This is a genomic window from Arthrobacter rhamnosi (genome assembly GCF_054510975.1).
On sequence record NZ_JBTNDN010000004.1, the window covers coordinates 287,885 to 329,113 of the forward strand.

At 68.7% G+C, this 41,229-nt stretch carries 39 protein-coding genes (1 of these 39 running past the window's edge); 18 read left to right on the plus strand and 21 right to left on the minus strand.

Going from position 1 to position 41,229, the window contains the following annotated elements:
* Positions 1–669 carry the 3' portion of a succinate dehydrogenase iron-sulfur subunit gene (locus ACX80J_RS11815; protein WP_459345089.1) on the plus strand. The gene continues 117 nt to the left of window position 1, outside the view, so only the last 669 of its 786 coding nucleotides appear in the window; its start codon lies off the left edge, out of view; it ends in the stop codon at positions 667–669.
* Between the two features lie 119 nt (positions 670–788).
* Here the strand turns inward: ACX80J_RS11815 and ACX80J_RS11820 are convergent, their stop codons facing one another.
* From ACX80J_RS11820 to ACX80J_RS11840, 5 genes are read right to left on the minus strand one after another with little or no spacing between them, the layout of a single operon-like run.
* Positions 789–1,877: a YihY/virulence factor BrkB family protein gene (locus tag ACX80J_RS11820; protein WP_459347887.1), complete on the minus strand. Its 1,089-nt coding sequence runs from the start codon at positions 1,875–1,877 to the stop codon at positions 789–791.
* Positions 1,852–2,451: a 2'-5' RNA ligase family protein gene (locus ACX80J_RS11825; RefSeq protein WP_459347888.1), complete on the minus strand. Its 600-nt coding sequence runs from the start codon at positions 2,449–2,451 to the stop codon at positions 1,852–1,854. Before ACX80J_RS11825 ends, ACX80J_RS11820 begins: the two co-directional genes overlap by 26 nt.
* A gap of 3 nt (positions 2,452–2,454) precedes the next feature.
* Complete coding sequence (trpS, locus tag ACX80J_RS11830) at positions 2,455–3,495, minus strand: tryptophan--tRNA ligase (RefSeq protein WP_459345086.1); 1,041 nt, start codon at positions 3,493–3,495, stop codon at positions 2,455–2,457.
* A gap of 16 nt (positions 3,496–3,511) precedes the next feature.
* Positions 3,512–4,345, minus strand: a complete 834-nt coding sequence (locus tag ACX80J_RS11835; RefSeq protein ID WP_459347889.1) for an exodeoxyribonuclease III — start codon at positions 4,343–4,345, stop codon at positions 3,512–3,514.
* A 43-nt stretch (positions 4,346–4,388) separates the two neighbouring features.
* Positions 4,389–4,874, minus strand: coding sequence for a hypothetical protein (locus ACX80J_RS11840; RefSeq protein WP_459347890.1), 486 nt, complete (start codon positions 4,872–4,874; stop codon positions 4,389–4,391).
* A gap of 169 nt (positions 4,875–5,043) precedes the next feature.
* On the opposite strand from ACX80J_RS11840, the gene ACX80J_RS11845 reads away from it, so the two are divergent.
* A complete protein-coding gene (locus ACX80J_RS11845) occupies positions 5,044–5,817 on the plus strand; it encodes a hypothetical protein (protein ID WP_459345083.1) in 774 nt (257 codons plus the stop codon).
* Positions 5,818–5,827: 10 nt separating this feature from the next.
* Positions 5,828–6,547 carry a class F sortase gene (locus ACX80J_RS11850; RefSeq protein WP_459347891.1) on the plus strand — a complete coding sequence of 240 codons (720 nt, stop codon included), beginning with the start codon at positions 5,828–5,830 and terminating at the stop codon, positions 6,545–6,547.
* A 23-nt stretch (positions 6,548–6,570) separates the two neighbouring features.
* Here the strand turns inward: ACX80J_RS11850 and ACX80J_RS11855 are convergent, their stop codons facing one another.
* The 6 genes from ACX80J_RS11855 to glyA all read right to left on the minus strand — a co-directional run bounded on the left by ACX80J_RS11855 (position 6,571) and on the right by glyA (position 11,625).
* Positions 6,571–7,404 carry an ABC transporter permease gene (locus ACX80J_RS11855; RefSeq protein WP_459347892.1) on the minus strand — a complete coding sequence of 278 codons (834 nt, stop codon included), beginning with the start codon at positions 7,402–7,404 and terminating at the stop codon, positions 6,571–6,573.
* A complete protein-coding gene (locus tag ACX80J_RS11860) occupies positions 7,401–8,270 on the minus strand; it encodes an ABC transporter permease (protein WP_459347893.1) in 870 nt (289 codons plus the stop codon). Before ACX80J_RS11860 ends, ACX80J_RS11855 begins: the two co-directional genes overlap by 4 nt.
* Positions 8,263–9,204 carry an ABC transporter ATP-binding protein gene (locus ACX80J_RS11865; protein ID WP_459347894.1) on the minus strand — a complete coding sequence of 314 codons (942 nt, stop codon included), beginning with the start codon at positions 9,202–9,204 and terminating at the stop codon, positions 8,263–8,265. Before ACX80J_RS11865 ends, ACX80J_RS11860 begins: the two co-directional genes overlap by 8 nt.
* Positions 9,205–9,267: 63 nt before the next feature.
* Positions 9,268–10,164, minus strand: coding sequence for a bifunctional methylenetetrahydrofolate dehydrogenase/methenyltetrahydrofolate cyclohydrolase (locus ACX80J_RS11870; RefSeq protein ID WP_459347895.1), 897 nt, complete (start codon positions 10,162–10,164; stop codon positions 9,268–9,270).
* On the minus strand, positions 10,136–10,312 hold the full coding sequence (locus tag ACX80J_RS11875; RefSeq protein WP_459345077.1) for a hypothetical protein: 177 nt from the start codon (positions 10,310–10,312) through the stop codon (positions 10,136–10,138). The genes ACX80J_RS11870 and ACX80J_RS11875 overlap by 29 nt, the downstream gene beginning before the upstream one ends.
* Positions 10,313–10,317: 5 nt before the next feature.
* Complete coding sequence (gene glyA, locus ACX80J_RS11880) at positions 10,318–11,625, minus strand: serine hydroxymethyltransferase (RefSeq protein WP_459347896.1); 1,308 nt, start codon at positions 11,623–11,625, stop codon at positions 10,318–10,320.
* Positions 11,626–12,055: 430 nt separating this feature from the next.
* Here glyA and ACX80J_RS11885 point away from each other — a divergent pair, with 430 nt between their 5' ends.
* From ACX80J_RS11885 to ACX80J_RS11920, 8 genes are all read left to right on the plus strand, one after another.
* Positions 12,056–13,246, plus strand: a complete 1,191-nt coding sequence (locus ACX80J_RS11885) for an NAD(P)-binding domain-containing protein (RefSeq protein ID WP_459347897.1) — start codon at positions 12,056–12,058, stop codon at positions 13,244–13,246.
* On the plus strand, positions 13,243–14,103 hold the full coding sequence (purU, locus tag ACX80J_RS11890; RefSeq protein ID WP_459347898.1) for a formyltetrahydrofolate deformylase: 861 nt from the start codon (positions 13,243–13,245) through the stop codon (positions 14,101–14,103). Before ACX80J_RS11885 ends, purU begins: the two co-directional genes overlap by 4 nt.
* Positions 14,104–14,188: 85 nt before the next feature.
* The gene (locus tag ACX80J_RS11895) at positions 14,189–14,710 is read left to right on the plus strand and encodes a gamma carbonic anhydrase family protein (protein WP_459347899.1); all 522 of its coding nucleotides are present in this window, start codon (positions 14,189–14,191) and stop codon (positions 14,708–14,710) included.
* A gap of 32 nt (positions 14,711–14,742) precedes the next feature.
* On the plus strand, positions 14,743–15,966 hold the full coding sequence (locus ACX80J_RS11900) for an ROK family transcriptional regulator (protein WP_459345072.1): 1,224 nt from the start codon (positions 14,743–14,745) through the stop codon (positions 15,964–15,966).
* A gap of 125 nt (positions 15,967–16,091) precedes the next feature.
* Complete coding sequence (gene mmsA, locus ACX80J_RS11905) at positions 16,092–17,630, plus strand: multiple monosaccharide ABC transporter ATP-binding protein (protein WP_459345071.1); 1,539 nt, start codon at positions 16,092–16,094, stop codon at positions 17,628–17,630.
* 24 nt (positions 17,631–17,654) lie between these two features.
* Positions 17,655–18,956, plus strand: coding sequence for a multiple monosaccharide ABC transporter permease (mmsB, locus tag ACX80J_RS11910; protein ID WP_459345070.1), 1,302 nt, complete (start codon positions 17,655–17,657; stop codon positions 18,954–18,956).
* Between the two features lie 75 nt (positions 18,957–19,031).
* Positions 19,032–20,129 carry a substrate-binding domain-containing protein gene (locus ACX80J_RS11915; protein ID WP_459345069.1) on the plus strand — a complete coding sequence of 366 codons (1,098 nt, stop codon included), beginning with the start codon at positions 19,032–19,034 and terminating at the stop codon, positions 20,127–20,129.
* A 139-nt stretch (positions 20,130–20,268) separates the two neighbouring features.
* Positions 20,269–21,348 carry a Gfo/Idh/MocA family protein gene (locus tag ACX80J_RS11920; protein ID WP_459345068.1) on the plus strand — a complete coding sequence of 360 codons (1,080 nt, stop codon included), beginning with the start codon at positions 20,269–20,271 and terminating at the stop codon, positions 21,346–21,348.
* Between the two features lie 116 nt (positions 21,349–21,464).
* On the opposite strand, the gene ACX80J_RS11925 is transcribed toward ACX80J_RS11920, so the two are convergent.
* The 4 genes from ACX80J_RS11925 to purH form a co-directional block, all read right to left on the minus strand.
* Positions 21,465–23,453, minus strand: a complete 1,989-nt coding sequence (locus ACX80J_RS11925) for a hypothetical protein (RefSeq protein ID WP_459347900.1) — start codon at positions 23,451–23,453, stop codon at positions 21,465–21,467.
* Between the two features lie 88 nt (positions 23,454–23,541).
* Positions 23,542–24,603: a hypothetical protein gene (locus ACX80J_RS11930; RefSeq protein WP_459347901.1), complete on the minus strand. Its 1,062-nt coding sequence runs from the start codon at positions 24,601–24,603 to the stop codon at positions 23,542–23,544.
* Positions 24,604–24,771: 168 nt separating this feature from the next.
* A complete protein-coding gene (locus ACX80J_RS11935) occupies positions 24,772–26,994 on the minus strand; it encodes an NADP-dependent isocitrate dehydrogenase (protein WP_459347902.1) in 2,223 nt (740 codons plus the stop codon).
* Positions 26,995–27,176: 182 nt separating this feature from the next.
* Positions 27,177–28,781 carry a bifunctional phosphoribosylaminoimidazolecarboxamide formyltransferase/IMP cyclohydrolase gene (gene purH, locus ACX80J_RS11940; protein WP_459347903.1) on the minus strand — a complete coding sequence of 535 codons (1,605 nt, stop codon included), beginning with the start codon at positions 28,779–28,781 and terminating at the stop codon, positions 27,177–27,179.
* Positions 28,782–28,931: 150 nt separating this feature from the next.
* Between purH and ACX80J_RS11945 the strand changes: the two genes are divergently transcribed.
* Complete coding sequence (locus ACX80J_RS11945) at positions 28,932–30,284, plus strand: MFS transporter (protein WP_459347904.1); 1,353 nt, start codon at positions 28,932–28,934, stop codon at positions 30,282–30,284.
* Positions 30,285–30,353: 69 nt separating this feature from the next.
* Here ACX80J_RS11945 and ACX80J_RS11950 read toward each other — a convergent pair whose 3' ends face one another.
* The 3 genes from ACX80J_RS11950 to purN form a co-directional block, all read right to left on the minus strand.
* The gene (locus ACX80J_RS11950; protein WP_459347905.1) at positions 30,354–30,950 is read right to left on the minus strand and encodes a DUF6318 family protein; all 597 of its coding nucleotides are present in this window, start codon (positions 30,948–30,950) and stop codon (positions 30,354–30,356) included.
* 79 nt (positions 30,951–31,029) lie between these two features.
* Positions 31,030–32,043, minus strand: coding sequence for a magnesium/cobalt transporter CorA (gene corA, locus ACX80J_RS11955; protein ID WP_459345061.1), 1,014 nt, complete (start codon positions 32,041–32,043; stop codon positions 31,030–31,032).
* Between the two features lies 1 nt (position 32,044).
* Complete coding sequence (gene purN / locus ACX80J_RS11960) at positions 32,045–32,623, minus strand: phosphoribosylglycinamide formyltransferase (RefSeq protein WP_459345060.1); 579 nt, start codon at positions 32,621–32,623, stop codon at positions 32,045–32,047.
* A 56-nt stretch (positions 32,624–32,679) separates the two neighbouring features.
* Between purN and ACX80J_RS11965 the strand changes: the two genes are divergently transcribed.
* A complete protein-coding gene (locus ACX80J_RS11965) occupies positions 32,680–33,135 on the plus strand; it encodes a hypothetical protein (protein WP_459347906.1) in 456 nt (151 codons plus the stop codon).
* Between the two features lie 70 nt (positions 33,136–33,205).
* Here ACX80J_RS11965 and ACX80J_RS11970 read toward each other — a convergent pair whose 3' ends face one another.
* A complete protein-coding gene (locus tag ACX80J_RS11970) occupies positions 33,206–34,486 on the minus strand; it encodes a cell division protein PerM (RefSeq protein WP_459347907.1) in 1,281 nt (426 codons plus the stop codon).
* 80 nt (positions 34,487–34,566) lie between these two features.
* The gene (locus tag ACX80J_RS11975) at positions 34,567–35,319 is read right to left on the minus strand and encodes a TSUP family transporter (RefSeq protein WP_459345057.1); all 753 of its coding nucleotides are present in this window, start codon (positions 35,317–35,319) and stop codon (positions 34,567–34,569) included.
* A gap of 74 nt (positions 35,320–35,393) precedes the next feature.
* Between ACX80J_RS11975 and ACX80J_RS11980 the strand changes: the two genes are divergently transcribed.
* From ACX80J_RS11980 to ACX80J_RS11995, 4 genes are all read left to right on the plus strand, one after another.
* On the plus strand, positions 35,394–36,029 hold the full coding sequence (locus tag ACX80J_RS11980; RefSeq protein WP_459345056.1) for a DUF1684 domain-containing protein: 636 nt from the start codon (positions 35,394–35,396) through the stop codon (positions 36,027–36,029).
* 46 nt (positions 36,030–36,075) lie between these two features.
* Positions 36,076–36,825, plus strand: coding sequence for a potassium channel family protein (locus ACX80J_RS11985; protein ID WP_459345055.1), 750 nt, complete (start codon positions 36,076–36,078; stop codon positions 36,823–36,825).
* Positions 36,826–37,039: 214 nt separating this feature from the next.
* The gene (locus ACX80J_RS11990) at positions 37,040–38,671 is read left to right on the plus strand and encodes a stealth family protein (protein ID WP_459347908.1); all 1,632 of its coding nucleotides are present in this window, start codon (positions 37,040–37,042) and stop codon (positions 38,669–38,671) included.
* Between the two features lie 42 nt (positions 38,672–38,713).
* The gene (locus tag ACX80J_RS11995; RefSeq protein ID WP_459345053.1) at positions 38,714–39,514 is read left to right on the plus strand and encodes an MSMEG_6728 family protein; all 801 of its coding nucleotides are present in this window, start codon (positions 38,714–38,716) and stop codon (positions 39,512–39,514) included.
* A 12-nt stretch (positions 39,515–39,526) separates the two neighbouring features.
* Here the strand turns inward: ACX80J_RS11995 and ACX80J_RS12000 are convergent, their stop codons facing one another.
* Positions 39,527–40,465, minus strand: coding sequence for a phosphodiesterase (locus ACX80J_RS12000; protein WP_459347909.1), 939 nt, complete (start codon positions 40,463–40,465; stop codon positions 39,527–39,529).
* Positions 40,466–40,728: 263 nt separating this feature from the next.
* Here ACX80J_RS12000 and ACX80J_RS12005 point away from each other — a divergent pair, with 263 nt between their 5' ends.
* Positions 40,729–41,139 carry a hypothetical protein gene (locus ACX80J_RS12005; RefSeq protein ID WP_459345051.1) on the plus strand — a complete coding sequence of 137 codons (411 nt, stop codon included), beginning with the start codon at positions 40,729–40,731 and terminating at the stop codon, positions 41,137–41,139.
* Positions 41,140–41,229 lie beyond the last annotated feature (90 nt).

The following is a 41,229-nucleotide window of genomic DNA, read 5'->3' on the forward strand; positions in this document are numbered from 1 at the left end:
GAGGTCTCCGACGAGGCCCACTGGGACGAGTGGAAGCTGACCATGTACGGCACGGACCGCGTGCTGGACGCCCTGCACAAGGTCAAGTGGGAGCACGACGGCTCGGTGTCCTTCCGTCGGTCCTGCGCCCACGGCGTGTGCGGCTCCGATGCCATGCGCATCAACGGCCGCAACCGCCTGGCCTGCAAGACGCTGCTGAAGGACCTCGACACGTCCAAGCCCATCCTCGTGGAGCCCATCAAGGGCCTGCCGGTGGAGAAGGACCTGATCGTGGACATGGAGCCGTTCTTCCAGTCCTACCGCGAGATCATGCCGTTCCTGATCAGCAAGGGCCACGAGCCTGCGAAGGAGCGCCTGCAGTCCTCGGAGGAGCGCGACCGCTACGACGACACCACCAAGTGCATCCTGTGCGCCGCGTGCACGTCCTCCTGCCCCGTGTTCTGGACCGACGGCCAGTACTTCGGTCCCGCCGCGATCGTGAACGCGCACCGCTTCATCTTCGACTCGCGCGACGATGCCGGGGACATGCGCCTCGAGATCCTCAACGACAAGGAGGGCGTCTGGCGCTGCCGGACCACCTTCAACTGCTCGGAGGCCTGCCCGCGTGGTATCCAGGTCACCAAGGCCATCTCCGAGGTCAAGCAGGCCATCCTGACCCGCAAGGTCTGATCTCGCCACGAGCGAGGACGCACTCCAGCTGCCGAGAAGGGCGGCCCGCACCAGCGGGTCGCCCTTCCTCGTTCCCGGGGCCCCCTGGGCGCGTCGTTGCTGCGAGCAGGACGGGCGGGTCAGGTGGGAGGATTCCCGGTGCCGGGCTTCCGGCGGCTCCGCTGCCGTAGCGTGCCGCCCTTCGCGTGGTGCTCGCGCTCCGCCCTGGTGAGGGCGTCCGCCGACCCTACGGCACACCAGGCGGTCGCCAGCAGGTACACCTGGCTGAGGAGGAAGAACCAGATGAACAACGCCAGGATCACCGCGAAGGACAGCAGCAGCGGGTTGTTGCCGAAAGTGCCGAGGATCTGTGTCGAGAAAGTCCGCAACAGTGTCGTCCCGAGCCCCGCGATGATCGACCCCTGCAACAGGATCCCGCGCGGCATCTGGATGGCCGATGCCGAGTGGAACAGCACCACGGCCACGAGGATGTCCAGCAGGATCATCACGGCGAAGCCCGCCGCCTGCGTCAGCACCTGGCTCACTGCGGTGAGGTGGAGGATCGCCAGGAGAGCGCCCAACGAGTTGGTGGCGACGATACCCAGTCCCGTGGTCACGAGCATGATGACGCCGAGCACTGCGAGCGTGCCCAGATCCTTCAGCCAGACCACGACAGGCGGCGCCGCGACGGGCTGGAGGGCGAAGATCCCGCGCATCGCCTGGCGCATTCCTCCGATCCAACCGAGTGCCGTCACGAGCATCACGGCCGACGACACGACGATCGTCCAGCCCAGCCCACTGGTCGCATCGAAGAGACGGGCGGGGGTCACCAGTCCTCGCCCGTCCTCGCCCATGTCGATCAGTCCCGGCACCGCCCGGTCGAGGGCGTCCACGGAGAGGTCCCGGAGGTCCGCATCCGCCGCAACGACGATGCCGAGCGCGGCGAACCCCACGACCAGGAGTGCCGCGATGGCGAAGAACAGTCGGTATGCCAGCCCGGCCGCCATCAGCGGGCCCCGGCGCTCGTTGTACAGCAGCACCACCCGGACGGGTCGCAGGGTGTAGAAACGGCAGACGACGAGGTCGAGCCGCGCCAGCAGGAGCTCGGAACCCCCGCTGCCCGAACGGTTCAGGCGGCCAAGCCGAACCTGCGCGTCGATGACCTTGCGCTGGAGGTCCGGGAGATTCGCCGGGGACGGCTGCTCAACCGGAGGTGGCTTCGGAGCCATCAGTGACTTCGCCAAAGTGCAGCTCCTCCCTCAGTTTCCAGAGTCCCGACGGCACGTGCTCGTACAGGCCCATGGACCGCACCTCGAACGAGGCCTCGAAGGCATGGAGCTCCTCGACCGCCGCATCCATTCCGGCCTCGGACACATCGTGCGCCACTGTGACGTGCGGATGGAAGGGGAAATCCAGGTCGCGTTCGAGGGGGCCCCTCTGGAGCTTCGAATGCAGGTCGACGCACTCGTCGAAGCCCTCGGCGAGGTTCAGGAACACCACCGGCGACACCGGGCGGAAGGATCCCGTGCTGTGCAGGCGCACCTCGAAGGGCCGCTGCTGCCGGGCGACGGCCCGCACGTGGTCGATGGTGGCGTCCCAGTCCGACGCCGGCGTCGTCGTGATGAGGGTGATGTGGGGCGGGACGACCGCCGCCAAGGGGTCGCCGAAGGACGCCCTCCACGCCTCCAGGTCGCCGGCGAGGGGTTCCGGGATCGGTATGGTGATCCCCACGCAGCTACCGCTCAGGCCGGAACGGGACGTGGCTGATGCCGCTCCGCTGGTCTGACCGGTGGGTGCACACATGGGTCAGCGGGCTCCTGCGGCAGGGAGGAAACCCACACGGGCATAGACGTCGGCGAGGGTGGGAGCCGCCAGCTCGCGTGCCTTCGCGGCGCCCTTCGCCAGCAGGCGGTCGAGCTCGGCGGGGTCGGACAGCAGTTCCTCCGCGCGGACCCGGACCGGCGTGAGCGCGTCCACGACGACGTCGGCGAGATCCACCTTGAGGTGCCCGTACATGCGGCCCGCGTAGTCCGCCTCGAGTTCGGCGATGCCCTTGCCGGACAGGGCCGAGTAGATCGCCAGCAGGTTCGAGATCCCCGGCTTCTCCGCGGAGTCGAAGCGGATCTCCGTGCCGGTGTCGGTGACCGCGGACTTGATGCGCTTGGCCGTGACCTTGGGGTCATCCAGCAGGTTGATCAGCCCGGCGGCCGACGAGGCCGATTTGGACATCTTCGCCGTCGGGTTCTGCAGGTCGTAGATCTTGGCGGACTCCTTCTGGATGAAGGGTTTCGGCACCACGAAGGTCTCACCGAAGCGCGAGTTGAAGCGCTGGGCCAGGTCGCGGCTCAGTTCGACGTGCTGCCGCTGGTCCTCGCCGACGGGGACGCCGTCGGGCTGGTAGAGGAGGATATCGGCGGCCTGGAGGACCGGGTACGTGAAGAGGCCCACGCTGGCGGCGTCCGTGCCCTGCTTCGACGCCTTGTCCTTGAACTGGGTCATCCGCGATGCTTCGCCGAACCCGGTGAAACAGTTCAGCACCCACGCGAGCTGGGCGTGCTCCGGGACGTGGGACTGCACGAAGAGGGTCGCCCTGTCGGGATCGACGCCGCCCGCGATGTACTGGGCGGCCGTGATCCGCGTGCGGTGGGCCAGTTCCTGCGGGTCCTGGGGCACGGTGATCGCGTGCAGGTCGGGGATGAAGAAGACGGCGTCGTACGTGTCCTGCAGGCGTACCCAGTGCACCAGGGCACCGAGGTAGTTGCCGAGGTGCAGGGAACCCGCGGACGGCTGCATCCCGGAGAGGATGCGCTGGCGCCGGTTCGAGCCCGGAGTCGGGGGGATTGTCATGAAGCTGTCCTGCACTCTAGATCTGGTAGTCGACGACGAGCGGCGCGTGGTCCGAGAACCGCGTGTCCCAGCTCGGCGCCCTGTCGACGTCGGCGGTCACCGCGCTCTTCGCGAGGGCCTGCGTGGCCATCTGGTAGTCGATGCGCCAGCCGGTGTCGTTGTCGAACGCCTTGCCCCGCCAGGACCACCAGGTGTAGGGGCCGTCGACGTCGCCGGCGAGGAGGCGGGCCACGTCCAGGAAGCCGCACTCGTCCGAGAAGAACCGGTCGAAGTACGCCCGCTCCTCGGGCAGGAAGCCGGCGTTCTTGACGTTGCCCTTCCAGTTCCGGATGTCGAACGGGGTGTGGCCGACGTTCAGGTCGCCGACCACGACGGCGTGGTCCGCGCCGTCCCGGAGCTGCGGCAGGCGGGTGGTCATGGCGTCGAGGAAGCGGTACTTGTCGTCCTGCTTCGGGGTGCCGACGTCGCCCGAATGGACGTACGCGCTCACGACCGTCAGGGTCGAGCCCTCCACGGTGAAGTCGGCCTCCACCCAGCGGCCGGCCGTGTCGAAGTAGCTGTCACCGATGGTGGTGCGCGTCGCCGTGGGCGCCTGGCGGGAGGCGATCGCCACACCCGCGCGGCCCTTCGCCTCCGCCTCGGTGTGCAGGATGTGCCAGCCGTCGCCCAGCAGGCTGCGGACCACGGCGTCGGGCGCCCGGACCTCCTGCAGACAGAGGATGTCGACGTCCCGTCCGTCCAACCATTCCTGCATGCCGCGCTTGTAGGCGGCGCGGATTCCGTTGACGTTGACGGACGCGATGCGCAGCGGTTTCTGCGGAGGATTCGATGCCGGACTCACTCGATCCACCTTACCCCGGAGGGTTTTCCGATTCATCCCACGCGCGGGCGCGTCAGTCGACGACGGTGCCCTCGACGGGGCCTTCCGTCGAGCCCTTCATCATCGAGCGGGCGTTGTGCGAGGTGATCTCGATGGTCTCGAGCGCGCGCTCCACCATGCCCTCGTCCTTGCCGAGGTACTCCCGGACCACGCCGACCTGCACCTGGACGATCTTGAAGCTGTGGTCGAGCTTCATGTCCCGGGCCCGGTCCGCGGCGATGGGCGCGGTCGACCCCTGCCCCGACCCGCCGAACCCGCTGCCCTGGAGGCGAGCGGCGGCCTTCCGCGCCGCCGAGCGGAGGCTGAAGACCACGAAGCTGAAGATCAGGAGCCAGCCGAGGGAGATGATCACCACCAGCCAGCCGACGACGTCGTTCTGGTTCGCTGCGAAGACGACGGCGACCAGGAACACGACCAGCATGACGGCCATCCCGGCGCTGCCCATGCGCATGCTCAGACCCCGGCCCGCCGGCCGCCCATTACTTCCTAATGACTGCATCCGACCATTCTCCCGTATGGCCCGGACTGCCCCTGTTCCTTCCACCGCGGGCGAACTTCCAGGCTTCTCGAAGATTCCTCCCATCTCCTCCCATCCGTGACCACGCTCACCCCGAAGTACTTCCACGCGCCCCACACGGCGCCTCATTCGCACAACGGAGGAATTTCCAATGAACAAGAAGATGCGTCTCCTCGCAGTACCTGCCCTCGCCATCAGCGCCGTCGCCCTCGCCGGCTCCCCCGCCATGGCAGCGGACGGCTCCTACTCGTCCACCCTGGGCCAGCTCAACGGCACCACGGGCACCGGCACGATCACCCTCGACGTCACGGGCGACAAGGCCATGGTCAACCTTCAGGTTTCCGGCCTCGCACAGACCTTCATGGACGCTCCGTACCCGCACGTCCAGCACATCCACGGTGGAGCGCAGGGCAAGTGCCCCACGCCTGCCGATGACGCCAACGGCGACGGCATCATCAACGTGGCCGAGGGCGTACCGGGCTACGGCGACATCCAGACCACGCTCACCACCTCCGGCGCGACCACCCCCGCCGAGGGCCTGAACCTTCAGCTCGGCGGTCAGGGCGGAACCTACTCCATCCAGCGTGAAATCACCTTGGATGCTGCTACCAAGGCTTCCCTCGAGGCCGGCACCGCCGTCGTCGTCGTGCACGGCCTGGATCCCGCCACCGCCGGTGTCTCCGAGGAAGTCTTCGCCGGCCCGTCGGAGATCGCCCCCGACCTGCCCCTCGGCGCGACCTCGCCCGCACTGTGCGGCACGCTCGTCGCCACCCAGATGGGTGCCATGCCCAATGGTGGGGCCGACACGGGTGTCGCCCAGGAGACCGGCTCCAACACCGGCATGATCGCCCTCGGCGGTGGCCTCGTCCTGGCAGCTGCAGCCGGTGGAACCTACGCAGTGCGCCGCCGCGCAACCAACGCATAATACTGATCCCATGATCAGTGAAGTAACCGGCCACCGCTGGGGCCTCACGGCTCCGGCGGTGGCCGCTCTTTTCCTCCTTGCCGGCTGCGGTGCATCCCCGGCGGCGACGCCGGAGCCGTCGGCCGTTGCCAGCACCTCGGCCACTGCGGCCCCCACCTCGTCTGCCGCCCCCACCTCGTCTGCCGCCGCTGCCCCGACTCCGGCTGCGACGTCGACGTCGACGTCCGCCGCAACCCCCTCCACTCCTGCCGCGGCCCCGGCACAGCCGGCAGTGCTTCCCGCATCGGCACCGGTCACCCTGGAGATCCCGTCCATCGGCGTGCGCACCGACCTGGTTCGCCTGGGCCTGCGCGAGAACCGGAGCCTCGAGGTCCCGCCGGACGGCCCCGGTGCACCCGCCGGCTGGTACGACCGGTCCCCCACCCCGGGTGACCGTGGGCCGGCCGTGATGCTCGGCCACGTCAATGCGACCGACGGCGGCAAGGGCGTCTTCGCCGACCTCCGCGCCCTCGAGGCGGGCGACCGCATGAACGTGACCCGCGAGGACGGCACGACGGCGGTGTTCGAGTTCAAGCGCGGCGAGGCCTACCGCAAGGACGGGTTCCCCACCCTGACCGTGTACGGGAACACGCCCGGGTCGGAACTGCGCCTCATCACCTGTGACGGCTACAACCCGGACACGGGGCTGTTCGACGACAACTACGTGGTCTACGCGACCCTAGTGCCCTGAGGCCTGGACCCTGGTGCCGAGGGCTACCTGAGGAAGAGCTTCCGCAGGCGCAGGGTGGTCAGCAGCATCCCCACGGCGATCATGACGAGGAAGTAGCTGAGGTGGAGGACGGCGGCCGGTGTGAACGAGGCGGCGCTGATCTGGCGTAGCAGCTCTACGCCGTGCCACAGGGGCAGCGCCTGGATGAACCACTGGATGCCCTGCGGATAGACGCTGAGGGGGTAGAAGGTGGCGGAGAACAGGAACATCGGCAGCAGCACGAAGTTGACCCACTCCATCTGCTGGAACGTCTTCATGAAGCTGGTGATCCCCATGCCGAAGGACGCGAAGCCGAACGCGATCACCACCGACGCCGGGATCACGAGCAGGGCCACCGGGGTGGTGATGAGTCCCATCAGCGCCATCACCGCGGTGAAGCCCGTGGCGTACAGGGCGCCGCGCAGGAGGGCCAGGAAGATCTCCCCGATGGCGACGTCCAGGGGGCCGAGCGAGGTGTAGAGCATGCCCTGGTACAGCTTCGCGAAGTTCATCTTGAAGAACACGTTCCACGTGCTGTCGTACACGGCGCCGTTCATGGCGGATACGGCGAGCAGTGCGGGCGCGATGTAGGCCGCATAGCTGATCTCCTCGCCGTTCGGTCCCGTGACCGTGCCGACCAGCGCACCGAGCCCCACTCCCATGGAGAGGAGATAGAGGACCGGTTCGAAGAAGCCGGACACCATGATCAGCCAGTTGCTGCTGCGGGTGGCCAGGAGTCCGCGTGCGATGACCGCCCTCGCGTTGCGCGAGTACAGCGCGGCCATCGGCCGCTTCGAGCCGCTGAGTGCGTAGTCCTTCGCGGTCAGCTGGGCGCTCATCGGCCCAGCCTCCTCGCGTAGACGGTGCGGGCCCTGCGCAGGCCGACGACGGCCAGGACCACCAGGAACAGCACGTGGACGACGGCGAGCTCCGGCGGCACGTCATACCCGTAGGTCAGCGCGCGGCCGAGCTCGGTCCCGTGCCACAACGGTGAGATCCAGCCGATCCAGCGCAGGAACAGCGGAAGGGTGTCGAGCGGGAAGAAGGTCCCCGAGAAGAGGAACAGGGGCGTCACGATGAAGCGCATCACGAGCGCGAACTGTCCCCTGTCCTCCTCGATGCCGGCCGAATAGGCCATCAGCGGGAGGCCGAAGGCGAGTCCGCTGAGCACGGCCACCGGGACGGCGACCACGCCGGTGGCCGACGGGGATGCGCCGAACGCCGCGACGATGAGGAAGTAGATCAGGGTGGTGGCCGTCAGCCGGACGGTGATGGCGAGGATGTGCCCGTGGACGATCTGGTCGGTGCTGAGGGGCGAGGCGTGCGGACCGTAGTAGACCCGCCGCCACTTGAAGCCGTCCATCACGGGGTAGGTGAACTCGGTCGCCGCGGTCATGATGGTCGCCGATGCCAGCAGGGCCGGGGCGAGGAACGCGAGGTAGCTGACGCCGCCGAAAGCGCCGGCGGAGTTCTGGTCGACGAGCGTGGCGAGGCCCACCCCCATCGCGAACAGGTACATGACCGGCGTACCGACGCTGGAGGCGAGCAGGGTCCAGCGGTAGCTGTTCATGGCGCGCAGGACGTGCTCGGCGTAGTACCAGGAGCCGAACCTCCGGGCGCGCCGCGCGGACACCTCGGGCCGGTGGGCGGAGAGGCGGTACGGCGGGGCGGACTCCTGCACGGACGTGCCGGGATCGTCAGTCAACGAGGCTCCGTCCGGTCAGGCGCAGGAAGACGTCCTCGAGGGATGACCGCCGCACGAGGGACGTGATCGGCCGGAGTCCGCGGGCGTTGACCTCCTCCAGCGCCGCCTCGCCGTCGTGCGCGTAGATCAGCACGCGGTCGGGCAACGGTTCGAGTCGCTCCCCGATGCCCTGCAGCTCGGCCGCGACGGTGGTGTTGCGTTCGGATCCGAAGCGCAGCTCGAGCACCTCGCGCGTCGAGTGTTCGCGGATGAGCTGGGCCGGCGAACCCTCGGCCATGATCCGGCCCTTGTCGACGACCACGAGGCGGTCGCAGAGCTGCTCCGCCTCGTCCATGTAGTGCGTGGTGAGGATGAGCGTCACGCCAGATTCCTTGAGGCGGAACAGGCGGTCCCACAGGATGTGGCGGGCCTGCGGGTCGAGGCCCGTGGTGGGCTCGTCCAGCAGGAGGATCTTCGGCTCGTTGATGAGGGAGCGCGCGATGGTCAGGCGTCGCTTCATGCCGCCCGAGAGCGCATCCACCTTCGCCGCCGCCTTGTCCGTGAGCTGCGCGAACTCGAGCAGCTCGTCGGCCTTGGGTTTCAGGTAGCTCATCGGCAGGCCGAAGTAGCGGCCGTAGACGAGGAGGTTGTCCCGCACCCGGAGTTCCTCGTCGAGGTTGTCCTGCTGCGGGACGACACCGAGGTGCGCGCGCACCTCGGGGCCGTGCTGCTCCGGGTCGAGGCCCATGATGGTGAGCTCTCCGGAGGTGCGCTGCGACACGCCACCGATCATGCGCATGGTCGTCGACTTGCCGGCGCCGTTCGGGCCCAGGAGCCCGAAGGACTCGCCCGCCGGCACGTCGAAGGAGATCCCGTCGACCGCCCGGAAATCACCGTAGTGCTTGCTCAGCTTCCGGGCGGAGATCACCGGTGGTCCGGCGGGTATTGTCGACACCCGCCCAGCCTAGGCGAGAACTCCCGGCGGGAGAATCCACCGGGAGCCCTCGGACGGGTACGGCTAGGCGCGCGCCGCCTGGCGCTCGGCCGCCTCGACGACGTTGGCCAGGAGCATGGCGCGTGTCATGGGGCCCACTCCCCCGGGGTTGGGCGAGAGCCAGCTGGCCACCGACGCTGCCCCCGGGTCGACGTCGCCCGTGAGCTTCGCCTTGCCGGTGGCCGGGTCCTCGACCCGGCTGACGCCCACGTCGAGCACGATCGCGCCGGGCTTGAGCTGCTCGGCCCTGATCATGTGGGCGATGCCGGCAGCGGCGACAACGACGTCCGCCCGGCCGAGGTGGTCGGCGAGGTCGACCGTCCCGGTGTGCGCGAGGGTCACGGTCGCGTTGATCTGCTTGCGGGTCAGCAGCAGGCCCAGCGGACGCCCGACCGTCACGCCGCGTCCCACGACGAGCACGTTCCGGCCCATGAGGTCGACGTCGTGGCGGAGCAGGAGCTCCACGATGCCGTGCGGGGTGCAGGGCAGCGGCGAATCCATCGGCGCGTTGACGTTCAGGACCAGCTTGCCCAGGTTGGTGGGATGCAGGCCGTCGGCGTCCTTCGCCGGGTCGATGCGGCCCAGGATGGCGTTCGTGTCGATGTGCGCCGGAAGCGGGAGCTGCACGATGTAGCCCGTGGTGGTGGCGTCGTCGTTCAGCTCGTCGAGGACCGCCTCGAGCTCCTCCTGCGTGATCGTGTCCGGCAGGTCCCGGCGCACGGACGTGATGCCGACCTCCGCGCAGTCGCGGTGCTTGCCGGCCACGTAGGAATGGCTGCCGGGATCGTCCCCCACGAGGACCGTCCCCAGGCCCGGTGTCACGCCTCGCTCGCGCAGTGCCGTCACGCGTTCGGCGAGCTCGGCCTTGATCTGCGCGGCGGTTGCCTTCCCGTCAAGAATGCGGGCTGTCGTCGTACTCATGCGATTCGTCCTTCTCGGAGTGCTTGTCCAGTTGCTCGAGCAGGAATGCCTTGCCGCGGTCGCAGCAGCCGGTGAAGCAGCACTCCTCGGTGGGGATGTCGAAGCCGGTCGACGCCGCGGCCTTCGATCGAAGGGCGCCTGGCGGCAACGGCCCTACCACTCCTCCTGGCCCGGGTACAGCGGGAAGTTCGCGGCGAGCGCGGACACGCGGGTGCGCAGTGCGTCCACGTCGGGTGACGGCTTGAGCGCTGCGGCGATGATCTCCCCGACCTCCGTGAATTCGGCGGCGCCGAACCCGCGGGTGGCGAGCGCCGGGGTGCCGATACGGAGACCGGAGGTGACCATCGGCGGACGGGGGTCGAACGGCACGGCATTGCGGTTGACCGTGATGCCCACGGAGTGCAGGACGTCCTCGGCCTGCTGGCCATCCAGCGACGAGTGGCGCAGGTCCACCAGGACGAGGTGCACGTCGGTACCCCCGGTGAGGACGGAGACGCCGTGCTCGGCGACGTCGGACGCGCTCAGTCGCTCGGCGATGATGCGGGCACCCTCGAGGACGCGCTCCTGGCGTTCCTTGAACTCGGGCGATCCGGCGATCTTGAACGCCGTGGCCTTGCCCGCGATGACATGCATCAGCGGTCCGCCCTGCTGCCCGGGGAAGACACTCGAGTTGAGCTTCTTGGCCCACTCCTGCTTGGCGAGGATGACGCCGGAGCGGGGTCCGGCGAGGGTCTTGTGCACGGTGGACGTGACGACGTCGGAGTGCGGGACGGGGCTGGGGTGGACGCCGGCTGCGACGAGGCCCGCGAAGTGGGCCATGTCCGTCCACAGGAGGGCGCCGACCTCGTCGGCGATGGACCGGAAGGCAGCGAAATCGAGCTGGCGCGGGTAGGCGGACCAACCGGCGATGATCACCTGCGGCTTCTCGGCCCGGGCCTGCTCGCGGACGCGCTCCATGTCCAGGCGGTGCGTGTCCTCCTCGACGCCGTAGGCGGCGACCTCGTACAGCTTGCCGGAGAAGTTGAGCTTCATGCCGTGCGTCAGGTGTCCGCCGTGCGCGAGGGACAGACCCATGATCTTGTCGCCCGGCTTGATCATGGCGGCGAGCGCCGCGGCGTTGGCCTGGGCGCCGGAGTGGGGCTGGACGTTCGCGAACTCGGCGCCGAACAGTGCCTTGACGCGCTCGATCGCGAGGTTCTCCGCGACGTCGACGTGTTCGCACCCGCCGTAGTACCGGCGCCCGGGATAGCCCTCGGCGTACTTGTTGGTGAGCACGCTGCCCTGCGCCTCGAGGACGGCGCGGGGTGCGAAGTTCTCCGAGGCGATCATCTCGAGGGTGTCACGCTGCCGTGCGAGTTCGTCCCGGAGGACGGCGGCGATCTCCGGGTCCACCTCGGACAGCGGGGCATTGGTGACGGAATCTGCGGCAGCGTGGGATGGAGCCATGGGCGACGTTGTCATCGGTTGATCCTTCTCTGGGTCTCGCGTCGAGGTCAGCTTGAGTCGCGGGCAGGATGCGGATCGACTGTCCGCGCCCGGCCGCTCGTGAAACGTGACCCGCGGCCCAGGCGTGCGATCCGTGGTCTGCACCGGAAGCACAGGACGTCCCGAAGGAGAGTCCTGGCCCCACGCCGCTTCCTGGTGGTTGCCCACCCTACGCCAGTCGCGACGCTCCCATGCTAGCCGTACCGCTGGCCGGGTCGCCACCGATGTCCCGGCCGGCGGACTCTGTATGACGTCCGACGGCGGACGCCTTCCTGCCGTTCAGTAGGGACGGGCAGGGCGGGGCGGAGGGCCCGTCAGGGGGTGGAATACGGGCTTGCCCGGGGCTGTTGGGCAGGGTGGGTCCGGAGCTCCGAGAGTCGGAAGCAGGGCCGGGAGAGGTCGGCAGATGCGCGGGTCGTCAGCAGGGCAGACCGGACAGGTTCCGGACGGACCGGTCCGCCGGGTCCGCGCCGTGGTGATCGGCGCCGGCCAGGCGGGGCTGAGCAGCGCGTACCACCTGGGGCGCCGGGGGCTCGAGCCGCACCGCGACTTCGTGGTCCTCGATGCGAATCCCGCTCCGGGGGGTGCCTGGCTGCACCGCTGGCCCGCCCTCACCTTCGACGCCGCCCATGCACTGCACGACCTCCCGGGTTTCCCGCTCGGTACGCCGGACCCCAAGGAGCCCGCGTCCTCCGTGGTGAACCGCTACTACGGGGCCTTCGAACGGGAGTTCGACCTCCCGGTGGTCCGCCCGGTCTCCGCGGTCCGCGTCGACTCCGGATCCGACGAGGCGCCGGACGGCGACGACATAGACGGGGACGACCTGCACGGCGGTGACCGCGGCCCCCTGCACGTGACCACCACCGGTGGCACCTGGGTGGCGGACGTCGTCATCAACGCGACCGGGACGTGGGACCGCCCGTACTGGCCCTATTACCGCGGCCGCGACGTCTTCGCGGGCCGCCAGCTGCACACACGGAACTACCGCTCGGCCGACGAGTTCTCGGGCCAGAGCGTCCTCGTCGTCGGCGGCGGGACGTCCGCGGTGCAGTTCCTGCTCCAGCTCCACGCAGCGGGCGCCATGCCCCTCTGGTCGACCAGGCGCCCTCCGGAATTCACCCGCAGGCCGTTCGACCCCGAGTGGGGCCGGGAGGTCGAGGCGGAGGTGAATGCCCGGACGAGTGCGGGACTCCCGCCGGCCAGCGTCGTGTCTGTCACCGGCCTGTCCCTGACCGCGCAGTACCAGGCGGGCATCGACGCCGGCATCCTCGTGTCGCGGGGCCCCCTGGCCGAGCTCCGGGAACAGTCCGCGGTCTTCGCCGACGGCTCCGAGGAGCCTGTCGACGCGGTCCTGTGGGCCACCGGTTTCCGGGCCGCCCTGGACCACCTGGCTCCGCTGCACCTCCGCGAGCCGGGCGGCGGCATCCGGATGGACGGCGTGCACGTGCTGAAGGAACCGCGCCTCCTGCTCGTCGGCTACGGCGCATCCGCGTCGACGCTCGGCGCGTCCCGCGCCGGACGGGCCGCCGCAACCGCCGCCGTCGCCAGACTCCGGAGCACCGCCGACAGCGGGGCTACCGGTAACCTTGCCGGGTGACTTCCCCCGATACGCCCCGCTCCTATTCCCTGACCCTGTCCTGCCCCGACCGGCCCGGCATCGTGCACGGCGTGAGCGGTGCCCTGGTCGCGGTGGGAGCCAACATCACCGAATCGCAGCAGTACGGCAGCCCGGACACGGGCACCTTCTTCATGCGGGTTGCGCTCACCACGGACTCCACCGAGGAGGCCCTGCATGCGGCCCTCGAGCCCGTCGCCGCGGAGTACGGGATGGAGTGGTCCCTGGCGGAGTCGGAGCGCCGCACCAGGACCCTCATCATGGTGTCCAAGGCCGCACACTGCCTCAACGACCTCCTGTTCCAGCACCGCTCGGGTACCCTCGCCATCGACCTCCCCGTCATCGTCTCCAATCACCGCGACCTCGAGGACCTCGCCGCCTTCTACGGCGTCGAGTTCCACCACATCCCCGTGACCCCGGACACGAAGGCCGAGGCCGAGGACGCGCTGCGCGCCCTCATGGACGAGCACGACATCGAACTCGTGGTGCTCGCCCGGTACATGCAGGTCCTCAGCGACACGCTCTGCGAGGACCTGCGGGGCCGGGCCATCAACATCCACCACTCGTTCCTGCCGTCCTTCAAGGGCGCCCGGCCGTACCACCAAGCCCACGCGCGCGGGGTCAAGCTGATCGGCGCGACGGCCCACTACGTCACGGCGGCCCTCGACGAGGGGCCGATCATCGAGCAGGAGGTCATCCGCGTGGACCACGCCCGCACCGCCGAGCAGCTGGCATCGATCGGACGCGAGCTCGAGGGACGCGCACTGGTCCAGGCCGTGCAGTGGTACGCGGAGCGCCGCGTCCTCCTCGACGGGCGCCGCACCATCGTCTTCAACTGACCGGTCCTCAGTGGACGGGACCCGGCCGGAACCTGGCCGGGACCGATCGCTCCCCGGCCGGCAGGGCGTCGCCTAGGCTGGCGCCATGGCACACCTGATCCCCTTCCGGGGCAATACCCCCGACGTCAGCGATTCCGCATTCACCGCCCCGACGGCCTCCCTCATCGGTGAGGTGGTGCTGGGGCCCTTCGCCAGCGTCTTCTACGGCGCCACCGTCCGCGCGGACACCGCTCCCATCACCATCGGTGAGGGCACCAACCTGCAGGACAACGTGGTGGTGCATGCGGACCCGGGTCACCCGGCGAGGATCGGCGACCGCGTGAGCGTGGGGCACGGCGCCGTCGTCCACGGGTGCACCATCGAGGACGACTGCCTCATCGGCATGGGCGCGACGGTGCTCAACGGCGCCGTCGTCGGTTCCGGCTCCCTCGTCGCCGCGGGCGCCGTGGTGCTCGAAGGCATGGTCGTCCCTCCCCGCTCGCTCGTCGCAGGAGTGCCCGCGAAAGTGCACCGGGAACTCGCTGACGACGAGGTCGCCGCCGTGAAGGCCAACGCGGAACGCTATAAAGCACTCGCGCAGGAACATCGTCAAGCGTTAACTTCTTGACTACAAGTGGCCCCTGCGGCACCCTAGAGGTCATGCCCGCAGAATCCACCTCGACGGCGAGGACACGCTTGAGCGCCGCGCTCCCGAAGCCGGGCTCCCAATCCGCACTGCGCGAGCAGAACCAGCAGCGGGTCATCGCGGCGCTCATGAGCGGCGGCCCCCAGACGCAGGCGGAACTGTCACGGCAGACCGGGCTGTCGACCGCCACGGTCTCCAACATCGTGAAGGTCATGGCCGCCACCGGCGTCGTCAGCACCTCACCGACCACCAGCTCGGGACGGCGCGCCCTCTCGGTGATCCTCAATGACAACGGACAGGTCGCGGCCGGCATCGACATCGGCCGGCGGCACCTCCGTGTCGTCCTTGCAAGCCCCAACTACCGGGTCGTCCAGGAAGCCTCCGTCGCACTCCCGCTGGGACACAGCGCCGTGGAGGGACTCACGGCGGCCTCGGACCTCCTCGACAGGCTGCTTGAGAACGGGGGCATCAGCCGGCACGCGCTCCTCGGCGCCGGCATCGGCATTCCGGGGCCCATCGACCGACGGACCGGGACCGTGGTCCAGGGTGCCATTCTGCCCGAGTGGGTGGGCATCAACATCCACGAGACCTTCAGCGAGAGGCTCCAGGTGCCCGTCTTCATCGACAATGACGCGAATCTGGGCGCGCTGGCGCAGGTGACGTGGGGTCCACACAGCTCGGTCGACAACCTGATGTTCATGAAGGTGGGCTCCGGCATCGGATCCGGCCTCGTGCTCAATGGAGCGCTCTACTACGGCAACGTCGGCATCACCGGGGAACTGGGCCACACGACCATCAACGAGCACGGGGTGGTGTGCCGGTGCGGAAACCGGGGCTGCCTCGAGACGGTCGCGTCGACGTCGACGATGATCGAGCTGCTCAGCCGCGCCAGCATCGAGACCATCGACACCCAGCGCATCATCGACTGGGCCCTGGCCGGCGATAAGGCCACCCTGCGCGTGATCGACGACGCCGGCGTCGCCATCGGCCGGGCGCTGGCCCACACTGCCAACCTCATCAACCCGGAGACCATCGTCATCGGGGGGCCACTCACCAGCCTCGGGGAGATCCTCCTCGAGCCCATCCGCCGCGGGCTGGCCCGCCACGCCGTGCCCATCATCGGCGAGACGACGAGCGTCTGCATGTCCTCCCTCGGCGACCGCGCGGAGGCCCTGGGGGCCGCCGCCGTCGTCCTCGCCCAACCTGGTCTGTCCCCGCGGCTGGCAAGTTCCGCATAACGTTCCCGTCTCTATTTCGTGCGCTTTGCGTTCAACAGTTGACGACAAGGCGATATAGCGTGTTCAATTCTTTCGGGCCGTGGTTGGGCCTGCACCAAGACAACGCCGTCACCGCGGGAGGCCCCATGAATAACCACACCATCCTCGAGATGCGTTCCATCACCAAGGAATTCCCGGGAGTCAAAGCCCTCTCCGACGTGTCACTGGAAGTCCAGGCGGGCGAGATCCACGCCATCTGCGGGGAGAACGGCGCCGGCAAGTCCACGCTCATGAAGGTCCTCTCAGGGCTCTACCCCCACGGTGACTACACCGGCCAGATCTTCTTCCAGGGCAAGGAGGTCCAGTTCAAGGACATCCGGTCCAGCGAGGCGGCGGGCATCGTCATCATCCACCAGGAACTCGCGCTCATCCCGGAACTCTCGATCGCCGAGAACATCTTCCTCGGCAACGAGCCCACCCGCTTCGGCGTCATCGACTGGGACTACGTCAACCGCACCACGCTGGAACTCATGGCCCGCGTGGGCCTCAGCGAGGACCCGGTCACCAAGGTCAAGGACATCGGCGTCGGCAAGCAGCAGCTCGTCGAGATCGCCAAGGCGCTCAACAAGTCCGTGAAACTGCTGATCCTCGACGAGCCCACGGCGGCCCTCAACGAATCCGACTCCCAGCACCTGCTGGACCTCATGGCGGGCCTGCGCTCCAAGGGCATCTCGTGCATCATGATCTCGCACAAGCTCAACGAGATCGAGCAGATCGCCGACTCGATCACCATCATCCGCGACGGAAAGTCGATCGAGACGCTGCACGTGAAGAACGACGGCGTCGACGAGGACCGCATCATCCGCGGCATGGTGGGCCGGTCGCTCGAATCCCGCTTCCCCGAGCACACGCCGAAGATCGGTGAGACGTTCTTCGAGGTCCGCAACTGGACGGTCGGCCACCCCACGGTGTCCGACCGCCTCGTCTGCAAGAACTCGAGCTTCCACGTGCGCCGGGGTGAGATCGTCGGTTTCGCCGGTCTCATGGGCGCGGGACGCACGGAGCTCGCGCGCTCCGTCTTCGGCCGGTCCTACGGCACCTTCAAGTCGGGACAGATCTTCATCAACGGCAAGGAGGTCACCCTTCGCTCGGTGCCGCAGGCGATCCACGCGGGCCTCGCGTACGTGACGGAGGACCGCAAGTCGCTCGGGCTCAACCTGCTCGACGACATCAAAACCACCACGGTGTCCGCCGACCTGAAGAAGATCACCCGCGGACTCGTCGTCGACAAGGACGAGGAGTACAGCGTCGCGGAGGAGTACCGGAAGTCGCTGCGCACCAAGACGCCGAGCGTCAACGAGGGCGTCGCGAAGCTCTCCGGCGGCAACCAGCAGAAGGTGGTCCTGTCCAAGTGGATGTTCACCGATCCCGAACTCCTGATCCTCGACGAGCCCACCCGCGGCATCGACGTCGGAGCGAAGTACGAGATCTACGGCATCATCCAGAAGCTCGCAGACCAGGGGAAGGGCGTCATCGTCATCTCCTCGGAACTGCCCGAACTGCTCGGCCTCTCGGATCGGATCTACACGATCTTCGAGGGCGCGATCACGGGTGAACTCACCCGCGACGACGCGAACCAGGAATCCCTGATGAAACTCATGACCGCCAGCAGGAAATCTGCCTGACCGTAGCTCCCTAGGAAAAACACCATGAATTCCCTCAAACAAATCTTCGGCGGAGACACCCGCCAGTTCGGGATGATCTTCGCCCTGGTCGCGCTCGTCGTGTTCTTCCAGTGGCGCACGGGCGGCAAGACGCTCACATCCGTGAACATGATGAACCTCTTCAACGGCAACTCGTACATCCTGATCCTGGCCATCGGCATGGTGCTCGTGATCATCGCCGGCCACATCGACCTCTCCGTCGGTTCCGTCGCAGCGTTTGTCGGCATCGTCGTCGCGATCGCCATGCGCGACTGGGGCATCCCGTGGTACCTCGGTGCGCTGCTCGGCCTCGTCCTCGGTGCGCTCATCGGGGCCTGGCACGGTTTCTGGGTGGCGTACGTCGGCATCCCGGCGTTCATCGTCACCCTGGCCGGCATGCTCCTGTTCCGCGGCGCCAATCAGTCGGTGGGCAACTCCCTCACCGTCCCGGTGCCCGAGGGATTCCGCTACCTCGGCGCAGGTTACCTCCCCGAGGTGGGACCCAACACCGGCTACAACAACCTCACGCTGCTGATGGGACTCGCCCTGGTGGCGTTCGTGATCTACAGCGAGTTCCGCGGCCGCCGCAAGCTGGCCAAGATCCACGCCGACCTGCCCCCCATCTGGGTTCCGGTCACCAAGGTCGTCCTGCTCTCCGCCGTCATCCTGTACGCGACCTACCTCTTCGCGACCGGCCGTCCCGGCACCTCGTTCCCCGTTCCCGGCCTGATCCTCGGCATCCTCGTCATCATCTACGCGTTCATCTCCAACAAGACGATCCTCGGTCGCCACGTCTACGCCGTCGGCGGCAACCGCCACGCAGCCGAGCTGTCCGGCGTGCAGAGCAAGAAGGTGAACTTCATGGTCATGATGAACATGTCCATCCTCGCCGCCCTCGCCGGCATGATCTTCGTCGGCCGCTCGACCGCATCGGGCCCGTCCGACGGCGTCGGCTGGGAACTGGACGCGATCGCAGCCGTCTTCATCGGTGGTGCAGCCGTCACCGGCGGCGTCGGTACAGTGGTCGGCTCGATCATCGGAGGCCTCGTCATGGCCGTCCTCAACAACGGTCTCCAGCTGCTCGGCGCCGGCGCCGACGACACCCAGATCATCAAGGGGTTCGTCCTGCTCGTCGCCGTCGCGTTCGACGTCTACAACAAGAGCCAGGGCAAGCCGTCCATCATAGGCATGCTCACCAGGAACTTCGGCGGAGGCAGCGGTGGGGGCAAGACGCCCGCCCCCACCCCGCAACCCGCTCCCACCGAGCAGGCTGTCGGCACGAAGGAAGTCATCTCCCACGAGGTCTAGGGCCGGGACACCCCGCCTCCAGGCACCAACGCTCCACCCGACCACAAGAGCAAGAGCAACAGAAAGAGAACGAGAATGCGTAAGTTCGCAAAGTCCTTCGCAGCCATTGCTGCGATATCAGCGCTGGCGCTGACCGGCTGCGGTCGCGAAGAAGCGACCCCCGGAGCCGAGGGCAGCGGCGCTGCCGCCGCCGGGTTCGAAGAAGGATCGGCCATCGGCGTCGCCCTCCCGCAGAAGACGTCGGAGAACTGGGTACTCGCCGAGACCCTCTTCAACGACGGCCTGACCGAGGCCGGCTACGAGCCGGACGTCCAGTTCGCCAACGGTGGCGTCTCCGAGCAGCAGAACCAGATCAGCTCCATGATCACCAACGGCGTGAAGGTCCTCGTCGTCGGGGCGATCGACGGATCCCAGCTCGGTACGCAGCTCCAGCAGGCCAAGGACGCGGGCATCACGATCATCGCCTACGACCGCCTCCTGACCAACACGGAGAACGTTGACTACTACGTGGCGTACGACAACTTCCAGGTCGGCGAACTTCAGGGTCAGGCCCTGCTCGACGGCATGAAGGCCGCCAAGCCCGAGGGACCGTACAACATCGAGCTGTTCGCCGGTTCGCCCGACGACGCAAACGCGAAGGTCTTCTTCGACGGCGCCATGAGCGTCCTGCAGCCCGAGATCGACAACGGCAACCTGGTGGTCGTCTCCGGCCAGACCACCTTCGACCAGGCCGTCACGCAGGGCTGGAAGGCAGAGAACGCCCAGAAGCGCATGGACACCCTGCTCTCCGGCAACTACAGCTCCGAAGAGCTCGACGGCGTCCTGTCCCCCAACGACACGCTCGCCCGCGCGATCCTGACCTCGGTCGAGGGTGCAGGAAAGAGCATCCCGGTCGTCACCGGCCAGGACTCCGAGGTCGAGTCCGTGAAGTCCATCATGGCGGGCAAGCAGTACTCCACGATCAACAAGGACACGCGGGCCCTCGTCGAGCACGCCATCGAAATGGTCGGCAACCTCCAGGCCGGCGAGGAGCCCGAGGTCAACGATCCCGACTCCTACGACAACGGCGTGAAGACCGTTCCCGCCTACCTCCTCGAGCCGCAGATCGTGACCAAGGAGAACGCAGCGGAAGCGTACAAGAACGACCCCACGCTGTCCGCTCTCACCAAGTAGCTCCCCGCCGGACCCCTCCGGCAGCATGACCAGAAGCGCCCCGGCTCCGGCCGGGGCGCTTCGTCGTTCGGCTGCAGGGTTCGGTGTAACGCTCATGTACGCAATGGACGCGGGAGCGCCCAGCGGCAAGGATGGGATCATGAACCCCCAGAACCGCATTGCCGTTCCCCCCTGCGCCGAAGCAGGAGCTCCCAGCCCGATCGTGGCCACAGGCCGTCCACTGAAGTGGGGAGTCATCGCCACGGGCGGCATCGCCGCGAAGGTCACCCAGGACATCGCCCTGCTCGAGGACGCCGTCCTCCACGCGGTCAGTTCCCGTAGCGCGGACAGTGCCGCGGCCTTCGCCGAGCGCTTCGGATTCGTCACGAGCTACGGCAACGACGACGGCGGAACGGGTTACCAGCACCTCGTGGACGACCCCGAGGTGGACGTCGTCTATATCACCACGCCGCACGCCCAGCACTACGACGTCGCCAAGGCGGCGCTGACGGGCGGCAAGCACGTGCTGTGCGAGAAGCCGTTCACCATCAACGCCGCCGAGGCGGAGGAACTGGCAGGACTGGCGGCCGAGCGCGGACTGTTCCTCATGGAAGCCGTATGGACCCGCTTCCTGCCGAGCATCAACCGCGCGTGGGAGATCATCCACTCCGGCGAACTGGGAGACATCCGGTGGGTCCAGGGCGACCTCGGATTTCCTGCGCCGGAGGATCCCGCCAGCCGCCTCTGGGACCCGAAGGCAGGTGGCGGCGCCCTGATGGACCTCACCGTCTACCCGCTCACCTGGGCACTCGGATCCCTCGGCTTCCCGGACTCCGTCGCCGCCGTCGGAACGCTGAACAGCGACGGCGTCGACGTGCAGAACGCCGTGACCCTGAGCTACGGGAACGGCGCATATGCCCAGCTGTCGTCGTCGCTCATCGCCTCATGCCCGGGCCAGGCGACGGTCGCCGGTTCGAATGGCTGGCTGAAGAGCGGGGGTGGGAACCTCCACAACCCGAAGGAACTGACCATCAGGATCGGCCAGGGCGACGCGCGGGTGGAGCAGTTCGAGCAGGTCGGTGCGGGGTACACCTACGAGCTGCGCGAGGTCACCCGCTGCATCCAGCAGGGACTGACCGAGAGCCCCACCATGCCCATCGCGGACACCGTGAGGACCATGCGGCTGCTCGACGGCGTGCGGGGCCAGATCGGCTTGCGCTACGCGAACGACGACGCCTGACGGTTCTCCTCCACCTTCTACGCTCCTCCCCCATTTCGTCCCGTGCTGAAGGACGGGTCCCCCGCGGTTTCTGCCGCGGGAGACCCGTCCTTTCCCGTCTCAGGGAGGCTACAGGGCTAGGCGACTGCCTTCGGCCGGCGGGCGACCAGCAGGCCAAGCGCTCCGCTGAGGACCAGGAGTGCACCGGACAGCAGGACCTGCTGCTGGTCGAAGCCTGTGGAGGCAAGTGCCCTCGGCGTCGACGACCCGGAGGCGGCAGCGACCGCTGCGGGAGCAGTCGTCTTCACCGTCGCGATTGCGAGCGAGACTGTACCGGTAGTGCTGTCAGTACCGGTAGTGATGCCGGTGCTGGCACCGGTGCTGAGGCCGGGGTTGCCAGCCGGAGTGATACCGGCGGATGCGGTGGTACCGGCGGATGCGCCGATGGGCGTGCCTGCCGAGCCGCCATTGTCCGAGCCACCAGCGTCCGAGCCACCAGCATTCGATCCACCGGCGTTCGAGCCACCAGCATTCGATCCACCAGCATTCGATCCACCGGCGTTCGAGCCACCGGCGTTCGATCCATCGGTGCCCGCCCCATCGCTGTCCGTCCCGCCGTTACCGTCCGAGGCAGGCGCCTCAGGACCGGGCGTGGTCGGCGTCGCAGGGTCAGTCGGCGTCGCAGGGTCAGCCGGCGTCGCGGGATCGGTCGGCGTCGCGGGAGTTGTGGTGCCTGGGCCACAGTCGGTACTGGTGCCGCTGATCACTGCGATTCCGTTGCAGCCGACATTCACCGGAACTACAACCTCGGGCGAGACCACGTTCCCGTTCAGCAGGCCGCCGTTCAGCAGGCCCCCATCGACGGAACCATCGACGGAACCATCGACGGAGCCATCGGTCGAACCACCCGTCGAACCACCCGTGTTGTCACCGCTCGTTCCGCCGGCCGCATCGGTCGTGCAATCCGACGCGCTGTCACCGATCAGGGCCACGGTGTTGCAGCCGACATTCACCGGAACTACAACCTCGGGCGAGACCACGTTCCCATCGAGGATGCCACCGTCCAGCACGCCGCCGTCCAGCACGCCGCCGTTCAGCAAGCCACCGTCGAGGAGGCCGCCTTCGGGGTCGCCCTCAGTCGTACCACCCGTGCTGCCACCGCTCGTTCCGCCGGTCGCACCCGAATCACCTTTCGAGGACGAATCTCCGATTACCGACACCGAGTTCCCGGAGACGTTCACCGGAGCCACGACCTCGGGCACGACCACGTTCCCGTTGAGGACCCCGCCGTCCAGCAGGCCGCCGTCGACGGCACCATCGGTGGTGCCTGCGGACGAACCGCCCGTGCTGCCACCGCTGGTTCCCCCGGCCGCACCCGTCGCGCAATCCGATGCGCTATTACCGATCAGGGCCACTGTGTTGCAGCCGGCATTCACCGGACCCACGACCTCAGGCGACACCACGTTCCCGTTGAGGATCCCGCCGTTCAGCAGGCCGCCGTCGACGGAACCATCGGTGGTGCCTGCGGACGTACCGCCCGTGCTGCCACCGCTGGTTCCCCCGGCCGCACCCGAATCACCCGTCGAGGACGCATCCCCGAGCACCGCCACCGAGTTACCGGACACATTCACCGGAGCCACGACCTCGGGCGAGACCACGTTCCCGTTGAGGATCCTGCTCTCGGTCGATGCCGGCGCGGTGCCGCTCGGATCGGTGGCGGTCATGCCTGTAGCACCCGAATCGCCCGTGGAGGACGCATCCCCGAGCACCGACACCGAGTTCCCGGACACGTTCACCGGTACGGCGATCTGCGGTGCGACCTGATCGGCATTCGCCACTCCGCCGTCGAGCAGGCCGAGGGTGGAACCGCCCAGCAGGCTGTTGCCGGAGTCACGCCCGTCGCCGAGATCGAGCGAAGCGTCGAGGGAGACCACGGTTTCCTGGACGATCGAAGAGCTCGTCGTCCCGGACGGAAGGGGCGCGGTGATGAAGGCGCCGAGACCCGAAGCGGTCTCTGCATCCGATGTCGTGGACAGGTCCGCAGCTGTCGCTGCTCCTGCTCCGAGGACTACGAAGCCCCCGGCGAGAAGGGCGCCGTAGAGCCCTCGCTGCACGTATGTACGCATGATGTTCTCCTGTAGATCGAAGTGGGTTGAAGGTGCCGTGGGGCACCATGAGCCGTCGGCCACGCACGAAGGCGCGGCGGGGCAACCACTAATCAGGAGATGAACCGGGTTCCAACGCCGGGCCCGCGGGCAGACCGGCTGTCGCGCCCCGGTGACCCGGACCGACAAGGGCCAGGAAGACCAGGAGGGCCACGCCGCCGATGGCGGCGAAGGGGCCCGCCGTCCCGGCACCCGTCATGGAGGACAGGGCGCCGGCCCACGACGCAAGGGGCACCGCGGGCAGTTCGGGAAGATCGTGCGCCATCCGTGCGACGCCCGCCAGAACGGCCGGCACGACGACGTCGACCGAGGCACTGGCGAGGGTCGAGGACGCCTGCACCGCGGACTCTGGACCGGAGCTCCTCGTGGCAACGCCCTCTCCGGCGTCGGCCGCCACCGCGTCGGAGAGCGCCGGGACCTCGGGACCGGCAGTCGTTCCACCGGCAGCAGTCGGGTCGGCGGCGGCAGCAAGAGAAGCGGCCACAGGAACAGCGGCTGCCGGAGCCGGATCAGCCGGCGCGTCGGCGCCCGGCACGGCGGGAAGGACTTCGGTCGCCGGCGTCGGGAGGGGCACGACCGGAACGGCTGGGTCGATCCCGGGAACGGGTGCCACGGCGTCGATCACCGGATCGACGCCGCCCACGACGGGAGCCACCACCTCGAGCACCGGTTCCGTGACGCCGCCGACCGTCCCGTCGACGGTATCGAGGATCGGCGCGGTAACCTCGGTGACCACCCCGGCGGGTACCACCGACTGCACGATGGGCACCTCGGCGACCACCTCGTCGACGAGGGATGTCACAGGGGCGAGGATCGTCCCGGTCGGCTCGGAGTTGAGCTGAGGCACCTGTGCCGCGAGATCGGAGACCAGGGAAGCGGTGCCCGCGAGGCTGCTCGACGGACCCGCCGCAGGAGACGTCTCGGCCGTCACCGCCTGCAGAGGGTCGGCAACGGCGGACAGCGTCGACGACACCGGGGAGCTGCTCTCGACAGCACCTGCCACCGAGCCGAGCAGCCCGGTGTCGGAAGGGAGTTCGGCGGCTGACGCTCCACTGGCGCCCAGAGCCATCCAACCCAGCGCTCCGGCTCCTGCAAGGATCGACAGGCGCACGGAAGTAGCGAGAGACCGACGCTTCTGCATCTTCATCGCACGTACACCCCCAGGCTGAGACCTGAGGCAACCATAAACCGACGTGCGCCTGACTGTAAATGGCATCGCTTAAATTCATCAGCCGGTGGACCAGAACGGTCCACCGGCTGATGAAAAGGCGGGACGCGCCTACTTGGCGAGGATCGCCAGGACCTCGGACAGCTTCGCCGACGGCCGCATCACCTGGGTCACCTTGGTGACGTCGGGGTGGTAGTAGCCGCCGATGTCCACCGGTGAGCCCTGCACGGCCAGCAACTCGGACACGATGGTGTCCTCGTTCCCGGTCAAGGCCTCGGCGACGCGGGAGAAGCTCTGGGCGAGCTCGGCGTCCTGCTCCTGCTTGGCCAGCTCCTCCGCCCAGTACCGGGCGAGGAAGTAGTGGCTGCCGCGGTTGTCGATCTCCCCGACGCGACGGCTGGGCGACTTGTTCTCGAGCAGGAACGTGCCCGTTGCGCGGTCGAGCGTGTCGGCGAGGATCTGCGCACGCGCGTTCCCGGTCGACGTCGCGAGGTGCTCGAAGCTCACGGCGAGGGCGAGGAACTCACCCAGGCTGTCCCAGCGCAGGTGGTTCTCCTTCACGAGCTGCTGCACGTGCTTGGGAGCGGACCCGCCTGCACCGGTCTCGAAGAGTCCGCCACCGTTCATCAGCGGGACCACCGAGAGCATCTTGGCGCTGGTGCCGAGTTCGAGGATGGGGAACAGGTCCGTGAGGTAGTCACGCAGCACGTTGCCGGTCACCGAGATGGTGTCCTCACCCTTGCGGATGCGCTCGAGGGTGAAGGCCGTGGCGTCGACGGGCGTCATGATCTCGAGCGAGACGTCGTCGGTGCCGTGCTGGGCCAGGTACTCCCTGACCTTGGCGATCAGGTTCGCGTCGTGGGCCCGGCCCTCGTCGAGCCAGAAGACGGCCGGCGTGGCCGAGGCGCGGGCGCGGTTGACCGCGAGCTTCACCCAGTCGAGGATGGCGGCGTCCTTTGTCTGGCAGGCACGCCAGATGTCGCCGGGTGCGACGTCGTGCTCGATCAGCACGGTGCCATCGGCGTCGACCACCTGCACCTTGCCGGCAGCGGGAATCTCGAAGGTCTTGTCGTGGCTGCCGTACTCCTCGGCCGCCTGCGCCATGAGTCCGACGTTGGGCACGGTGCCCATGGTCGTCGGGTCGAACGCGCCGTTGGCGCGGCAGTCGTCGAGGACGACCTGGTAGATACCGGCGTAGCTGCTGTCGGGGATGACGGCGAGCGTGTCGGCTTCCTTGCCGTCCGGTCCCCACATGTGGCCGGACGAACGGATCATCGCAGGCATCGAGGCGTCGACGATGACGTCGCTCGGCACGTGCAGATTGGTGATGCCCTTGTCGGAGTCCACCATGGCGATCGCGGGGCCGTCCTCCATGCCCTTCGTGATGGCCTGCTGCACTCCCTCGCGGACGTCCTCGGGAAGCTTGTCGAGACCGCCGAGGATCGAGGCCAGGCCGTTGTTGGGGCTCAGGCCGGCGGCGGTCAGCTGCTCGCCGTACGTCTCGAAGAGCTCGGGGAGGAAGGCACGGACCACGTGTCCGAAGATGATGGGGTCGGAGACCTTCATCATGGTGGCCTTCAGGTGGGCCGAGAACAGCACGTCCTCCTCCTTGGCCCGGGCGACGGAGGCCTTGAGGAAGTCGTTGAGGGCGTCGGCGCGCATGACGGTCCCGTCGACGACCTCACCGGCGAGGACCGGGAAGGAGTCCTTGAGGACGCTCACAGAACCGTCGGCGGCGACATGCTGGATGGAGATGGTGCCGTCCGCGGGGATCACGACGGACTGCTCGTTGGACCGGAAATCGTCGCTGGTCATGGAGGCGACGTTCGTCTTGGACTCCGGCGTCCAGGCACCCATGCTGTGCGGGTTCTGGCGTGCGTAGTTCTTGACCGACGCGGGAGCACGGCGGTCCGAGTTGCCCTCGCGGAGGACGGGGTTCACCGCGCTGCCCTTGACCTTGTCATAGCGGGCGCGGATGTCCTTCTCCTCGTCGGTGGACGGGTGGTCGGGATAATCCGGCAGGGCGTAGCCCTGGCCCTGGAGCTCGGCGATGGCCGCCTTGAGCTGCGGGATGGACGCGCTGATGTTGGGCAGCTTGATGATGTTGGCTTCCGGCGTCTTCGCCAGCGCTCCGAGTTCGGCGAGCGCGTCCGCCTGTCGCTGGTCCTCCGTGAGGTGGTCGTTGAAGAGCGCAATGATGCGTCCGGACAGCGAGATGTCCCGGGTCTCCACCTCGACACCCGCCGTGGACGCGAACGCCTCGATGATCGGCAGGAACGAATAGGTAGCCAGCATCGGCGCTTCGTCGGTGTGGGTGTAGATGATCTTGGCCATGGGTAGGCATCTCCCTGGTGCTCTGACGTTGTGCGGTCGGTTGGGCATCGCCCATCGGCTCTAACTTACCGATGTCCCCGGGGCTTCGCCTAACGGCGGGAGCCCCGGGACCACGGCATTGACGGGCCGACACCGGAGGGCGCCTCTCGGCGCCCTCCGGTGTCGCGGGGACCTCAGGGGCGTCAGTGGAAGAAGTGGCGGGCTCCGGTGAAGTACAGCGTCACGCCGGCCGCGTTCGCCGCGTCGATCACTTCCTGGTCGCGCACCGAACCGCCCGGCTGGACGACGGCGCGGATACCGGCGTCGACCAGGATCTGAAGTCCATCGGCGAAGGGGAAGAAGGCATCCGACGCCGCGACGGAGCCCTGGGCACGCTCGGTGTCGGCGAGGGTGTTGGCCCGCTCGACGGCGAGGCGGCAGGAGTCGACGCGGTTGACCTGGCCCATACCGACACCCACGGACGCACCGTCGCTCGCCAGCAGGATGGCATTGGACTTCGCAGCGCGGCACGCCTTCCAGGCGAAACTGAGGTCGGCGAGCGTGGCGTCGTCGGCCGCGTCTCCCGCCGCGAGAGTCCAGCCGGCGGGGTCGTCGCCATCGGCGTCGAGCCTGTCGGCGACCTGCATGAGCACACCCCCGGACACCTGGCGGAATTCCACGGGGTTCCGCCCGTAGCCCTCGGGCAGGGTCAGCAGGCGGATGTTCTTCTTCTGCGAGAGGATCTCGACCGCCTCGGCCGAGAACGACGGCGCGATCACGACCTCCGTGAAGATGTCCTTCACCGTCGCGGCCATGCCCGCGGTGACCTCCCGGTTCGCGGCAATGACGCCACCGAAGGCGGATACGGGGTCGCAGGCGTGGGCCTTGGCGTGGGCATCCGCGATGGGATCCTCCGCATCGGCGGAACCGACGGCGACGCCGCACGGATTGGCGTGCTTGATGATCGCGACGGCGGGCTCGTCGAAGTCGAAGGCCGCGCGGAGGGCTGCGTCGGCGTCGACGAAGTTGTTGTAGCTCATCATTTTGCCGTGGAGCTGGTCCGCCTGGGCGATGCCCGGCGTCGCGCCCTTCTCCACGTACAGCGCCGCCTGCTGGTGGGGGTTCTCGCCGTACCGCAGCACCTCGGAGCGCTCGAGTGCGAGGCCCGCGTAGCCGGGCCAGGCGAAGGCGTCGTCGTCCGTCTCGAACTGCTCGGCAGTCCAGGACGCCACCGCGGTGTCGTAGGCGGCGGTGTGCGCGAAGGCGAGCGCAGCCAGCCGGCGTCGTGCCTTCAGGTCGAATCCGCCTTCCGCGGCAGCCGTGACCACGTCGGGGTATGCGGCGGGATCGACGACGACGGCGACCGACGGGTGGTTCTTGGCTGCGGACCGGACCATCGCGGGCCCGCCGATGTCGATCTGCTCGACGACGGCGTCGGGCTCCGCGCCCGACCGCACGGTCTCGACGAAGGGGTAGAGGTTGACGACCACGAGGTCGAAGGCCTCGATCTCGAGTTCGGCGAGCTGGTCGATGTGCTCCTGGCGCCGGCGGTCGGCGAGGATGCCCGCGTGGACCTTGGGGTGAAGGGTCTTCACGCGGCCGTCGAGGGTCTCGGAGAACCCTGTGACCTCGGAGACCTCGGTCACCGGCACGCCTGCGGCGGCGATCCGCTGCGCGGTGGAGCCCGTCGAGACGATGGAGACGCCTGCGCGGTGCAGGCCCTGCGCCAGCTCCTCCAGGCCGGTCTTGTCGAACACCGAGATGAGTGCTCGACGGATGGGGACACGGTCAAGGTGGGTGAGGCTCACGCAGATCTCCGTCAGGTCGCTTCGCTGGGGGTCACTGCAAGTCTATAGGCGTGGTGTTGGTCGTCGAAGAGATGACGAACGCGCGAACTCGGGACAGCGGCGCGCTGGCGGTACAGTTCTCGCAGTACCCGGCCCCTCTCCGAAGGCATCATGAGCATCAATACCCAGCTCCCCACCGGCGATCAGGTGGTGCAGGACCTCCCCTGGCGATGGAAGGTCCAGGGAAGGATCTTCCTCATCGGCGGCCTCGGCTTCATGTTCGACGCCTGGGACGTCACGCTCAACGCCTACCTGATCCCGCTGCTGATCGGCGACTGGGGGCTGTCCGCCGGACAGGCGGGATGGATCGCGACGTCGAACCTGATCGGCATGGCCGTCGGCGCCTTCGCCTGGGGGTCCGTGGCGGACATCATCGGGCGCAAGAAGGCGTTCACACTGACCCTGCTCGTGTTCTCGCTCTTCACGGTGCTCGGAGCCTTCTCGCCCGGCATCGTCTGGTTCTGCATCTTCCGGTTCCTCGCCGGATTCGGCCTCGGCGGGTGCATCCCCGTGGACTACGCGCTCGTGGGCGAGTTCACGCCGCGCCGCCAGCGCGGCCGGGTCCTCACGGCGATGGACGCCTGGTGGCCGGTGGGCGCCTTCCTGTGCGGGGCGGTCACGACGGCGGTCGTCGCGCAGTTCGGCGACTGGCGCTACGCGATGCTCGTGATGGTGCTTCCCGCACTCCTCGTGTTCTGGGTGCGGCGCGGGGTCCCCGAGTCGCCGCTCTACCTCGTCCAGCGAGGCCGGCGGGAGGAGGCCCGGGCCGTCATCGACGACCTCGTGACCAGGACGGACGGCGAGCAGCGCGCCTGGCGGCTGCCGGACCCGGAGGAGACGCCACGGCTGTCCCTCGGCAGCATCTCGGGACAGCTCACCGGGCTGTGGCGCTACAACTGGCGCATCACCCTGACCGCCTGGACCCTGTTCCTGACCATCCTCCTCGTGTACTACGGGGCGCTCACGTGGATGCCGCGCATCCTGATCGCCTCCGGCTATGCGCAGTCGGTCGCGTTCATCACGACGACGTTCATGACCGGCGTCGGGTTCCTCGGCGTGATCGCCGCGGCGCTCCTCGTAGAGCGCGTGGGCCGCAAGTGGCTCCTGGCCATCACGGGTCCGGGGTCCGCAGCGATCCTGGTGGTCTTCGCGCTCACGCTCGACCTGCCGGCCGTCGCCACGGCCTGGCTGCTGGGCTTCGGCTTCGTAGTGCAGGTGGCCATCCCCGTCCTGTACACCTACGTCTCGGAGCTGTACCCGACAGAACTGCGGGGCAGCGGCTTCGGCTGGGCGTCGACCATCTCGCGGATCGGTGCGGGCCTCGTGCCGCTGATCTTCGGCACCCTGCTGTGGCCCACCCTGGGACTCCCGCTCACCTTCGCCCTGACCGGCGCTCTCGTGGTCCTCGCGGTCGTCTTCATGGCCTTCAATGCACCGGAGACGCGGAGCGCCAAGCTGCACTGACCGGTACGACGACGAAGGAGGTGCCACCGCGGTGGCACCTCCTTCGTCATTCCGGGATCGTGCCGGGCATCAGGCCTCGGGCAGTTCCGCGTCCGGGGTCTCCTCGAGCGCAATGAGCTTCCAGGCCCCGTCGGCGTAACGGATCGTGGCGCTGTAGATGGTCCCCTCCGGGGAGAAGGGACGCTGCTCGCTGATCGAACCGTCCTCGGAGAACTCGGTGTACGCGTCGGGGTTGACGGGGATCAGGGCGGTGACGTCGGTGCCCTCCGCCACCTCCTCCGTGGTGAGGTAGACGTTCTCCACCTTCGGCTGGCCGCCGAGCACCCAGCCGCCGCCGTCGTACACGGCGGAGAGCCGTTCCGCCTCGGCCTGCTCGCCCGCAGCCCCGTCGAGGAGCTCGAGCATCGCGGGTGCATCACCGGTCTGGAGGACGTAGGCCTTCAGGTCGAAGTAGTAGTAGAGGAACGCGCGGGCTCCTTCGGGGCTGACCTCGCCGACGAGCTCGTTGCTCGGGGGCCGCTGGATGTTGACGGCGGCCGACGACGAACTCGCGGGCGAGGGCGCAGCGGGCGAGGGTGCGGCTGCAGGGGATTCGGAGGTGCCGGCACAGGCGGTGAGTGCCAGCAGGGCGAGAGCGGCGGTGGCCGCGACGCGGAGAGAGTTCATGGGGGTCCCAACGGTGTTCGAGAACAGAGGTGGCCGAAGCCTCCCCTACCTTACCGGTGCCCGAGGCAACGGGAGTGTCCTAGAGCCAGTCGTTGCGCTTGAAGATCCCGTAGAGGCCCAGGCCCATACCCACCATGAGGAGGAGGGCGAAGGGATACCCGAGAGTCCAGTGCAGCTCGGGCATCACGTCGAAGTTCATGCCGTAGATCGAGGCGATCAGCGTCGGTGCGAAGAGGATCGCCGCCCACGAGGAGATGCGCTTCACTTCCTCCCCCTGCGTCAGGGATGTCTCCGTCAGGCGCGTCATCTCCTCGTTCTGGCGCTGCGCCACGAGCGTGGTGTGGACGGTCAGGGCGTTCTGCAGCAGCGCGCGGAACGTGTTGATGCGTTCGACGATGCGGATCACGTGGTCCTGGACGTCGCGGAGGCTGCGGGCCAGTTCGGGGTCCATCCGGTACTTCTCCGACCCGAGCAGGAGCGCCTCCATCATGGCCTGCAGGGGCTGGGCGGCGCGCTGGAACTCCATGACCTCGCGGTGCAGCTCGTAGATCCTGCGCGAAACGTCTGGCGCTCCCCCGAACAGTTCGTCCTCGATCTCGTCGATGTCGTTCTCGAGCCCCTGGACCACGGGCCCGTACTCGTCGACCACCTGGTCGAGCAGCGCGTACAGGACGGCCTGCGGCCCGGTGTGGAGCAGCGCAGGATCGGCCTCGAGCCTCCTCCGCACGATGCCGAGGTCCGGCGACTCGGCATGCCGGATCGTCACGACGAAGTCGCTTCCGATGAAGATGTGCAGTTCGCCGAACTCCACCTTCTCCTCGGCATCGAGGTAGCGCGCGGGGCGCAGCACCACGAAGAGCGTGTCACCGTAGCGTTCGAGCTTGGCGCGCTGGTGTCCGTTGGTGGCGTCCTCCACGGCGAGGGGGTGCAGCCCGAACTCCTCCTCGACGGCGGAGATCTCCTCGCGCTCGGGACGGTACAGGCCGATCCAGCCCATGCCACCGCTCTCGCGCATGATCTCGAAGGTCTGGTCGAGCGTCTCGGGGACACGCTTCTCCCCGCTGACATAGACGGCGTTCGCGACGAGGGGCATGTCAGGCAGCGCCGGTTCCGGCAGCGGCGAGCGAGCCGAGCGTCGCGATCAGGAGCCTGCGCTCCTCGACCTTGATGCGCTCGTGCAGGGTCTCCTCCGTGTCGTCCGGCAGGACGGCGACGGGGGCCTGGGCGAGGATGGGGCCGGTGTCCACGCCGGCGTCCGCGATCATGACGGTGCAGCCGGTCACCTTGACGCCGTAGGCCAGTGCGTCACGGACGCCGTGCGCGCCGGGGAAGCTGGGCAGCAGCGCGGGGTGCGTGTTCAGGTAGCGGTTCGGGAACCGGTCCAGGAAGTGCTGGTCGACGATCCGCATGAACCCGGAGGACACCACGAAGTCCGGCTCGTGCGCGGCGACAGCCCCGGTGAGGGCCCGGTTCCAGTCCGCCCGGTCGTCGTACTGCCGGAAGTCGACCTCGAAGGTCGCGATTCCCGCGTCCCGGGCCCTCTCCACCCCACCGGTTCCGGGCCGGTCGGCACCGACGGCGGCGACGGTCACCGGGAGGCTGCCGTCGGCGACGGCGTCGATCACGGCCTGGAGGTTCGATCCGCTTCCGGAGACGAGGACTACGATGCGCATGGCTCAACCTTAGGGTCTCGCCTCGCCTAGGGTTGAACCATGCCGAGGGAGGACCGATGAAGAAGCAGGGCACCGTGCCGGACGGGTCGCGCAGTCCGGAGACCGGACGCAAGGGGCCCGATGACGTTGCGGGCGCGCGGACCGCGTCCGCAGGATTGTGGCTACGCCTGTTCCTGCTGTCGTTCTTCTGCGGAGCGCTGGCGAGCAGCCTGATGCTGCCCTGGAAGGTTCTCGGGCTCGTGCTGGCGCTGTTCGCCCTGGCCGCCGGCGTCGTCGCGCTCGTCAAGGCGATCGGCGCGAAGCTGTCCCCGCTCGTGGTGCTCTCGACATCCCTGGGCCTCGCCGCCGCCCTGTTCCTCACGGCCGGCACGGGCGTCTCGGTGCTCCTGTGGCCCGTCACGCAGAACTACGAGGACTGCATGTCCCGGGCCCTGACCCTCCAGGCGCGGGACGACTGCCAGGAGGGCATGCAGAGGCTCGAGGGCTTCGGATCGGGCAGCGCCGGCCGGTAACAGCGGCAGCACCCCAGTCGGTACCTCCCGCCCGGTAGACGCCTGCGGGCGAAATCAGCGGCGGGCGGGATCAGCGGCGCCGGGGCTCCCGCTCGAGCAGCGGCCCGACGGCGTGGCCCAGGACAGCGCCCACGGCCACCTCCAGTGCGAGCCACAGACCGACCGTCAGCGGATCCGGCCCGAGGTCGGTGAAGCGCCCGAGGCCGAGCGAGGCACGCGAGATGAGGGCGACGACGACGCCGCCGAGTCCTGCGGCGATGCCGATGAGCCCCGCGAGGGCCAGGGTAGAGGCCGTCGCGGTCAGCCACCGGTGGCTGCTGCGGAGGACGAGCCACTCGTCGAAGTGGTTCTCCCCGTCCCGGAAGAACCACCACCCTGCGAGGAGGCCGGCGACGACGGGGATGGCCAGCGCGGCGTAGCCGTAGTCGAGAGTCCCGGCCGGCAGGGCTCCCAGGATGGGCAGCGCCGGCAGCGGACCCACGGTGCTGGTGAGCGGCGTCAGCGAACTGCCCGTACCGAGGGCGAATCCCGCCCCGGTGGACCAGGCCATCGTCCAGACCGCGAGGTTGGGCAGGAGCCCGAGCTGGAACAGGGTCACCATGGAGGCACCCGCGATCCCGCCGTCGATCCGCTCGTAGATCGCCGCGATCCCCGCCCAGTTCAGCCCGATCGCGACGGCGAGCAGCACGGCCGACAGGCAGACGGCGACCATCACCGCGAGGAAGCCGGAGCGGAGGACCGACCAGGCGTAGGACCCGGCCCACCGCGAGTGCTGGCTCGTGCGGCCGACCCAGGCGGCGAAGTCGACGCCGACGAGCCTGCTCCAGGCCCCCGCCTCTCGGTAGGCGCCGGTGATCAGGCCGATGGCCGCGGAGACCGGCGGGATCAGGGCCCCGGCGGCGAGCGGAGCGGCGGCATCGGCAGTGGTCGACACGTAGGCCACGGCCGCACCGATCGCGGCATAGGCCACCATCGCGCCGAGGAACGCCTGCCACAGCTGGTCGGTGTAGGAGGCCCGGGCGAGCCGCCGTCCTGCCCGCCAGGCGAGCAGCAGCGGTACCAGGATCAGTCCGAGCGGAAGGACGTGGAGCAGGCCCGACACGGCGTCCGCCCCCGCCACGCCTGCCGGGAACCGGAGGACGAGCGGCACTCCATGCATGACGAGCCACGCCTGACCGGCCAGGCGCGCGGCGGACTCCGGCACGCGGTCCGCGAACCCGCCGGTCAGCCATACCGCGGCTACCGGGACGGCTACGAGCAGTGCCGAGATCACGGCGGACTGGCCGAGCTCGAGCACCCCCTGCAGCCACAGGGGCATGGGAAGGGCACGGGGTTTGGTGGGGAGTTTCATCCCTTCCATGGTGCCATCGGCAGCCACCGTCGGAGCCGAGCGACGCGGGCCCGGCGCCCGTCCTTGCCCCGTGGTGCCCGTCACCCGAGGATGTCGGCGAGGCCCTTGACGACGGCGAGGCCGGCCCCGATGAACGCGATCACGACGACGAAGAGCCGCGCCTGGTCGTCCCGGACGAACCGCGCGATCTTCTCACCCGTGAAGATGCCGGTCACGATGGCCCCGCCGATCGCGAGCCACATCCACGGCGCCAGGACCGGAGCCTGGGACGGGTCGAGGAGCAGCTTCGCGACCAGCGTGACCGTGCCGATGCAGACGAAGAAGGGCTGGAGCGTGGCCGCGAACGGCCGCTGCGGCCACCGCGCCAGCAGGGCGTAGGCGCTCACGGCGGGACCGCCCACGCCTGCCATCGAATTCGTGACCCCGGCTGTGAATCCCGCCACGGCCTTCGGGACGTTGCCGCGCACTACGACGTCGGACCGCTGGAGCACCAGGGAGATGGTGAGCGCCACGAGCACGACGGCACCGACGGTGACCGACAGGGGCGCCGACGGGACGGACACGGCGAGGATCGAGCCGGGAATCGACCCGAACAGGGACGGGACCACGAGCCAGCGGAACATGCTCCAGTCGATGTCCTTCCAGACGCGGCCCACGATGATGCTGGAGGAGACGACACCGCAGATGTTCACGAGGAGGACCCCTGCGTGCGGGCCGAGGATGATCACGAGGAACGGGGCGATCAGCAGGGCGAAGCCGAGGCCGGCGATGCGCTGCGCGACGGCCCCCACGAGGATGGAGGCCAGCACGATGCAGAAGATGCCCAGAGTCACCCCAGCTACAGTACGCAACCCCGCCTCCCTCCCGGCCCTGCCGCGGACGGCGGAACCGGCGGTAGCCTGAAGCCATGACGGCCCTCACCACCGCCCTCGCTACGGCAGACTGGCGCCAGCGCGTCTTCGGCCTCTACGGCGCCGTCCGCGAGCGTGCCGTGTCGGAGTCGCCCGAAGCCGCCCACGCCCTGTGGCGGACGGGCCGCGACGAGCTGTTCCGCGACCATCCGGCGTCCGCCCTCCGGATAGACGCCAGGGAATCCTTCGCGGGACTGGCGATCGCACCCTACGATCCGGCGTTCCGCTTCGAAGCGGTCCTGGACGACGGCGGAGCCGGCGAGGTGATGGACGTGGAGACCGGTACGGACGGCGTCGTGCCGTTCCGCCGCCTCGGCACCCTTCTGCTGCCCGGGCTCGGACAGCTCGCGCTGTGGAAGCTCGCCTCCTACGGGGGCGGCCTCTTCCTGCCGCTGCGGGACGGAATGGCAGGACGAGCCGGCGGCACCTACGGCGGTGGGCGCTACGTCCTGGACACCATCAAGGGCGCGCACCTCGGGGAGGGCCGCGCTGCCGGCAGCCTCGTCATCGACCTCAACTTCGCCTACAACCCGTCGTGCGCCTACGACGAGGAGTGGGCCTGCCCCCTGCCGGGCCCGGACAACCGGCTCGTGGACGACGTCCCGGTCGGTGAGCTCTACCGTGAGTACTGACCGCACAGGCACCCGGGAATGGGCACGGAACGATGAGCAGGGTCCCATGAAGCAGCACCAGTGGCAGCGCCGCACCGAGATACCACTGATCGTCGCGGCCGTCGTCTATCTCGTCGCCTACTCGGTGCAGGTGACGATGCAGCCCGAGCCCGCCCTGGGCCGCGCCCTTGAGGGCATCATCTGGGGTGTCTGGGCCCTCTTCCTCGTCGACTACCTCGTGAACCTCCTCTCCGCACCGGCCCGCGGCCGCTGGTTCGTCCGGCACCTGCACGAACTCGTCATCCTGCTGCTGCCCATGCTGCGGCCCCTGCGGCTGCTGCGGCTCCTCCCGCTGCTGCGGATCCTCAACCGCTCCGGCGGCAACGCCCTGCGGGGGCATATCGTCCTGTACGTCATCGGCGCCATGACGGTGCTCGGCTATGCGGGCGCGCTCGCGGTGCTCGACGTCGAGCAGGACGCCCCCGGCGCCACCATCCTCACCCTTCCGGATGCGCTCTGGTGGGCACTCACCACCGTCACCTCGGTCGGCTACGGCGACTACTACCCGGTGACGGGTGCAGGACGGCTCGTCGCGGCAGGACTCATGATCGGCGGCATCGGCGTGCTGAGCGCCGTGACGGCGGCGTTCGCCTCGTGGCTGGTCGAGAACGTCGCCACGGCACGCGCCGCGGAGGCGAAGACCGCGGAATCGGACGCCCGCATGCAGGACCAGCTGAAGAGCGTGAGCCTGCAGATCGACACCCTCACGCGGCAACTGGCGCACGGCTCCCACCCGGGACACCCCGGACAGGAGTAGCAGCCGGGAGGAGGGGCCCCCGTCCGGATTTCACCGGGCGTTCACCGGCCCTCCATCCGGTGGTGGCCTCGACTCCTCCCGAAGGGGCCAGGATCGAGCAGAGTGTGCGCCCGGCGCGCCGCAACCCATACCCTGTCGGTCGGGGGTCTGGACGGCACCGCTCCGAAGGGGTATCGTTCCTCTTCGCATTCCCGGCGTCCCTGCAGGCCCTATCATGGGGAACAAACCCATCCACTTTCCGGAGGCTCCGATTACAGACCTGGTTACCCAACACGACATTTATTTCGGCGCACCAGAGCCGGAAAATGAAGCCGAGATCCTTGAATCGGCCTCTCGCGCCGCGGTAGCCCGTCTCGAAGGCCGTTCCGACATCACGACCGTCAAGGGACGCTTCACGCTCATCAACTCCGACCGCACGCCGCACCAGGCGATGGTGGAGGACCTGCTGTTCATCCGCTCCGTCCTGGACACCGCAGGCATCGGGTTCCTCCTGGTCCGCGGCAACGACCAGCGTCCGGTCATCGCCGTCGACCTCGACGACCGCGAAGCCCTCCGCGCCGCGCTCGTCGAGGCGTGCCGTGACGAGCCCTTCTACTCCCGCACGGTCGACACGAAGCGCCGGACCACGCTGCTGGTCAGCGACGGAGACCTCTCCCACAGCGGCAAAGCCCGCATCTTCCGCCTGTTCCGCCCCCGCATCGAACCCGTGGGCGGCCTCGCCTACGGGCCGTCGGCTGGTGTGCAGATAGAACTCTGGGCGCTCGGCGGGACCACGATCGAACTGCCCGTGGAGAACTCCCTGACAAGGCGTGTGCTGCCGGCGGCCGAAGTGGTGCGCGGCAAGGTGGAGCGCCACGGCCTCACCTGGCCCACGATCGACAACATGTTCGCCGACCACGCCACGGACATCGACTTCGAGATCGACCTCGTCTTCTCGTGGGTGGACGGCAGCAGCCCCGAGTACCGCGCCGCCCGTGCTGCCCGCATGCAGGGCGTGGTGGTGGGCGAGGGTGATGACCACGAGGCCCGCTTCCGCCAGATCAACGAACTCAAGTACGCGCTGCGCTCGGTCTACATGTTCGCGCCGTGGATCCGCCGGATCTTCATCGCCACCGACTCCGAGCGGCCGGCGTGGCTCGCCGACCACCCCACCGTGACGCTCGTACCGTCGGAGGAGCATTTCCGGGACCCCTCCGTCCTGCCCACGCACAACTCACAGGCCGTCGAAGCCCAGCTCCAGCACATCCCCGGACTGTCCGAGTACTTCCTCTACTCGAACGACGACATGTTCTTCGGGCGTCCCGTGGCACCGGACATGTTCTTCTCCCCCGGCGGGATCACCAAGTTCATCGAGGCGGACACCCGCATCGGGCTGGGTGAGAACGACGCCGAGCGGAGCGGTTTCGAGAACGCGGCGCGCGTCAACCGGCGCCTGCTGCACGCGCGCTTCGGCCGCATCACCACGCGGCACCTCGAACACACCGCGGCGCCCCTGCGGAAGAGCGTCCTGCTCGAGATGGAGGCGGAGTTCGCCGCCGATTTCGCCGCCACCGCCGCATCGCGTTTCCGCGCCAAGGACAACATCTCGGTCACCAACTCGCTGTACCACTACTACGCCCTGCTGACGGGCCGCGCGGTGACGCAGGAGATGGCGAAGGTGAAGTACGTGGACACGACCATGCGCTCCGGGCTCAAGAGCCTCAACAAGCTGCTCGACAAGCGGAACCACGACTTCTTCTGCCTGAACGACGGCAGCTTCCCCGAGGTACCGGCCGAGGAGCGGGCGCACCGGGTGACCGAATTCCTCGAGAAGTACTTCCCGGTCAAGGCCCCCTGGGAGATCTGAGCCTCCCGGGCCGGATGCGGCGGTGCGTGCAAGACTGGCCGCATGCAGACCTTCCTGCCCTACCCCGATTTCGCGGCGAGCGCCGCGGTCCTGGACCAGGCGAGGCTCGGCAAGCAGCGGGTGGAGACCCTGCAGGCTCTGCGCGCCCTGGTCATCCCCGACTACGGCTGGCGGCAGCACCCGGCGATCCGCATGTGGATGGGCTACGTCCCCGCCCTGACCGTCTACGGGCTGGCCATGGTCGCCGAATGGGTCTCCCGCGGCCATGCCGACTCGACGCACCGGCAGATCCTGGAGTTCGCCCCGCACGTCCTGGACGATCCCGCCGTGCCCATGCCGCCCTGGCTCGGGGATCCGGCATTCCACGTGAGCCACCAGTCCAACCTGATCCAGAAGGCGCCGGAGATCTACCGGAGCAGGTTCCCCGGCGTCCCCGAGGACCTGCCGTACTACTGGCCCTCCCCCGAGCAGGAGCGCATCCCCGCGGAGCCGGAGGGCCCGCGCCTGTGGGTCTGGCGGGCGGCGTCGCATCCACCGGAGGGTGACGCCACGCTGCTCATGCCGCCCGAGCCGCCCAGCGGGCGCGCGGCCCCGAAGTGGGAGCGGCAGCTCCACACGTTCGAGGAGGCCATCGAGGACGGGGACGCCGTGGCGATCGCCGATCCCGACGGCGAACACTTCCGCACCGGGCGGGTAGGCCCGGTACTCATGCACGAGGACGGACTGCTACGGCAGGCCCGGCTGCACGGCTGGCTGCGGCGCTCCGATTTCGACCCGCCTGCGCTCCTGCAGGACCCGAGGACGCTCTTTCCCGTCGGTCTGCCCGGCTCACTGGTGTCCTGACGCCCGGTTCGCTTACCAGTGGCCTCCGGCGGACGTGAGCCGGCGTCGGGCCCCGCTTCCGTCGTCGATGGTCACGCCGTGGGCCTCGAGCCGGCGCCGGGCTTCCTTGCGTGGGACCACCTCTCCCACGGACCCGTGCCGGCCGGAGGGGACCACCGAGTGGACGATGGTCTCCTCGTACACGTGCACGAGGTTGTAGGACTGGGCGCCGTCCTGTCCGCGGGTGCCGCCCGCCTCGAACAGGAGGTCCTGCGTGTAGCAGGTGGCACTCGCCACCGAGACGGGGACGCCGGCGAACATCGCCGTCGTCGAGTAGTGGAGGTGGCCGGCGAGGATCGTCCTCACGTCGGACCCACGGATCACGTCGGCGAGCGAGCGCTGGTCACGCAGTTCCACCAGCGCGGCGAGCTCCTGAACGCTCGGGACGGGAGGGTGGTGCAGGGCGAGGATGGTCCCGTGGGGCGCCGGGACCGACAGCTCATGGGCGAGCCAGCTGAGCTGGCCGGTCGTGAACTCGCCGTGGTGGTGCCCGGGGACCGTGGAGTCCAGGGCGATGATGCGCAGCCCGTCGACGAAGTGGACGGCGTCCACCGGAGCGTCGGGACGGGCGGAGGAGGGCTGTCCGTCGAGGAGGCCCGCCCGGAAGGCGGCGCGGTCGTCGTGGTTGCCCATGGCCCAGATGACCCGGGCCCCGAGCCGGGCCGCTGCGGGATCCACGATGGCCCGCAGCTTCGCGTACGCCCCCGGCTCCCCCTTGTCCGCGAGGTCCCCGGTGAAGACCATCGCCTGCGGCCGCGCACCCGATGCCTCGAGGTCCTCGAACAGGTCCCGGAGGCGCTGCTCGCTGTCCACCGCCCCGTACAGCGGGCGGTCACCGCCGACGAGGTGCGTGTCGCTCAGGTGCAGGAGGAAGTGCTGTGGCCGGGGGTGTTCTGCTGTCCGGGGGTGCATGGGAACCTACTCCGCTCGCTGGTGGTCAGGCTCCCCCATTCCAGCAGAGGCACCTGCTGATCGCCTGAACCCGCCCCGGCAGGTCGGCGAACATCAGGGAAACTTCTGCCGGTCCGGCCCGGGGAGGGCACTTCTCCTCCGGCGTCATCCCGGCCGGGGCCGGTTGCCAAGGGCCGCCGGGGCGAGCAGGAGCGCTGGCGGGGCGGCAGCACGCGTCGTAGGCTTCCACTCGAAGCACCAACCGCGCAGCGAAAGGAAGCATCATGGCATTCCGGCCCAGTCACATCCCCCTCCGCCTCACCACGGGAGCTTTCATCCTGAACTCCGGACTCGGGAAGACCAACCTGGACGAGGGGTCCGCGGGATACATGCAGGCCATGGCGGCCAAGGCCTTCCCGCAGATCGGTCAGCTCCAGGCGCAGCAGTTCGGCAAGGCGCTGGCGGCCTCCGAGATCGCCATCGGCTCGGCACTGCTCGCCCCGTTCATCCCGAGCAAGCTGGCCGGCCTCGCCCTGCTCGCCTTCTCGACGGGGATGATGACCATGTACCTGAAGACTCCGGAACTCACGCAGGAGGACGGCATCCGCCCGACGCAGGACGGCACCTCCGTGGCGAAGGACGTCTGGCTCGTGGGCGTCGCCCTGTCGCTCCTGCTCGACAGCAAGAAGAAGTAGGCCCGTCGTGGTCCCTCCCGCCGCGGGGGTCCACCCCTCCCTCCCTCCGGGGGAAAGGAAGACTGGGGCTGTGTGTGCGTTTTTTTGTCC

Excerpts from the sequence above, each read along its gene's own strand:
- ACX80J_RS12005 (WP_459345051.1), top strand. The coding sequence starts at position 40,729 with ATGGCATTCCGGCCCAGTCACATCCCCCTCCGCCTCACCACGGGAGCT.
- ACX80J_RS11980 (WP_459345056.1), top strand. The coding sequence starts at position 35,394 with ATGACGGCCCTCACCACCGCCCTCGCTACGGCAGACTGGCGCCAGCGC.
- ACX80J_RS11840 (WP_459347890.1), bottom strand. The coding sequence starts at position 4,874 with ATGCAGTCATTAGGAAGTAATGGGCGGCCGGCGGGCCGGGGTCTGAGC.
- purN (WP_459345060.1), bottom strand. The coding sequence starts at position 32,623 with ATGCGCATCGTAGTCCTCGTCTCCGGAAGCGGATCGAACCTCCAGGCC.
- mmsA (WP_459345071.1), top strand. The coding sequence starts at position 16,092 with ATGAATAACCACACCATCCTCGAGATGCGTTCCATCACCAAGGAATTC.
- ACX80J_RS11900 (WP_459345072.1), top strand. The coding sequence starts at position 14,743 with ATGCCCGCAGAATCCACCTCGACGGCGAGGACACGCTTGAGCGCCGCG.
- ACX80J_RS11820 (WP_459347887.1), bottom strand. The coding sequence starts at position 1,877 with ATGGCTCCGAAGCCACCTCCGGTTGAGCAGCCGTCCCCGGCGAATCTC.
- ACX80J_RS11965 (WP_459347906.1), top strand. The coding sequence starts at position 32,680 with ATGAAGAAGCAGGGCACCGTGCCGGACGGGTCGCGCAGTCCGGAGACC.
- ACX80J_RS11935 (WP_459347902.1), bottom strand. The coding sequence starts at position 26,994 with ATGGCCAAGATCATCTACACCCACACCGACGAAGCGCCGATGCTGGCT.
- trpS (WP_459345086.1), bottom strand. The coding sequence starts at position 3,495 with ATGACAATCCCCCCGACTCCGGGCTCGAACCGGCGCCAGCGCATCCTC.
- ACX80J_RS11895 (WP_459347899.1), top strand. The coding sequence starts at position 14,189 with ATGGCACACCTGATCCCCTTCCGGGGCAATACCCCCGACGTCAGCGAT.
- ACX80J_RS11985 (WP_459345055.1), top strand. The coding sequence starts at position 36,076 with ATGAAGCAGCACCAGTGGCAGCGCCGCACCGAGATACCACTGATCGTC.
- ACX80J_RS12000 (WP_459347909.1), bottom strand. The coding sequence starts at position 40,465 with ATGCACCCCCGGACAGCAGAACACCCCCGGCCACAGCACTTCCTCCTG.
- ACX80J_RS11825 (WP_459347888.1), bottom strand. The coding sequence starts at position 2,451 with ATGTGTGCACCCACCGGTCAGACCAGCGGAGCGGCATCAGCCACGTCC.
- ACX80J_RS11990 (WP_459347908.1), top strand. The coding sequence starts at position 37,040 with ATGGGGAACAAACCCATCCACTTTCCGGAGGCTCCGATTACAGACCTG.
- ACX80J_RS11920 (WP_459345068.1), top strand. The coding sequence starts at position 20,269 with ATGAACCCCCAGAACCGCATTGCCGTTCCCCCCTGCGCCGAAGCAGGA.
- ACX80J_RS11945 (WP_459347904.1), top strand. The coding sequence starts at position 28,932 with ATGAGCATCAATACCCAGCTCCCCACCGGCGATCAGGTGGTGCAGGAC.
- ACX80J_RS11970 (WP_459347907.1), bottom strand. The coding sequence starts at position 34,486 with ATGAAACTCCCCACCAAACCCCGTGCCCTTCCCATGCCCCTGTGGCTG.
- glyA (WP_459347896.1), bottom strand. The coding sequence starts at position 11,625 with ATGACAACGTCGCCCATGGCTCCATCCCACGCTGCCGCAGATTCCGTC.
- mmsB (WP_459345070.1), top strand. The coding sequence starts at position 17,655 with ATGAATTCCCTCAAACAAATCTTCGGCGGAGACACCCGCCAGTTCGGG.
- ACX80J_RS11925 (WP_459347900.1), bottom strand. The coding sequence starts at position 23,453 with ATGCGTACATACGTGCAGCGAGGGCTCTACGGCGCCCTTCTCGCCGGG.
- ACX80J_RS11995 (WP_459345053.1), top strand. The coding sequence starts at position 38,714 with ATGCAGACCTTCCTGCCCTACCCCGATTTCGCGGCGAGCGCCGCGGTC.
- ACX80J_RS11855 (WP_459347892.1), bottom strand. The coding sequence starts at position 7,404 with ATGAGCGCCCAGCTGACCGCGAAGGACTACGCACTCAGCGGCTCGAAG.
- ACX80J_RS11850 (WP_459347891.1), top strand. The coding sequence starts at position 5,828 with ATGATCAGTGAAGTAACCGGCCACCGCTGGGGCCTCACGGCTCCGGCG.
- ACX80J_RS11950 (WP_459347905.1), bottom strand. The coding sequence starts at position 30,950 with ATGAACTCTCTCCGCGTCGCGGCCACCGCCGCTCTCGCCCTGCTGGCA.
- ACX80J_RS11870 (WP_459347895.1), bottom strand. The coding sequence starts at position 10,164 with ATGAGTACGACGACAGCCCGCATTCTTGACGGGAAGGCAACCGCCGCG.
- ACX80J_RS11915 (WP_459345069.1), top strand. The coding sequence starts at position 19,032 with ATGCGTAAGTTCGCAAAGTCCTTCGCAGCCATTGCTGCGATATCAGCG.
- ACX80J_RS11885 (WP_459347897.1), top strand. The coding sequence starts at position 12,056 with ATGCGCGGGTCGTCAGCAGGGCAGACCGGACAGGTTCCGGACGGACCG.
- ACX80J_RS11845 (WP_459345083.1), top strand. The coding sequence starts at position 5,044 with ATGAACAAGAAGATGCGTCTCCTCGCAGTACCTGCCCTCGCCATCAGC.
- corA (WP_459345061.1), bottom strand. The coding sequence starts at position 32,043 with ATGCCCCTCGTCGCGAACGCCGTCTATGTCAGCGGGGAGAAGCGTGTC.